General features: G+C 63.1%; 50 protein-coding genes (1 of these 50 running past the window's edge). 31 read left to right on the plus strand and 19 right to left on the minus strand.

All coding sequences use genetic code 11. The features are described 5' to 3' along the window. Window positions 1–94: 94 nt before the first annotated feature. The gene (locus AC1D1L_RS17625; protein WP_477342774.1) at window positions 95–727 is read right to left on the minus strand and encodes an HAD family hydrolase; all 633 of its coding nucleotides are present in this window, start codon (window positions 725–727) and stop codon (window positions 95–97) included. A gap of 214 nt (window positions 728–941) precedes the next feature. Between AC1D1L_RS17625 and AC1D1L_RS17630 the strand changes: the two genes are divergently transcribed. Further along, window positions 942–1,901: a sugar-binding transcriptional regulator gene (locus AC1D1L_RS17630; RefSeq protein ID WP_477342775.1), complete on the plus strand. Its 960-nt coding sequence runs from the start codon at window positions 942–944 to the stop codon at window positions 1,899–1,901. Between the two features lie 22 nt (window positions 1,902–1,923). Here the strand turns inward: AC1D1L_RS17630 and AC1D1L_RS17635 are convergent, their stop codons facing one another. Beyond that, window positions 1,924–2,109 (minus strand): hypothetical protein, encoded by a 186-nt coding sequence (locus AC1D1L_RS17635; protein ID WP_352561978.1) that lies wholly within the window; start codon window positions 2,107–2,109, stop codon window positions 1,924–1,926. A 110-nt stretch (window positions 2,110–2,219) separates the two neighbouring features. On the opposite strand from AC1D1L_RS17635, the gene AC1D1L_RS17640 reads away from it, so the two are divergent. From AC1D1L_RS17640 to AC1D1L_RS17685, 10 genes are all read left to right on the plus strand, one after another. Continuing rightward, on the plus strand, window positions 2,220–3,128 hold the full coding sequence (locus AC1D1L_RS17640; protein WP_112559998.1) for a LysR substrate-binding domain-containing protein: 909 nt from the start codon (window positions 2,220–2,222) through the stop codon (window positions 3,126–3,128). Between the two features lie 160 nt (window positions 3,129–3,288). Then, window positions 3,289–3,588, plus strand: coding sequence for a hypothetical protein (locus AC1D1L_RS17645; RefSeq protein ID WP_477342776.1), 300 nt, complete (start codon window positions 3,289–3,291; stop codon window positions 3,586–3,588). Window positions 3,589–3,817: 229 nt separating this feature from the next. Next, complete coding sequence (locus tag AC1D1L_RS17650; RefSeq protein ID WP_352582659.1) at window positions 3,818–5,128, plus strand: ABC transporter substrate-binding protein; 1,311 nt, start codon at window positions 3,818–3,820, stop codon at window positions 5,126–5,128. A gap of 119 nt (window positions 5,129–5,247) precedes the next feature. Continuing rightward, complete coding sequence (locus AC1D1L_RS17655; protein ID WP_352582657.1) at window positions 5,248–6,120, plus strand: carbohydrate ABC transporter permease; 873 nt, start codon at window positions 5,248–5,250, stop codon at window positions 6,118–6,120. Between the two features lie 11 nt (window positions 6,121–6,131). Next, on the plus strand, window positions 6,132–6,956 hold the full coding sequence (locus tag AC1D1L_RS17660) for a carbohydrate ABC transporter permease (RefSeq protein ID WP_352582655.1): 825 nt from the start codon (window positions 6,132–6,134) through the stop codon (window positions 6,954–6,956). A gap of 107 nt (window positions 6,957–7,063) precedes the next feature. After that, window positions 7,064–8,068, plus strand: a complete 1,005-nt coding sequence (locus AC1D1L_RS17665) for an ABC transporter ATP-binding protein (RefSeq protein ID WP_112560003.1) — start codon at window positions 7,064–7,066, stop codon at window positions 8,066–8,068. Next, window positions 8,065–8,835 (plus strand): L-iditol 2-dehydrogenase, encoded by a 771-nt coding sequence (locus AC1D1L_RS17670; RefSeq protein ID WP_477342777.1) that lies wholly within the window; start codon window positions 8,065–8,067, stop codon window positions 8,833–8,835. The genes AC1D1L_RS17665 and AC1D1L_RS17670 overlap by 4 nt, the downstream gene beginning before the upstream one ends. Window positions 8,836–8,923: 88 nt before the next feature. Further along, window positions 8,924–10,402, plus strand: a complete 1,479-nt coding sequence (locus tag AC1D1L_RS17675) for a mannitol dehydrogenase family protein (protein ID WP_477342778.1) — start codon at window positions 8,924–8,926, stop codon at window positions 10,400–10,402. 11 nt (window positions 10,403–10,413) lie between these two features. Next, on the plus strand, window positions 10,414–11,097 hold the full coding sequence (locus AC1D1L_RS17680; protein ID WP_477342779.1) for an HAD family hydrolase: 684 nt from the start codon (window positions 10,414–10,416) through the stop codon (window positions 11,095–11,097). Beyond that, complete coding sequence (locus AC1D1L_RS17685; protein WP_477342780.1) at window positions 11,094–12,680, plus strand: FGGY-family carbohydrate kinase; 1,587 nt, start codon at window positions 11,094–11,096, stop codon at window positions 12,678–12,680. Before AC1D1L_RS17680 ends, AC1D1L_RS17685 begins: the two co-directional genes overlap by 4 nt. On the opposite strand, the gene AC1D1L_RS17690 is transcribed toward AC1D1L_RS17685, so the two are convergent. The 6 genes from AC1D1L_RS17690 to AC1D1L_RS17715 form a co-directional block, all read right to left on the minus strand. Beyond that, the gene (locus AC1D1L_RS17690; protein WP_477342781.1) at window positions 12,673–13,773 is read right to left on the minus strand and encodes an ABC transporter ATP-binding protein; all 1,101 of its coding nucleotides are present in this window, start codon (window positions 13,771–13,773) and stop codon (window positions 12,673–12,675) included. The two genes, AC1D1L_RS17685 and AC1D1L_RS17690, sit on opposite strands and share 8 nt — an antisense overlap. Before the next feature lie 2 nt (window positions 13,774–13,775). Then, window positions 13,776–14,822, minus strand: coding sequence for an NAD(P)-dependent alcohol dehydrogenase (locus AC1D1L_RS17695; RefSeq protein WP_477342782.1), 1,047 nt, complete (start codon window positions 14,820–14,822; stop codon window positions 13,776–13,778). A gap of 15 nt (window positions 14,823–14,837) precedes the next feature. Next, window positions 14,838–15,665 carry a carbohydrate ABC transporter permease gene (locus AC1D1L_RS17700; RefSeq protein WP_477342783.1) on the minus strand — a complete coding sequence of 276 codons (828 nt, stop codon included), beginning with the start codon at window positions 15,663–15,665 and terminating at the stop codon, window positions 14,838–14,840. After that, the gene (locus tag AC1D1L_RS17705) at window positions 15,662–16,528 is read right to left on the minus strand and encodes a carbohydrate ABC transporter permease (RefSeq protein WP_477342784.1); all 867 of its coding nucleotides are present in this window, start codon (window positions 16,526–16,528) and stop codon (window positions 15,662–15,664) included. The genes AC1D1L_RS17700 and AC1D1L_RS17705 overlap by 4 nt, the downstream gene beginning before the upstream one ends. Window positions 16,529–16,638: 110 nt before the next feature. Continuing rightward, the gene (locus AC1D1L_RS17710; RefSeq protein ID WP_477342785.1) at window positions 16,639–17,910 is read right to left on the minus strand and encodes an ABC transporter substrate-binding protein; all 1,272 of its coding nucleotides are present in this window, start codon (window positions 17,908–17,910) and stop codon (window positions 16,639–16,641) included. A gap of 229 nt (window positions 17,911–18,139) precedes the next feature. Then, the gene (locus AC1D1L_RS17715; protein ID WP_477342786.1) at window positions 18,140–19,057 is read right to left on the minus strand and encodes an AraC family transcriptional regulator; all 918 of its coding nucleotides are present in this window, start codon (window positions 19,055–19,057) and stop codon (window positions 18,140–18,142) included. Between the two features lie 295 nt (window positions 19,058–19,352). Between AC1D1L_RS17715 and AC1D1L_RS17720 the strand changes: the two genes are divergently transcribed. Then, entirely contained in the window at window positions 19,353–20,756 is a 1,404-nt protein-coding gene (locus AC1D1L_RS17720) for an MATE family efflux transporter (protein WP_477342787.1), read from the plus strand. A 340-nt stretch (window positions 20,757–21,096) separates the two neighbouring features. Here the strand turns inward: AC1D1L_RS17720 and AC1D1L_RS17725 are convergent, their stop codons facing one another. After that, window positions 21,097–25,698, minus strand: a complete 4,602-nt coding sequence (locus AC1D1L_RS17725; RefSeq protein WP_477342788.1) for an nSTAND1 domain-containing NTPase — start codon at window positions 25,696–25,698, stop codon at window positions 21,097–21,099. 304 nt (window positions 25,699–26,002) lie between these two features. Between AC1D1L_RS17725 and AC1D1L_RS17730 the strand changes: the two genes are divergently transcribed. From AC1D1L_RS17730 to AC1D1L_RS17750, 5 genes are all read left to right on the plus strand, one after another. Further along, window positions 26,003–27,802, plus strand: coding sequence for a winged helix-turn-helix domain-containing protein (locus tag AC1D1L_RS17730; RefSeq protein WP_477342789.1), 1,800 nt, complete (start codon window positions 26,003–26,005; stop codon window positions 27,800–27,802). A 193-nt stretch (window positions 27,803–27,995) separates the two neighbouring features. Beyond that, the gene (locus tag AC1D1L_RS17735) at window positions 27,996–28,292 is read left to right on the plus strand and encodes a nickel-binding protein (RefSeq protein ID WP_477342790.1); all 297 of its coding nucleotides are present in this window, start codon (window positions 27,996–27,998) and stop codon (window positions 28,290–28,292) included. A gap of 125 nt (window positions 28,293–28,417) precedes the next feature. Then, window positions 28,418–28,576: a DUF1127 domain-containing protein gene (locus AC1D1L_RS17740; RefSeq protein WP_112560041.1), complete on the plus strand. Its 159-nt coding sequence runs from the start codon at window positions 28,418–28,420 to the stop codon at window positions 28,574–28,576. 29 nt (window positions 28,577–28,605) lie between these two features. Next, window positions 28,606–28,827, plus strand: coding sequence for a hypothetical protein (locus AC1D1L_RS17745; RefSeq protein WP_477342791.1), 222 nt, complete (start codon window positions 28,606–28,608; stop codon window positions 28,825–28,827). Window positions 28,828–29,024: 197 nt separating this feature from the next. Next, window positions 29,025–30,683: an adenylate/guanylate cyclase domain-containing protein gene (locus AC1D1L_RS17750; protein WP_477342792.1), complete on the plus strand. Its 1,659-nt coding sequence runs from the start codon at window positions 29,025–29,027 to the stop codon at window positions 30,681–30,683. Window positions 30,684–30,729: 46 nt separating this feature from the next. On the opposite strand, the gene AC1D1L_RS17755 is transcribed toward AC1D1L_RS17750, so the two are convergent. The 8 genes from AC1D1L_RS17755 to speB all read right to left on the minus strand — a co-directional run bounded on the left by AC1D1L_RS17755 (window position 30,730) and on the right by speB (window position 37,900). Next, window positions 30,730–31,533, minus strand: coding sequence for an ABC transporter permease (locus AC1D1L_RS17755; RefSeq protein WP_477232061.1), 804 nt, complete (start codon window positions 31,531–31,533; stop codon window positions 30,730–30,732). Beyond that, entirely contained in the window at window positions 31,530–32,384 is an 855-nt protein-coding gene (locus AC1D1L_RS17760) for an ABC transporter permease (RefSeq protein WP_477342793.1), read from the minus strand. The genes AC1D1L_RS17755 and AC1D1L_RS17760 overlap by 4 nt, the downstream gene beginning before the upstream one ends. Then, window positions 32,381–33,418, minus strand: coding sequence for an ABC transporter ATP-binding protein (locus AC1D1L_RS17765; RefSeq protein WP_477342794.1), 1,038 nt, complete (start codon window positions 33,416–33,418; stop codon window positions 32,381–32,383). Before AC1D1L_RS17765 ends, AC1D1L_RS17760 begins: the two co-directional genes overlap by 4 nt. Before the next feature lie 81 nt (window positions 33,419–33,499). After that, window positions 33,500–34,588, minus strand: a complete 1,089-nt coding sequence (locus AC1D1L_RS17770) for an ABC transporter substrate-binding protein (protein WP_477342795.1) — start codon at window positions 34,586–34,588, stop codon at window positions 33,500–33,502. Between the two features lie 68 nt (window positions 34,589–34,656). Then, window positions 34,657–35,304, minus strand: coding sequence for an amino acid ABC transporter permease (locus AC1D1L_RS17775; protein ID WP_023671276.1), 648 nt, complete (start codon window positions 35,302–35,304; stop codon window positions 34,657–34,659). After that, window positions 35,301–35,957, minus strand: coding sequence for an amino acid ABC transporter permease (locus AC1D1L_RS17780; RefSeq protein ID WP_477342796.1), 657 nt, complete (start codon window positions 35,955–35,957; stop codon window positions 35,301–35,303). The genes AC1D1L_RS17775 and AC1D1L_RS17780 overlap by 4 nt, the downstream gene beginning before the upstream one ends. Before the next feature lie 6 nt (window positions 35,958–35,963). Beyond that, complete coding sequence (locus AC1D1L_RS17785; protein ID WP_477342797.1) at window positions 35,964–36,746, minus strand: transporter substrate-binding domain-containing protein; 783 nt, start codon at window positions 36,744–36,746, stop codon at window positions 35,964–35,966. Between the two features lie 92 nt (window positions 36,747–36,838). After that, window positions 36,839–37,900, minus strand: a complete 1,062-nt coding sequence (gene speB, locus AC1D1L_RS17790; protein WP_477342798.1) for an agmatinase — start codon at window positions 37,898–37,900, stop codon at window positions 36,839–36,841. A gap of 212 nt (window positions 37,901–38,112) precedes the next feature. On the opposite strand from speB, the gene gcvA reads away from it, so the two are divergent. From gcvA to AC1D1L_RS17830, 8 genes are all read left to right on the plus strand, one after another. Beyond that, the gene (gene gcvA, locus AC1D1L_RS17795; protein ID WP_477342799.1) at window positions 38,113–39,081 is read left to right on the plus strand and encodes a transcriptional regulator GcvA; all 969 of its coding nucleotides are present in this window, start codon (window positions 38,113–38,115) and stop codon (window positions 39,079–39,081) included. A 169-nt stretch (window positions 39,082–39,250) separates the two neighbouring features. Then, on the plus strand, window positions 39,251–40,555 hold the full coding sequence (gene pncB / locus AC1D1L_RS17800; RefSeq protein WP_477342800.1) for a nicotinate phosphoribosyltransferase: 1,305 nt from the start codon (window positions 39,251–39,253) through the stop codon (window positions 40,553–40,555). Between the two features lie 186 nt (window positions 40,556–40,741). Beyond that, on the plus strand, window positions 40,742–42,184 hold the full coding sequence (locus AC1D1L_RS17805) for a hypothetical protein (protein WP_477342801.1): 1,443 nt from the start codon (window positions 40,742–40,744) through the stop codon (window positions 42,182–42,184). Between the two features lie 256 nt (window positions 42,185–42,440). Beyond that, a complete protein-coding gene (locus AC1D1L_RS17810) occupies window positions 42,441–43,745 on the plus strand; it encodes an ABC transporter substrate-binding protein (protein WP_477342802.1) in 1,305 nt (434 codons plus the stop codon). Window positions 43,746–43,958: 213 nt separating this feature from the next. Beyond that, window positions 43,959–44,840: a branched-chain amino acid ABC transporter permease gene (locus AC1D1L_RS17815; protein ID WP_477342803.1), complete on the plus strand. Its 882-nt coding sequence runs from the start codon at window positions 43,959–43,961 to the stop codon at window positions 44,838–44,840. Then, the gene (locus tag AC1D1L_RS17820) at window positions 44,837–45,799 is read left to right on the plus strand and encodes a branched-chain amino acid ABC transporter permease (protein WP_477342804.1); all 963 of its coding nucleotides are present in this window, start codon (window positions 44,837–44,839) and stop codon (window positions 45,797–45,799) included. Before AC1D1L_RS17815 ends, AC1D1L_RS17820 begins: the two co-directional genes overlap by 4 nt. Then, entirely contained in the window at window positions 45,796–46,521 is a 726-nt protein-coding gene (locus tag AC1D1L_RS17825) for an ABC transporter ATP-binding protein (protein WP_477342805.1), read from the plus strand. Before AC1D1L_RS17820 ends, AC1D1L_RS17825 begins: the two co-directional genes overlap by 4 nt. Then, on the plus strand, window positions 46,518–47,240 hold the full coding sequence (locus AC1D1L_RS17830; protein ID WP_477342806.1) for an ABC transporter ATP-binding protein: 723 nt from the start codon (window positions 46,518–46,520) through the stop codon (window positions 47,238–47,240). Before AC1D1L_RS17825 ends, AC1D1L_RS17830 begins: the two co-directional genes overlap by 4 nt. Window positions 47,241–47,481: 241 nt before the next feature. On the opposite strand, the gene AC1D1L_RS17835 is transcribed toward AC1D1L_RS17830, so the two are convergent. Both AC1D1L_RS17835 and pncA read right to left on the minus strand, forming a co-directional pair. Next, window positions 47,482–48,876 (minus strand): sodium:proton antiporter, encoded by a 1,395-nt coding sequence (locus AC1D1L_RS17835; protein WP_477342838.1) that lies wholly within the window; start codon window positions 48,874–48,876, stop codon window positions 47,482–47,484. Between the two features lie 214 nt (window positions 48,877–49,090). After that, window positions 49,091–49,705: a bifunctional nicotinamidase/pyrazinamidase gene (gene pncA / locus AC1D1L_RS17840; protein WP_477342807.1), complete on the minus strand. Its 615-nt coding sequence runs from the start codon at window positions 49,703–49,705 to the stop codon at window positions 49,091–49,093. Between the two features lie 271 nt (window positions 49,706–49,976). Between pncA and AC1D1L_RS17845 the strand changes: the two genes are divergently transcribed. The 6 genes in view from AC1D1L_RS17845 to AC1D1L_RS17870 are tightly spaced (each overlapping or abutting the next) and all read left to right on the plus strand, a layout consistent with a single transcriptional unit that may run on beyond the window. After that, the gene (locus tag AC1D1L_RS17845) at window positions 49,977–50,840 is read left to right on the plus strand and encodes an FAD binding domain-containing protein (RefSeq protein ID WP_477342808.1); all 864 of its coding nucleotides are present in this window, start codon (window positions 49,977–49,979) and stop codon (window positions 50,838–50,840) included. Next, window positions 50,837–53,803, plus strand: coding sequence for a molybdopterin-dependent oxidoreductase (locus AC1D1L_RS17850; protein ID WP_477342809.1), 2,967 nt, complete (start codon window positions 50,837–50,839; stop codon window positions 53,801–53,803). The genes AC1D1L_RS17845 and AC1D1L_RS17850 overlap by 4 nt, the downstream gene beginning before the upstream one ends. Then, window positions 53,800–55,341, plus strand: coding sequence for a 6-hydroxynicotinate reductase (locus AC1D1L_RS17855; protein WP_477342810.1), 1,542 nt, complete (start codon window positions 53,800–53,802; stop codon window positions 55,339–55,341). Before AC1D1L_RS17850 ends, AC1D1L_RS17855 begins: the two co-directional genes overlap by 4 nt. Beyond that, entirely contained in the window at window positions 55,341–56,219 is an 879-nt protein-coding gene (locus AC1D1L_RS17860) for a UPF0280 family protein (protein ID WP_477342811.1), read from the plus strand. Before AC1D1L_RS17855 ends, AC1D1L_RS17860 begins: the two co-directional genes overlap by 1 nt. Then, the gene (locus AC1D1L_RS17865) at window positions 56,212–56,796 is read left to right on the plus strand and encodes an amino acid synthesis family protein (protein ID WP_112563662.1); all 585 of its coding nucleotides are present in this window, start codon (window positions 56,212–56,214) and stop codon (window positions 56,794–56,796) included. Before AC1D1L_RS17860 ends, AC1D1L_RS17865 begins: the two co-directional genes overlap by 8 nt. After that, window positions 56,793–57,121: the 5' portion of a MarR family transcriptional regulator gene (locus tag AC1D1L_RS17870; protein WP_112563664.1), read on the plus strand. Its footprint extends 127 nt past the window's final position; the window shows 329 of its 456 coding nt (coding positions 1–329); the start codon lies at window positions 56,793–56,795; its stop codon lies beyond the right edge, outside the window. The genes AC1D1L_RS17865 and AC1D1L_RS17870 overlap by 4 nt, the downstream gene beginning before the upstream one ends.

The raw sequence follows: 57,121 nt of genomic DNA on the forward strand, positions 1-57,121 counted from the left end.
GGCGAAACCATCAACACAGCAACTTTCTCCCCGTATAGTGACGGGGAGAAGGGGACTGGTTTCAGGCTCGCCGCCCTTCCCCCAATGCTGACGCTTAGAGCCCCAACTGAGCCCGCAACTCTTCCGCGCTGTTGATCACCACAGCCCCGGGCGGTCCTTCCATCGGCGCTTCCGGCCAGAAGATCGTGCGCATCCCCGCCGCCAGGCCGGATGTGGCGCCGGTCACGCTGTCGTCGACCGCCACCGCATCCGCAGGATCGACGCCGGCGAGCCACGCGGCGCGCAGGAAGGGCTCGGGGTGGGGTTTGCCTTCGCGCACGTCGTTGCGGCTGATCGTGCGCATGCCGGGATAGATCAGGCCGACGGCGCTCAGATTGGCGTCGACGATCACCCGGTCGGAATTGGACACAACCGCCTGCTGCACGCCGAGCGCGCGCAATGCGTTGAACACTTCGATCGCGCCGGGGCGCGGCTTCAGCGTCTCGGCCATCGGCAGATAGTGGTCATATTTGCGTACGATCCAGTCGTCGAAGGGCAGGTCGAGGCCGAACTCGCTGCGCAGCATCTCGTAGACCGGTCCGGCGGCGATGCCCAGCACGCGCTCATGCAGGTTGGACGGCGGCGCGACACCGACGCTGCGCAGCGCCGCCACCAGGGCGGCCTCATGCAGCGGCTCGCTGTCGACCAGCGTGCCGTCCATATCCCAGAAAACCGCTTTCGGCGTCATGCGCGAGGCTCCTTTTGCCGATCCCCTTAAAGCGTTTGTACCGGGAGATAAACCGCCGAAGCCATGTGCAGGCGATTTTGGCCGTGGCGATTGCCTCGTCGCAATCGGGTCAACGCGGCAAGCAATTGCCCTCTCGATAGACAATTGCGCGCCGACGCATTCCCTGCAAGACTATGGCGCTTCGCTCAGAAGGGGCGGGCTTGGGAGGCGGACTTTGAATTCGCGGCAGGATGGCGGCAGCAATAGGCTGGACGATGCGGCGCGCGCCGGCTGGCTATATTATGTTGCCGGCAACACGCAGGACCAGATCGCCACCACGCTCGGCATTTCCCGGCAGACAGCGCAGCGGCTGGTGTCGCTGGCGGTGTCGGAAGGGCTGATCAAGGTGCGCGTCGACCACCCGATCGCAAATTGCCTCGACCTGGCCGCGCGGTTGAGGTCGCGCTTCGCGCTCGACCTGGTCGAAGTGGTGCCGAGCGATCCGACCTCGTCCTCGACCACGATCGGTATCGCCGAGGCGGCCGCGGCTGAGATCGAACGGCGGCTTAGGTCGCCGACACCGATTGTTATGGCCATCGGCACCGGCCGCACTCTGAAGGCGGCGATCGAGCAGCTACCGCCGATGGAGTGCTCGCAGCACAAGGTGGTGTCGTTGACCGGCAACATCTCGCCCGACGGTTCTGCCGCCTTCTACAACGTCATCTTCACCATGGCCGACAGGGTCAAGGCGCGCTCGTTCCCGATGCCGCTGCCGGTCATCGCCTCGTCGCCCGAAGAGCGTGAAATGCTGCTTGCCCAGCCGATGATCCAGCCGACGCTGGCGCTGGCGGCCGAGGCCGACGTCACCTTTGTCGGCATTGGCGATCTCGGCCCGAAGGCGCCGCTCTACGAGGACGGCTTCATCTCGGAAAGTGAATTGAAGGCGCTGCAAAAGGCCGGCGGCGTCGCCGAGATCGTCGGCTGGGTGTTCGACCGGGAAGGCCGCATGATCGAGGGCATCACCAACGACCGGGTGTCGTCGGCCGCTTTGCCGTCACGCGAAAAGTCGCTGGTCATTGCGCTGGCCATGGGCGAGCGCAAGCTGCCGGGCATTCTGGCGGCGGTGAACCGGCGGCTGGTCAACGGCCTCATCACCGACGAGCGGACCGCCACGGCCCTGCTCGACAGCGCCTGAGCTGGCGATAAAATCGGCACGGCTATTTGTGCCGCCCGCCAACGTCGTTGCCATCGAGGAAACCCATGTCGCGCTGCAGATGCGGCGACAGGTCCCTGACGTCGACATAGCCGCGCTTGCGGCTCACCAGCAGCGAAAATTCGTGCGCCAGCACGGAAAACCAGCTCTGCGCCGGGGTTGAATGGAGCTTTTGCTGTACCGTGGTCATGATCTTCAGCCTCCGCTATGCTTGAACTGGATTGATCGTCCACGCCAGATATCGGTCTGATCGGCTCCGGCTTCCAATCAAACGTCGATCATGACCCATAAGGAGGGCTTATGCCCGAACTCAAGGCACCACAGCTTGCCCAACTGCCGCCGCTGCAGGCCATCAGGGTGTTCGAAGCCGTCGCGCGGCATCTCTCCTTCACCAAGGCCGCGCAGGAGCTGGGCATGACCCAGGCCGCCGCCAGCTACCAGATCAAGCTGCTGGAAGAGCGCATCGGCTCGCCGCTGTTCCTGCGCCAGCCGCGCCAGATCGTGCTGACCGAACCCGGGCAGCGCCTGGCGCCCGCCGTCAGCGAGGCGTTCAGTCTGATCAGCAGCGCGTATTCGGCCGCACGCGGCGGCGCCGATGGCGTGCTTTGCGTGTCGACGCTGCTGACCTTCGCCTCGAACTGGCTGGCGCAGCATCTCGGCTCCTTCCAACTGTCGCACCCGTCGCTGGCCGTGCGCGTCGATACCTCGAACAGGGTCATCGATTTCACCCGCGAGGACATGGACATCGCCATCCGCTCCGGCAGCGGAAAATGGCCGGGGGTGGAAACGCACCTTCTGTTCAAGGCCGATTTCACCCCGGTGCTCAGCCCGGCGCTCGCCGCCAGCATTGGTGGCGTCCACGAACCGGCCGACCTTTTCAAACTGCCCATTCTCGATCCCGGCGACATCTGGTGGCGGGAATGGTTCGCCCTTGCCGGAGTGCCGGCGGACGAACTTGCCAATCGCACCGGCACCAGCATGGGCGCGCAGGCTTATGAGGCGAATGCGGCGATCGCCGGCCATGGCGTGGCGATCCTGACCACGGCGCTGTTCAAGACCGAGCTCGCCGCCGGCCGCCTGATCCAGCCCTTCGACCTGGTTGGCGACGACGGGCACGCCTATTGGCTGGTCTACCCGACGGCCCGCCGCAACGTGCCGAAGATAAAGGCCTTCCGTGACTGGATCCTGGCCGAGATCGCCTGCGCATGAGGCCCGAACGATTCGCGGAATGGTTCCGGGAATGAACTCTGCAAGGTCGAGTCGCAGATCCACGAAAGCTTCGCTTTTCGGGGACAAGCAGGCTATCGGGCAGCCCGGTTAACCAAGCCTGAGAAAAACACTGTCGATATCGCCTGTCTGGCTTGGGCTCGTGGTTGTGGCGGCCAATCCAACGGGATCAATCCTGTGCAAGTTGAAAACAGGACCGATCAGCGGGCTGATGAAAGTCTATCGCGTTGAAGAAATCGAAAACAACACCGTGCGCGTGACGCACGCGATCGAAGCATTCACGCCATTTCAAGCTGCCGTAAAGGCAATCGGCCGGGAAGTTAGGCTGCGCAAGGACGAACCTAGCTGGATCCGGGTGACGGAAATGCTGACCAGAGCCAATCAAACTCGCGACGGCCGGGTTTTCGAATATTCCATCGGAAGCTATCCGGCCCACGGCTGAGGGCTGGCCCCTAGCTCCATGATTGATGGGGTTGCGATGGCAAGCCGCCCTGATGTTCGCGCCCCGACGGGCTACCCCGAATCCATTCAATATTCTCTCCCCGCCCGACACCGCGCGGCGCCTTGCTTGCTGCGCTGCAGCATCGAATCCGGCTTGACATAATTAATGCCAAGTGAGTAATTGCTCAGCACCAAGGCAAATGCTCATCTTGGTTCATGGGAGGAATTTGATGAAACTTCGCACGCTCACTCTGGGCCTGTTGTCGGCCAGCGCTTTCGCTTTCGCCGCGCATGCCGAATCCATCACCATCGCCACCGTCAACAACGCCGACATGATCCGCATGCAGACGCTGACGGACGACTTCGCCAAGGCGAACCCCGACATCAAGCTCAACTGGGTCACGCTCGAAGAGAATGTGCTGCGCGAGCGCGTCACCACTGACATCGCCACCAAGGGCGGCCAGTACGACGTCATGACCATCGGCACCTACGAGGTTCCGATCTGGGCCAAGCAGAGCTGGCTGCTGCCGCTCGACAAGCTCGGCGACGACTACGACGCCAAGGACATCCTGCCGGCCATTGCCGGCGGCCTTTCGGTCGACGGCAAGCTCTACGCCGCGCCCTTCTACGGCGAAAGCTCCTTCGTCATGTACCGCAAGGACCTGATGGACAAGGCCGGGCTGACCATGCCCGACGCGCCGACCTGGGACTTCATCAAGCAGGCCGCCGACAAGATGACCGACCGCGCCAATGGCGTGAACGGCGTGTGCCTGCGCGGCAAGGCCGGCTGGGGCGAGAACATGGCCTTCCTCACCGCCATGTCGAACTCCTTCGGCGCGCGCTGGTTCGACGAGAACTGGAAGCCGCAGTTCGACCAGCCGGAATGGAAGAACACGCTGCAGTTCTATGTCGACCTGATGAAGGCCGACGGCCCCGAGGGCGCCTCGTCCAACGGCTTCAACGAAAACCTGGCGCTGTTCCAGCAGGGCAAGTGCGGCATGTGGATCGATGCCACGGTCGCCGCATCCATGGTCTCTGACCCCAAGAGCTCGAAGGTCGCCGACAAAGTTGCCTATGCGCTCGCGCCTGACACCGGTCTCGGCAAGCGCGGCAACTGGCTGTGGGCATGGTCGCTGGCCATTCCGGCCGGTACGCAGAAGGCTGACGCGGCGCAGAAGTTCGTCTCCTGGGCAACCAGCAAGCACTACTCCGAGCTCGTCGCTTCCAAGCTAGGCTGGGCCAGCGCTCCTCCGGGAACGCGCACCTCGCTCTACGCCAATGCCGAGTACCAGAAGGCGGCGCCCTTTGCCAAGATGACGCTGGACTCCATCAACGCCGCCGACCCGACACACCCGACCGTCAAGCCGGTGCCCTATGTCGGCGTCCAGTTCGTCGCCATCCCCGAGTTCCAGGGGCTGGGCACCACCGTCGGCCAGCTGTTCTCGGCGGCACTTGCCGGCCAGTCGAGCGTCGACGATGCGCTCAAGCAAGCCCAGGACGCCGCCACGGCAACGATGACCGAAGGCGGTTATATCAAGTAAGGCTCCTCCCGGTGCCGACTGCCGGCCGCCTTCCTGGCCGGCAACGGCCGCCCGAATCCCAGTTCGGGCGGCCCCTTTCACACACTTGAAAATTTGGCTGACCTTGAAGGGTGACCGTCATGGCTACTCAGCAGACCCGTTCGCTTGCCCGCTTCATGATGGCGCCATCCGTGGTGCTGCTGTTCGTCTGGATGATCGTGCCGCTGGTCATCACCCTGTGGTTCTCCTTCCAACAGTACAATCCGCTCAATCCGATCCGCGACGGCTTCGTCGGCTTCTCCAACTACGCGCTGTTCTATTCCAACCCGGCCTTCCTGCAGTCGATCCTCAACACGCTTGTTCTGGTGGGCAGCGTGCTGCTGATCACCGTCATCGGCGGCATCCTGCTGGCGCTTTTGATCGATCAGCCGATGTGGGGACAGGGGATCGTGCGCATCCTCGTCATCTCACCGTTCTTCGTCATGCCGCCGGTGGCGGCGCTTGTCTGGAAGAATATGATCATGCACCCGCAATACGGCGTCTTTGCCGACATTGCGCGCTTCTTCGGGGCTCAACCGATCGACTGGTTCGGGCAGCATCCGATGACGGCAATCATCATCATCGTCGCCTGGCAATGGCTACCCTTCGCCACGCTGATCCTTTTGACTGCTCTGCAGTCGCTGGACGGTGAGCAGAAGGAAGCCGCCGAGATGGACGGCGCCGGCTTCGTCAGCCGCTTCATCTATCTGACGCTGCCGCACATGTCGCGCGCCATCACCGTCGTCATCCTGATCCAGACCATCTTCCTGCTGTCGGTCTATGCCGAGATCCTGGTCACCACCAATGGCGGCCCCGGCTACGCCTCCACCAACCTGCCCTTCCTCGTCTACCAGAAGGCGCTGCTGGAGTTCAAAATCGGCCAGGCATCCGCCGGCGGTGTCATCGCCGTCATTCTCGCCAACATCGTCGCCTTCTTCGCCATGCGCGCGGTCGGCAAGAACCTGGACAAGTAAGGGAGGATACGATGGCACGTGCAGTCACCACCCAACACAAGGTCATTGCGACCGGCGCCGCCTGGATCGTCGCGCTGCTGATCTTCTTCCCGATCCTCTATACGATCATCACCTCGTTCAAGTCGGAGCAGGAGGCCATCCAGGGCTTCGCCCTGATCCCGTCGGGGACGTTCGAGAGCTATACCGAGGTTCAGGCGCAGAGCGGCTATTTCAAGTTCTTCTTCAACTCGGTGCTGCTCTCGGTCGGCTCGACCATCCTGGCCCTGATCGTCGCGGTTCCGGCCGCCTGGTCGATGGCCTTCTCGCCGGGCAAACGGACCAAGGACATCCTGATGTGGATGCTCTCGACCAAGATGATGCCGGCGGTCGCGGTGCTGTTCCCGATCTACCTGATCTTCCGCGACACCGGCCTGCTCGACAGCCGCATCGGCTTGATGGTCATGCTGATGCTGATCAACCTGCCGATCGTGATCTGGATGCTCTACACCTACTTCCGCGAAATCCCTGGCGAAATCCTCGAAGCGGCGCGCATGGACGGCGCTACCCTGTGGGGCGAGATCGCCTATGTGCTGACCCCGATGGCGATACCAGGCATAGCGTCGACCATGCTCCTCAACATCATCCTGGCATGGAACGAAGCGTTCTGGACCATCCGTCTGACCACCACCGAGGCCGCGCCGCTGACGGCCTTCATCAGCTCGTTCTCAAGCCCGCAAGGCCTGTTTTGGGCCAAGCTTTCGGCGGCCTCGACGCTGGCGATCGCCCCGATCCTGATCATGGGCTGGTTCAGCCAGAAGCAGCTGGTGCGCGGCCTGACGTTCGGAGCCGTGAAGTAAACCGAAACTGCCTGAAGCAACCGGCTAAAGCAATTCCAGGAAAAGTATTTAGCGGTTTTCCGTCCGGAATTGCGTAAACCAAATAGTTACCCCTCGGGGAGGAAACCATGGGAAACATCACGCTCAAGAACGTCTCCAAGCATTTCGGATCGACGGTCATCATTCCGGGTCTCGACCTGGTCATCGAGAATGGCGAGTTCGTCGTCTTCGTCGGCCCGTCGGGCTGCGGCAAGTCCACGCTGCTGCGCCTCATCGCCGGCCTTGAGGACACCAGCGGCGGCACCATCAACATCGATGGCCGTGACGTCACCGGCGAGGCGCCGGCCAAGCGCAAGCTGGCCATGGTGTTCCAGTCCTATGCGCTCTACCCGCATATGACGGTCGCCAAGAACATCGGCTTCCCGCTGAAGATGGCGGGCGAGGATGTGGCGACGATCGACAAGAAGGTGAAGGACGCGGCCCGCGTGCTCAACCTCACCAACTATCTCGAACGGCGTCCCGGCCAGCTCTCCGGCGGCCAGCGCCAGCGCGTCGCCATCGGCCGCGCCATCGTGCGCCAGCCCTCGGCCTTCCTGTTCGACGAACCGCTGTCCAACCTCGATGCCGCACTGCGCGGCACCATGCGGCTGGAAATCAGCGAACTCCATCATCAGCTCAAGACGACGATGATCTACGTCACCCACGACCAGATCGAAGCGATGACCATGGCCGACAAGATCGTCGTGCTCAACGCCGGCAACATCGAACAGGTCGGCTCGCCGATGGAGCTCTACAAGTCGCCGAAGAACCTGTTCGTGGCCGGCTTCATCGGTTCGCCGAAGATGAACCTGATCGAAGGCGCGCCGGCCGCCAAATACAACGCCAAGACCATCGGCATCCGTCCCGAGCATATGAACATCTCGACCACGGCGGGCGACTGGAAAGCCACTGTTGGCGTTGCCGAACATTTGGGGTCCGACACCTTCCTGCACGTCCAGGCCGATGGCGTCGGCACGCTGACCGTGCGCGCCGACGGCGAAATGCCTGTCCGTCACGGTGACACCATCTACCTCACGCCCGACAAAGTTCGGATGCATCGCTTCGGCCCCGACGGAAAGGCGCTGACGCAGTGAGGCTGAAAGGCAAATCGGCGCTGATCACCGGATCCGCGCGGGGCATAGGCAGAGCCTTCGCCGAAGCCTATGTGCGCGAGGGCGCGACCGTCGCTATTGCCGATATCAATCTGGCGGCTGCCGAAAAGACAGCCTCCGAGATTGGCGCCAAGGCCTATGCGGTCAGGCTCGACGTCTCCGACCTCGCTTCGATCGAGGCGGCGGTCAAGGCGGTCGAGACAAAAACCGGCGGCCTCGACATACTGATCAACAATGCCGCTTTGTTCGACCTGGCGCCGATCATCGAGATCACCAAGGCGAGCTACGACAAATTGTTTTCGGTCAATGTCGCCGGCACGCTGTTCATGCTGCAGGCCGCGGCCCGGTCGATGATCGCAAGGGGTAAGGGCGGCAGGATCATCAACATCGCCAGCCAGGCCGGACGGCGCGGCGAGCCGCTGGTCGCCGTCTACTGCGCCACCAAGGCCGCGGTCATTTCGCTCACCCAGTCGGCAGGGCTCGACCTGGTCAAGCACCGCATCAACGTCAATGGCATCGCGCCGGGCGTCGTCGACAGCGACATGTGGGATGAGGTCGACGCGCTGTTCGCCAAGTATGAGAACCGGCCGAAGGGCGAGAAGAAGCGGCTGGTCGGCGAGAGCGTGCCTTACGGCCGCATGGGCAAGCCGGAGGACCTGACCGGCATGGCCGTGTTCCTGGCCAGCGATGACGCCGAATACATCGTCGCCCAGACCTACAATGTCGATGGTGGCCAGTGGATGAGTTGAGGGGCGAAGGCACTCTTCTCCCCGTCCCTCCACGGGGAGAAGAGGCCGGGATTACGCAGGCCGCAGCCCGGCCAAAGGGTAAAAGCAGATGACCATGAAACTCTCTTCCTCCATCCTCGCCAAGCTCCCCGCCAAGGTTGCCGGTCCCAGATATGACCGCGCCAGGCTCAAAGCCGGCATCGTCCATTTCGGCGTCGGCAATTTTCATCGCTCGCACCAGGCTGTCTATCTCGACGACCTCTTCAATGCGGGCATTGGCCATGATTGGGCGTTGATCGGCGCCGGCGTCTTCGAGGGCGAGAAAATCGGTCGTGGCAAGCTGCAGGAGCAGGACTGGCTGACCACCGTGGTCGAGCAGGATTCCGACCATATGAGCGCCCGCGTCACCGGCGTCATGATCGACTTCCTGACGCCCGGCGATGCGGATGCCATCATCGACCAGCTTGCCGATCCCGCCATCAAGATCGTCTCGTTGACCATCACCGAAGGCGGCTATTTCATCGATCCGGCCTCCGGCAAGTTCAACCCGACCCATCCCGACATCGTCGCCGACGCGCAGGCCGGCACGACGCCGAAGACGGTGTTCGGCCTCATCCTGGCCGGGCTGATGCGCCGCCGCGCCGACGGCATCGTGCCGTTCACCGTCATGTCCTGCGACAACATCCCCCACAACGGCCATGTCACGTCGGACGGCGTCATCGGCCTTGCCCGCCTGATAGACGAAGATCTGGCCACCTGGGTCAGCGACAACGTCGCCTTCCCCAATGGCATGGTCGATCGCATCACGCCGGCCACCTCCGATCGCGAGCGCGGCATCCTGGCCACGGAGTTCGGCCTCGAGGACAACTGGCCGGTGTTCTGCGAGCCGTTCAAGCAATGGGTGCTGGAGGATCATTTCACTGACGGCCGTCCGCCGCTGGAGAAAGTCGGCGTCCAATTCGTCAAGGACGTCGCGCCTTACGAGCTGATGAAGATCCGCATCCTCAATGGCGGCCATGCCACCATCGCCTATCCAGCAGGACTGATGGACATCCATTTCGTCCATGAGGCAATGCAGGAGCCGCTGGTGCGCGGCTTCCTCGCCAAGCTCGAACATGACGAGATCATTCCGACCGTGCCGCCAGTGCCGGATACCGTGCTGGAGGACTATTACGAGCTCATCGAGCACCGCTTCTCCAACCCGAAGATCGGTGACACCATCCGAAGGCTTTGCCTCGACGGTTCCAACCGGCAGCCGAAATTCATCATCCCAACCATCGCCGACCGGCTGAAAGCCGGCAAAAGCGTTGCGGGTCTCGCGCTGGAATCGGCACTGTGGTGCCGCTACTGCTTCGGCACCACCGACAGCGGCGCCGTCATCGAGGCCAACGATCCGAGCTGGGACCGGCTGCAGGCCACGGCCAAGGCGGCGAAGGACAAGCCCGGCGCCTGGCTTGCGATGGAGGACATCTATGGCGATGTCGGCCGCTCGGCGCCGTTCGCCGAGGCCTTTGCCCATGCGCTCAACGTTCTGTGGGCGAATGGGGCGCGCGCGACGCTGACGCGCTACATCGCCGGCAAGCTCTGACGCGAGCCGCAATGACGCCCGAACTGGTCATCTTCGACTGTGACGGCGTGCTGGTCGACAGCGAGGCGCTGTCTGTCTCGGCCCTGCTTGGCATGATCACGGCTGCCGGCGGTTCGGTCAGCGAGGACGCCGCCTACGAGCACTTCCTCGGCAAAAGCATGAAAAGCGTGCGCGAAATTCTCGGCCGCGATTTCGCGATCGACATCACCGACGGTCAGCTGACCGACATGCGCGTCGAACTGATGCGCAAATTCCGCGAGGAGCTGAAACCGATACCCGGCATCAGGGAGGTCCTGCCGAAACTGGGCGCACCCTGCTGCGTCGCCTCTTCCGGTACGCTCGACCGCATCCGCTATGCGCTCGACGTCACCGGCCTGCTCGGCCTGCTCGAGCCGCATCTGTTCAGCGCCGCCATGGTCGCGCGCGGCAAGCCGGCGCCGGATCTTTTTCTGCATGCGGCCGCCGCAATGGGCGCGCATCCTGGCAACTGCATCGTCGTCGAGGACAGTCCGGCCGGCATCGCGGCTGCGCGCGCCGCCGGCATGCGCGTCTTTGCCTTCACCGGCGGGTCGCACGCCGGCAACCCGGCCTTGAAAGCGCGGCTTGCGTCGAGTGAACCGGACTTTATATTCGCTGACATGCTGCAATTGCCCGATCTGATTGCAGGCCTGGGAGCGAGAGTAAAAGCATCTTGACGAAAAGCTTCGTTTGCGCGGTCGATGTCGGCACCGGGAGCGCCCGCGCGGGCATTCTCGACACGTCAGGCACCTTGCTCGGCCGCGCCGAGCATCCGATCGTCATGAACCAGCCGAAGGCCGATCACGCCGAGCACAATTCGCAGGATATCTGGTCGGCGGTGTGCATTGCCGTGCGCGCCGCGCGTGAAAAGGCAGGCGTGGCGGCGCAAGACATCGTCGGCATCTCGTTTGACGCCACTTGCTCGCTGGTGGTGCTGAACAGGGATGGCGGCCAGCTCAGTGTGTCGGTGACGGGCGAGCGGCGCTGGGACACCATCGTCTGGCTCGACCACCGCGCCATTGCCGAAGCCGACGAGTGCACGGCAAGCGGCCACGCCGTGCTCGACTATATCGGCGGCGTCATGTCACCGGAGATGGCGACGCCGAAGCTGATGTGGCTGAAGCGCAATCTGCCCGGCACATGGCATGAAGCCGGCTATCTATTTGATCTCACCGATTTCCTGACCTGGAAGTCGACCGGGTCGCTGGCACGCTCGCAATGCACGCTGACTGCCAAATGGACCTATCTGGCGCATGAGCAAAGCGGCTGGCGGCGCGATTTCTTCGAGACCGTCGGGCTCGGCGATCTGTTCGAGCACGGCAACCTGCCGGAGAAGGCGAGTGCCGTTGGCGCCGACATCGGCACGCTCTCAGCGGAAGCGGCGGCGGAACTTGGCCTGACCGAGAACTGCCGGGTCGGCGCCGGCGTCATCGACGCCTATGCCGGCGCGCTCGGCGTGCTCGGCGGTTTCGCCGGCGATCAACAGAATATCGGCCGGCATCTGGCGCTGATCGCCGGCACCTCGTCCTGCGTCATGGCAATGTCGCCCGACCCGCAACCCTTTGCCGGCGTCTGGGGTCCCTACTATGGCGCCGCACTTCCAAAACTCTGGCTATCGGAAGGCGGCCAGTCAGCCACCGGCGCGCTGCTCGACCACATCATCCGCTGGCATGGCGCCGGCGGCGAGCCGGACGCTGCCATGCATGCCAAAATTGCCAGGCGCGTCGCCGAACTACGCATGGCAGAGGGCGACAAGCTCGCCGCCAGGCTGCACGTACTGCCGGATTTCCATGGCAACCGCTCGCCGCTTGCCGACCCGCATGCGGTCGGCGTGGTCAGCGGGCTGACGCTGGATTCCTCCTTCGACAGCCTGTGCAAGCTCTATTGGCGCACCGCCGTCGGCATCGCGCTCGGCGTGCGCCATGTGCTGGAGGCGCTGAACGAGAACGGCTACTTGATCGACACGCTGCATGTCACCGGCGGCCACACCAAGAACCCGCTTTTGATGGAGCTTTATGCCGACGCCACTGGCTGCGCTGTCATCGAGCCGCTGGCCGACGAAGCTGTGCTGCTCGGCACCGGCATGGTCGCCGCCACCGCGGCCGGACTGTTCCCGGACCTGAACGCCGCCTGCGTCGCCATGCAGCAAGGCGGCAGGACGCGCGCCTCGAACCCCGCTGCCTCAGGCCGCTTCGACCGCGACTACAAGATCTTTCTCGAAATGCACCGCCAGCGGCAGGCGCTCGACGCGATCAGCTAGGCTTCTGCGCTCTGCGCAAGGATACACCTGACGTCGCCTCGAACAGGTGGACGCTGTCCTCCTCGAATGTATAACGCACCGGCGCGCGCAACGCCGGGCATTCGCGGGCCGGCACCAGCGCGCTGACCTCCTTGCCGCCGCAGGCGAACGTCACCAGCGCGTCATTGCCATGGAACTCGATGAGATCGGCAGTGCCTTGCAGGAGGTTGGTACTGTCCCCGGCGTCGGCGGTCTTCAGGTCCGGAGGCCGAACCCCAAGCACCGCGCGATGGACGCCTCGTAGGTCGAAACCGGAGCCTTCGATGGAAAAGGTCGTGCCGGCGCCGGTCAGCGCCCAGCGGTCGTCCTTTTGACCGACCGCCACGTCAATGAAATTCATGTTCGGCGTGCCGATGAAGCCGGCGACGAACAGATTGCCCGGCTGCCTGTAAATCTCCGCCGGTGAGCCGATCTGCGCGATGACGCCGTCCTTGAGCAACACGATGCGGTCCGCCAGCGTCATCGCTTCGAGCTGGTCGTGGGTGACGTAGACGGTGGTGGTCTTCAGTGACTGATGCAGCCGGGCGATCTCGACCCGCATATGGTTGCGCAGTTTGGCGTCGAGATTGGACAGCGGTTCGTCGAACAGGAACACCTTTGGCGTCTTGATCATGGCGCGCGCAATCGCCACGCGCTGCTGCTGGCCGCCGGAAAGCTCCGTCGGCTTGCGGGCTAGGTAGGGTTCGAGGCCCAGCGTCTTGGCCACCGCCTCGACCCGCTTCTGGATCTCGGCCGCGGGCACCTTCTGCCGCTTGAGGCCGAAGGCGATGTTGTCGAAGATCGTCATGTGCGGGTAGAGCGCATAATTCTGGAACACCATGGCGATGCCACGGTCGCCAGGCTCGAGATCGTTGACCACTGTGCCGCCAATCGACACCTCGCCGCCGCTGATGTCCTCCAGCCCGGCCAGCATCCTGAGCAAGGTCGACTTGCCGCAGCCGGAGGGCCCGAGGAACACGACGAATTCATGCTCCTCGATCGAGAGATTGAGATCGCGGATGACGGTGGTGGCGCCATAGGCCTTGTCGACATGGGAACAAACAATAGCGGACATGATCAGCCCTTCTCGCCGGTGAGCAGGATTTGCAGCTTGACGTCTTGCGGGTTGCCTTGCGCCGCCCGTTCGAAGGCCTCGATACTGTCGGCAAAGGCATAGGTGCCGGTGATCAGCGGCTTGAGGTCGACCTTGCCCGAAGCGATCAGCTGCAGCGCGCGGTCGAAGATGTTGGCGTAGCGGAACACCGTCTCGATGCGCACTTCCTTGGAGATTGCCGCCGGAACGTTCAGGCTGACCGGCTCGACCGGCAACCCGACCAGCACCACAGCGCCGCCCGGACGCACGACGTCGAACAGGTTGGCGAAAGCCTTCGGGTTGCCGCTCGCCTCGAAGACGATGTCCGCGCCCCACTTGTCGGTAGCGGCGGCGACCGTATCGACCAGCGATTGCTCGCCGATGTTGACCGGCACGATGCCGGCATATTGCGCGGCAATCTCGAGCTTGGGCGCGGAGAAATCGGAGATCAGCACCTTCGAGCAGCCGCCGGCAAGGGCGGCAAGCGCGATCATGATGCCGATCGGGCCGCAGCCGACGACCACAGCGACATCGCCCGGAACAATCCGGGCGCGGCTGGCCGCCTGCATGCCGATGGCAAAGGGCTCGACCATCGCGCCTTCGGCAAAGGAGACATTGTCCGGCAGCCTGTAGGTGAAGGCGGCCGGGTGCACGGCATAAGGCGCAAGCACGCCATGCACCGGCGGCGTCGCCCAGAAGCTGACATCAGGATCGACATTGTAGATGCCAAGCCTGGTCGCGCGCGACGACAGGTTCGGCACGCCCGGCTCCATGCAGACGCGGTCGCCGATCTTGAACATCTCGACATTGGCACCGACCTCGACGATCGTTCCCGCAGCTTCGTGGCCGAGCACCATCGGCGCCCGCACGACATAGCTGCCAATGGCGCCGTGCGTGTAATAGTGCACGTCGCTGCCGCAGACGCCGACCGTGTGGATGGCGATTTTGACGTCGTCCGGTCCGACGTCGAGCGGCAGCGCGATCTCGCGCAGCGACAGTTCGCCTTTTTTCTCAAGCACCAGTGCCCGCATCGGTCAGTCCTCGCATCAAGTCTTTTTTTGCCGGAAAACGGAATTCAGGAAGCCGCTGAGCACGCCGAGGAACAGTAGCGGCGGCAGCGACAAAAGCACGACCGAGGCATTGAGGATCCCCCACGGCACGTTCATGCCTTGCTGCGAGAGCTCGGAAGCGACGATTGGCAAGGTCTTGGCGTTGGAGCTCGACAGCATCAGCGCGATCAGGAACTCGTTCCACACCAGCACGAAACTGAAGGCGACGGCGCCGATCAGCGAGCGTGCCGCAACCGGCAGCGCGATCCGCCAGAACACCGAATAGGCCCCGTAGCCATCGACAACGGCCGCTTCCTCGATTTCCCTCGGCACGCTCTGGAAAGCAGGGATGGCGAGCCACATGATCACCGAGATGGTGAGCAGCGAGTAGGTGACGATCAGCGCCGGCAAAGTGTCGTAGAGTCCGATCTGCAGCCAGATCACCATCAATGGAATGGCGACCGCGACCGGCGGCAGGAAGCGCAGCGACAAAACGAAGAACTGGATGTCGCCGGCGAAGCGGTTGGGATAGCGCGCCACCGCATAGGCGGCCGGCAGGCCGAGCACGACGCCGATCAGCACGGCGCAGCCGCCGGCGATGACCGAATTGTAGAGCCCGGTCATGACACTGTCGCGGCCGATGATGTAGCGGATGTTGTCGAATGTCGGCGAAAACACCAGGCGCGGCACGCGAGTGATGATGTCGACATTGTTTTTTAGCGAATTGAGCGCCGTCCAGGCGAGTGGAAACACCGCCATGAAGCCGGCAAACGCCAGGATGGTCTTGCCGATGATCAGGCCTAATCTTGTGCGATGGGGCCTCATGCCTGCACCCGCTTCCACAGCATGGTGAAGGTGATGACGGTTGCGATCATCATCAGCACCGCCATGGCCGAGGCGTAGGACACCTTGCCGGATTCGATGAAGCCCTGCGAGAAGGCGTACATGTCGAGCGTCTCGGTCGCCACGCCCGGCCCGCCGCGCGTCATCACATAGATCAGGTCGAAGGAACGCAACGACTCGATCATCTTGACGAACATCAGGCTGATCAGCGGCGCCTTCAGCATCGGCAAGGTCACATAGGCATGGATCTGCCAGCGCCTGGCATGGTCGAGCCGCGCCGCCTCGATCGGCTGCGGTGGCAAGGTCTCCAAAAGCTTCAGCACGATGACGGCGAAGAAAAGCCCCCACTGCCAGACATCGACCGAGGCGACGGCAAACAAGGCCGTCGAGGGCTTCGACAGCGGATCGAAGATCAGTCCACCGGTGACGAGCCGGTAGGGGTAGGTGGCGATGCCGTAGAGCGGATGATAGGCGAACTTCCACACGAAGGCTGCCGATACGCGCGGCAACAGCACCGGGATGATGAACAGCAGACAGTAGATGTTGCGCAGCCGCGGCGACGCCACTTCGAACATCAGCACGCCGAGCCCGATCGCCACCACCATTGTCGCCACGACGGTGACGATTTCCCATTTCACCGACACCCAGACGGCGTTGAGGAAACGCCGGTCGAGGAACAGATCGATGAAGTTCGACAACCAGACCCAGGAATAGTCCGATGAGCTCAGTTCACGGTTCTGCAGCGCGATGACGATGGCATAGAGCGTCGGCACCATCGACAGCACCAGGAGAATGGCGAGCGTCGGAACGAGAAACGTCGTGGGCAGGGAAGAACGTCGGCGCATTGCCTATCCTCGGGCTTTGCCTTGCAAAGTGGGAATTTGCGGGAGACCCGCGGCGCACAGGTCCCGGCATGCCATCGAATGCCGTGGACCGCGCGCCGCGGGCGGGAGGATTACTTCTTTTTCATCAGCTCGTTGGCGTAGGCTTCGAGCTCGTCGAGGCCGCCCTTGACGTCGGTGCGCGTGCCGGTGACCAGCTCTTCCAGGATGATGCCCCAGCGGTCGCCAAGATCCGGCCAGCGCGGATCCTGCCAGAAGTTCACCGCCGTCACCTTGCCGGTCTCGGCAAGTGCCTGGCCGAGATCGGCGCCATAGATGTCGGCGAACTCCTTGCTGGACAGGATGCTGGTCCGGTTGAGCTCGCCGAACTGGTGCGCGTCGAGCCGGCGCTTCTCATTCTCCTTCGACGTCGCCCAGGCGATGAACAGGCCGGCGCATTTCTTCGAGGCGTCATCGGCATTGGCCTTGGCCGCAATGGCAAGACCATGACCGTAACCGCCGCCGGTGAGCGGCGAAGGCGGCGGCAGGAAGCCGATCTTGCCGACCACCTGCGAGGTCTTCGGGTCGACCGCCATGCCCGACAGCGGCGTCGACTCGACGAGGATGGCGACCTGGCCCGACAGGAAGGCGCCGGTCGATTCATCCCAGCTGCCGGTCTGCGTGCCGGGTGCTGAATCCTTGAACAGCTTCAGGTACGTCTCGGTGGCCTTGACTGCCGCCTCGGAATTGAAAGCCGGCTTGTCGCCGTCGAACCACTTGCCGCCATAGGCCTTGAAGAACGGCATCCAGCGCCAGACATTGGCGCCCGAACCGCGCGCGCCCCGCAGCGCGATGCCATACATGCCCTTGTCGGGATCGGTCAGCTTCGGCACGTCGGCGATCAGCTCGTCCAGTGTCTTCGGCGGCTGGATGCCGGCGGCTTCCAGCACATCCTTGCGGTAGACCATCAGGTCGCCGCCGCCGGTCAGCGGCGCGAACCAGACCTTGCCGTCATAGGTGGCGACCTTCTGCCGACCCGGGTCGAAATCGGCATAGTCATAATCAGCCGGATAATAATCGGTCAGCGGAACGATCCATTTCGACGACGCGAACAGCGCGACATTGGCTTCGTCGACATAGTAGACGTTGTAGTTGCCGACGGTGGACGCATCGGCGCGCGATTTTGCCCGACGATCGTTCTCGTTGAGATAGTCGATCTGAAAGCTGGCGCCGGCCAGCTTCTGGAACTCGTCCTTGGACTCTTCCAGCAGCGTGAGGCCGTCGCGCGGCTGCGCCAGCACCTTGACCGGCGCCGAGCAGACCGGCGCCGCCAGCGCCATGGTCGAGAGGGTGGTGGTGAGCAGGAAAGCTGCGCTCAAGCTCGCAGCGAGCCGAATTGGTTTCATTGATTTTCTCCTCCAGGAACAGTCGCAGGAAGCGGAAGTCCTCGGATTGCGCGATCCTCGCCATCGCCCGAGCGACAAGCCACCCATCGCCAAAATGAGGAGTTGCTAAAGGCCGCGCTAGAAGCCCCGTTGCAGCAGACCTGTACTTTTATGCATTGTGCGCTGCAAAACCGGCTCCTTGGGGACGGTGTCCGTCAGGTGAGTACCGATGGGCCGAGAAAGGCCGATTTCAGGCGCGCATCGTCAGCCGTTGCCGCGACAGCTTGCGATAGGAGGACGGCGTCATCTTGTGCTTGCGCAGAAAGGCGCGGTTGAAGTTGGAGATGTTCATATAGCCGACCTGGAAGCAGATGTCGGTGATCGGAATATCGGTGTCGGCGAGCAACTTGCAGGCCTGCCAGAGCCGGAGCTTGGCGATGTGGTCGCTGAAGGAGTTGCCGGTGTTCTTCTGGAAGAAGCGCGAAAACGTGCTTTCGCTCATGCCGGCCAGTTCCGCCACCTCCGGCAGCTTCAGGTCCTCGGCGAAATGCTGAAACAGATAGGTCAGCGTGCGCTGGATGATATCAAGCGAGGTTGCATCGAGGGCGGGTGAGAAATCCGGCGACGACAAAAGTTCGTATTCGTCGGTCCTGGCCAGCAGGTCGACCAGCTCAAGGAACAGGCAGAGCCGGGCCAGCCCATGCACCGTGCCCATCCGCTCCATCAGCGCGGCACCTTCGAGCGCGGTTTTGCCGTGAAAAACGATGCCGCGCAGCGACCGCTCCAGGAACGGCTCCAACTCGCGCAGTTCCGGCAGCAGCCCGGCCGATCCGCGCAGCCTTTCGGGATCGAACTGCAGAACGATGTCGCGGCCTTCGATCAGCTCGCCGGGTTGCACCGACGTCACCCAGTCATGCGGCAGCCCGCCGCCGACAATGGCCAGATAGCCCGGCCCGAACTCGCCGATGTGATCGCCGACCAGCACGACCCCGGAGGATTTCCGCAAGAGATGGATTTCGTATTCCGGATGGAAATTCCAGACATTGCGCTCCCAAGGATAGTCGTCCACTCGCCACAGAAAACTGTCGCTCGCCTCCGTGACGATATGCTCGAAGGCAGGCACGGTGCGTGGGATCGCGGCCGTGTTCTTTCTGCGCCTGAATGCCATCCTCTGCTCTCCGGGCGAAATCCGGATCCGGTCCGGTCTCGGCCAATCCGTAGCAGGCCAGCGCCCGCAAGTGAACGACGCCGGCCGCCCTCGCCTTCTCTCTTTCGACACAGTGAGGTGGCGGTGATGATCTGCAATACCCCTGGCTCAATCTCTGCCTGTCTCTCCTCCCTTGCCTTAATGTGGCATTTCGTCCAATAGAACGGCACAAACGCTGCGAAACCGAAGGTTTTGCCGTTTGGAAGTGCGGCTTCCGGCCTATTGCCGACGCGCCGCAATCGGAAAGAGCAGGACAATGTCTGCGATCGAAGCCGGCGCTCGTGCGCCGGAAAATCTTTGGCGTCAGGAAATCAGGGCGACGCTGGCGCTCGCCTGGCCGATGGTGCTGACCAATCTCGGCCAGACCGCCATGACGGCCACCGACGTCATGATGATGGGGCGTCTGGGCGCAGACACGCTGGCCAGCGGCGCACTCGGTGCCAACCTCTATTTCATGCCGCTGATCTTCGGCCTCGGCTTGATGCTGGCGACCTCGCCGATGATGGCGACCGAGCTTGGCCGCCGCCGCCATTCCGTGCGCGACCTGCGCCGCACCGTGCGCCAGGGCCTGTGGCTGGCGATTCTGATCGCGATCCCGATCTGGATCTTCCTCTGGCATGGGGAAGCCATTCTGCTGGCCATGGGACAGGAGCCGGCGCTCGCCCATCAAGCCGGTATCTATCTGCGTTGGCTCGAATGGGCGGTGCTGCCTTTCTACGGCTATATCGTGCTGCGCTCCTTCATCTCGGCGTTGGAGCGGCCGGGCTGGGCGCTGGTCATCATCTTCGTCGCCGTCGCCTGCAATGCCTTCTTCAACTGGGTGTTCATGTTCGGCAATCTCGGGATCAGCTCGATGGGCATTGCGGGCTCAGGACTTGCCACGACGTTGTCGAGCACGCTGATGTTCGTTGGTCTGGCGGCGGTGGTGATGCTGGAAAAGAAGTTCCGCCGCTATCGCCTGTTCGGCCGCTTCTGGCGCGCCGACTGGCCACGCTTCAAGGGCCTGCTGCGGCTCGGCCTGCCGATCGCCGGCATCCTCGCCTTCGAGGTGACGATCTTCAACGCGGCAGCTCTGCTGATGGGCCTGATCGATGCGGATTCGCTGGCCGCGCACGCCGTCGCCATCCAGATTGCCTCGATCTCCTTCATGGTGCCGCTCGGTCTCAACCAGGCGGTCACGGTGCGCGTCGGCCTGGCCCACGGCGCCGGCAATCCGGCAGGCGTTTCACGCGCTGGCTGGACCGCCTTCGTCATCGGCGTCTTGTTCATGGCGCTGATGGGGCTGGTGATGGTGCTGTGGCCGCATCTGCTGATCAGCGCCTTCATCGACATAACCGATCCGGTCAACGCCAGGGTGATCGCCCTTGCCGTGTCGTTCCTGGCCTTTGCGGCGCTGTTCCAGATTTTCGACGGCGCGCAAGCCGTTGCCGCCGGCATGCTGCGCGGCCTGCACGACACCAAGGTGCCGATGATCTATGCCGCCATCGGCTATTGGGGCATCGGCCTGCCGCTCGGCGTGCTGCTCGCCTTCCATTTCGGCTTGCACGGCGTCGGCATCTGGATCGGCCTGGCGTCGGGGCTGGCGGTGGTGGCGGTGCTGCTCCTGGCCCGCTGGCTCAGGCGCGACCGCATCGCGCCGCCGCTCGTCTTCAGCCATTGATGGCGCACCAATCGGTCCGCCTGTTGCCCGAAGCAGTCAATGCAGAGCAGATGTCTGATGTCGCCTTTTGGGCCGGAAGCGGATTGGCGGCTTCGGGCCATGGATATTCAATAGCGGACTTCGCGACGGTGCGAGCGTAGTCTTTTAGCTGACCCTCCGATGCCGTTCAGCCTCCGTCTCAGAACGTCTCAATCGGGGCGAAACGCGACCTTCGGATAAGCGTTCACGAATTCAGCAAAGGCTGGGTTTGACCGCCATAAACTGACATCGCTCTAGGGTCAGAATAATTGACTCCGACCATCGCATCGCGACGTTACTCGCGGAGCGCTTTGGAGCGATATCAGCTTGGACAGTTCCCGCCGTCGCCTTTTTCAGGAAGGAAGAAACGTCGCCGCTCGCAAGCGGTCAATTCGCGTGGAACAGTCTGCTTGGCGTGGTCGATGAGGTCTTGGGGGGTGTGGAAGACGCGAATTATTCGGACGCTCTCTTCTCCGGACACGATTGCGATCCTCGTTCCATCGGAACCGAAAGCCGCGCGCATCAGCGCCGGTCGGTTGGCCTTTTCCTCCCGTCTGGCAAGCACTGCGATCTCGCGCCCCGACTGCGCCCCCCAGAGCCTGACCGTGCGATCCTGCGACGACGCCGTCACGACATATAAACCGTTAGGACTGAATTGCGCGCTGTCTACTGCGCCGCTGTGACCCCTGAGAACGACCTTTTCTGTTCCTGCCGAAACGCTCCAGATCCGAACGGTTCCATCGCGTGAGGCAGTTAGGAGAGACTGACCGTCCTGGCTGAACGCGACTGCTGTTAGCTCGTCGCTGTGACCCTTCAGCGTCGCGACATTGTTTCCGTCCTTGATCGACCAGATCCGCGCGGTGTGGTCGAGCGAACCCGTGACAGCCAGTTGGCCGTCTGGACTGAATGCCGCCGCGGTGATTCGGTTCTGATGCCCGATTAGAACCTTGAACTCAGTTCCGTCCGTCCTCAGAAGGTGCGCAGCGTTGTCATCCGTTGCGGTAAGGACGAGGGCCCCGTCCGGGCTGAAAATGGCCTGTGGCAATTTCGCGCTCGTCTTCACGGCGGCCAATTCGGTGCCGCTCGCCGCATCCCACAATTGTGCGGTACCGTGGATCGAATCCGCCTCCAAGAGGTCTCCGTCGGGACTAAACTGAACGTGAAGTAGCCCGTCATTGGATTTAAACTGCGTGACCTCGCGTTTGCTCGCGACGTCCCAAACAAGAACTCGGCCAACCAGAGACGCTGTTGCCAAGCGACTTCCATCAGCGCTGAACGTTGCGCTTTGGACAATTTCATGTGTGTCAAGCTCGGCTATCTGACGTCCGCTTACAACATCCCACAGATCCGCTGCGCTATCCCCACCTCCAGTCAAAAGGTGCACATTGTCGGGACTGAAGACCGCAAAGGTCGGCGGATATTTGTGGTGGAGCGCAGTCGTCAGAACCCCGTCGATATCCCAGAGCCGAGCGGTGCCATCGTGCGATGCAGTGAGAAGAACGCTGTTGTCAACTGGGCTGAATTCCACGTGCTCGACCAAGGCATCGTGGCCAATGATGGTGGTGAGCAGCGACGCGCGCTCGACGTCCCAGATACGAATCGCGTTATCGATAGAAGCAGTAGCCAGGAACCGATCGTCTTGGCTGAAGACGCTGTTCATCTCCTGATCGCGCTCATCCGGGGCCATGTAACTTAGTTGGAGCCCCGAGGATTCCTGGCCAAGCACCCCTAGCAATCTGCCCGAGATTCCGTCCCAGAGTCGGGCGGTACCATCGAGTGATGCCGTCGCAATTCGACGGCCGTCGTGACTGAACACTACGCCTTGTAATTGTGTGTCGCTCTTATGACCGGCCAATGTTGCAATTTCCATGCCTTTCGACACGTCCCAAAGGCGCGGGGGGTAAGGGCTTGAAATTGGGCCTCGAGAGCTTATCAGGATCCGGCTTCCGTCCGGGCTGAATGTGACACCGTATATCCAAGTGTTGACGTGCAGCGTCCGGTTCAGCCTGCCATCATTCGCATTCCAGATAAGAACGGTGTTGTCTGCAGTTGCGAAGCTCTGGCCATCGGGACTAAAGCTCGCCAGGGGGGCTCCACGGCTCTCTACACTCAGAACTTTCCTTCCGGTTTGAGCGTCCCAGAGTGATGCATTGCTGTTCGCACCCGCTGTCAGCACCCGGGTGCCGTTCGGGCTGAAAATTGCAGTAGGAAGATTCCCGACCGGCTGAAGTACAAAAAGCTGCTCCCCTGAGATGGCGTTCCAGATGCGCGCGGTGCCGTCTCTAGCAGCTGTAATGACGCGGCTTCCGTCCGGGCTGAACTCCGCTCTCTCCACGGAGCCTTGGTGGCCCTTCAGAACTGCAGTCTCGGTACCATTCTGGACATCCCAAATGCGTGCGGTCTTGTCGTAGGATGAGGTGACAATGCGGTCGCCGGCCCGATTGAAAGCTGCATGTGTTACACCGGCGTCGTGGTGGAAGATCGTCGTCTGACGGTGCGTTAGCAAAGCCTTGTAAAGTGCGGCCTCCGCTTCAAAGAGATACGGGCGTCCGTCTGCAGATGTACCCGTCGGCAACGCTTCCAGCGCAAGCAAGATTGCGGCCTCAGTATCACCACTCACTGTGGTTTGTTGCGAAAGAAACGCAAGTGAAAGAGACTGGTTGCGGAGCGCTTGGTCGCGCGCTTCAAGGGCCTTGCTCTCTGCCGACCTGGCCTTATCCGCGCTCATTTGCGCCAGCGCCGCCTGCCGCATTGCTTCCTGCTGCCCTCTGAACCCAACGAATGCTCCTGCTCCAGCCAAGAGAGCCAACACCGTCGCGACAATGGCCGCATAGCGCGTCCGTCGCGCCAGCTGTACCGCAGCGGTCGCCGCGAGATCCCGACGCTCGGCCTCTCCCGCGAGCCGGTCGGCCTCGCGCTCCAAGCGTTCGCGTTTTGCCGCTTCAGCAGCCTCGATCAGTGCCCGCTCTGCTTGCCGGTCCTTCTCCTCTCTCTCCTTCTGGGCACGCGACGACGCCTCGATGTATTCAACGACTTGATCGTCGACCTCCTCACGTCTCGACAGCAGCAATTCCTCACCCTCGGCGAGACGCTTGCCGGACGGCAACAGAAGCTCGCGGTTCTCGTTGTCCGAGTGCCATCGGTGGGCGTCAGCCTTAAGCCGAGCCCGCGTCTCAAGGAAGCTCCTATTCGCGTTGACAATGTCGCTGGCGCGCGGCCAACGGCTGAGCAGCGCCTCATGTGCCACGCGGACGAAGACATGGCCCGCAGGGTCCTCATCACTGACCAGGAGCCGAGTGGCGATCAGCGCGTCGACGAGAGCCAATCGTGCCGGCGTCCCCGCGACTTTGCTGAGTAGGACTGGACTTGCCGTAACCATTTCATCACCCGGACGCACCGTGGTGAGAGCGCGTAGCACCGCGGGCAATGCCTCCTGGATGTCGGGCGGGAGCGCGTCGACGACTTCATCGGCGCGGCGCGCGATCGCCCCTTCGAGGCCGCCAAGCGCACGATATGAAGCAAAGGTGAGGATCCGGCGCTCCCGGCCCACCTCATACAGCGCATCGAGAACGAATTCGAGAAGCGGCAACGATCCGGGATCGGCGGCCGCCGCGTCCTGCAGCACATCATCGAGCCGCCCGAGATCGGCGCGCTCCTCGAAGCGGAGCCCGGCAGCACGAGCTGGCTCGCGAATGATCTGGGCGATCTCGGGGCCTGTCGGCGGCAAGAGCTCATAGCTGCCAAGCCCATCCTTCAGCGCCGAGAAGCCTCGGACTTCGCCGCAGCGGTGAAAGAAATCCGACCGGATCGTCGCAATCACCCAGACCAGTCCGCTGCCGGCGAACGCCGCCAAGAGCCGCAAAAGCGCTTCGCGCGACGCTGGTTCCTTCTCCGTCGTGAACAGCTCCTCTGTCTGATCAATGGCGATCAGTAATCGTATTTGTGAGAGGGACGAGCCAGCCGCGGCGGCTGCTTTGCCGAGTGCATGGCGGATCAGAGTCAGCACGCGATCGGGAGAACTTCGACAGAGTTGAGTGAGTTCAGCCGCTGTCAGTTCGAGAGCCAACTCGTGCAAAGCACCTTCGCAAAGCAGTCCCGCGGCCAACGAGGCGACAGCATCAGGCCCTTCGGACGGGCGGATCAGGCAACGGCGCCACAAACTGATGCCGACCACTGCGCCGGATCGGGTGATTGAAGGCATCAGCCCGGCGCGCAGAAGTGAAGACTTGCCGGAGCCGCTCATCCCGTAGATGAGCAAAAATGCTTTGCCGTTGGCTGCCAGCTGCTCCAGCCTTTCGGTGCAAGCGGCAATCGCCCGCGATCTGCCGAAGAAGAGGTCGGCGTTTTCAAATTCGAAGACGTCAAGACCGCGAAAGGGCGACCTGACCTCTTCCTCCGAAGCGAGGGGTACCCGATAGACGTGCACAGGTCGGGCGATATTCTTCACTTTGTGATCGCCAAGATCGATGAAATCGAGCGACAGCCGATCGCGAGCCTGTGTATAGATCGCTTCGGATACACATATCCCGCCCGGGTGAGATAACGCTTCCAGACGCGCGGCGACATTCACGCCCTCGCCCATGAGGTTGTTACCCTCTACGACGACATCGCCAAGGTTGATTCCAATGCGAAATCGCAGGCGGTCTGGCTCGGGGAGGCCGGCGTTCTGTCTATCGATCTCCAACTGGATTTCGGTAGCACACCGCAACGCCTCGACAGGGCTTGCGAACTCCGCGATGACACTGTCTCCGGCGCTGCCGAACACCCGTCCCTCATGGTGCACAATCAGCCGGTCAATGATCTGTCGACAGTCCCTCAGGGCCGCAAGGGTACCTTCCTCATCCCTGCCTATCAGCCGGCTGTAGCCGACCACATCGGCGGCAAGGATGGCAGCCATTCTCCGCTGAACGTGATCCACGGTCATAGCCAGCTCCTGCGATACCGGAACATCCTAGAGGAAATAGCGGCTGATGAGGAGAGAGGCCGCTTGACTGTTTCAAGTGACGGTGTCGGCGGAACTCGGCCCCGCTTGCTGCGGCGCGACCGCATCGCGCCGCCGCTCGTCTTTAGCCATTGAAAACAAAAAGGCAGACCGTCCAGTTTTGGATGGAGAGCTATCGCTAAAGCTGCCGTTGGCTACTGACCAAACTTAAGCCTTGCCACCTTTCGGCCCAAGCCTCTCCCACAATCAAAGCTGATAAGGTAGATTGTTGCATCGGGATGAGGCGATGCAATACTCATTTGGACAATTCGAACTTGATGAAGCTGCCCGCAAGCTGTCGCTAAGCGGCGTTGGGCAGAAGATCCAGCCGCTTGTCTTTGATTTGCTGGTGTACCTGGTGCGCAACGCCGGCAGGGTGGTGCCCAAGGACGAATTGATGGACGCTCTTTGGCCGGATGTTATCGTGACGGAAGCATCGCTTCAGCGCGTGGTCAGCCTCACCCGCAAGGCGCTTGCAGCGGGTGGCCTGCAGGACGCGATACACAGCTACGTTCGCCACGGCTATCGCTTCGCCATCGATGAACCGGGGCTGGGGTATGTCCGTCCTGCCTCGCTCCAGGGGGACGACATGCTTGCCGGGGCCCGCAGGCTGGCTGCCCTGCGTGATTGGAGCGCGGCTGCAAAACTGTTCGCGCATTTGGCGGACAAGGAAGGTCTCTCTCCTGCTGATGTCGATCTCTGGGCTCTGGTCGTCGAGTGTGGTGGGCGACCGACCGAGGCGATCCCAGTGCTGGCCCGCGCGGTGGCGGCTCATATCGAGGCCGGTGATTTCGCGCGCGCCGCCAGATCCGCTGTCACGCTCGCAAAGATCCAGGCCGAGCGCGGATCAGGTGCCGTCGCAGAAGGATGGCTGGAACGTGGTGCGTCGCTTCTGGCTCAGTCGCCAAACGATGCTACGCAAGCATATCTGCTGTGGATGCGGTCGCGCCTGGCATCCTCGGGCGGCCATCCCGAGGAAGCGCTGCAGCTGGCGTCAGCCGCTTACGCGATAGCTGAAAACTGCGACGATCCCGGCCTGCTAGCTCTGACTTTGGCATACAAGGGGTTTTTCAACCTCGCCCTCGGCAAGATCGAGGAGGGCAGCGAGCAGCAAAACCACGCGGCGGCGATCGCTTTGTCGAGCCAGGTCGACCCCATCACCGGTAGTCTGGTTTACTGCAATATACTCTGGAGCTGCAGGACGTACGCCGATTGGCCCCGTGCCCGCCAGTGGAGCGAAGGCTTTGAAAGCTGGTGCACCGCAAGTTTTGCGCAGACCTCGGGCGCGTGTGACCTTCATCGCGCCGAAGTGGTCGCGGCGCAGCAGATATTGCCTGAAGCCCTGACTTGCATAAACAACGCGCTTCCCAAACTCTCCGCGGAGGAATCCTGGTCGCTCGGCGAAGGCTTCCGTGTCCGCGGCGATATCTTTGCGATGATCGGCGACCTCACATCGGCGCGCGCCGACTACGACCAGGCTTATTCACTGGGCTGGGACGCGGAGCCGGGCAATGCCGTGCTTTTGTTCGAAACAGGCGATCTGGACGGGGCGCTTGCCGCGCTCGATCGGGCTCTACAAGGGATGTCGTGGTTCCATCTGCAGCGGCGCGGAAACCTGCTGGTGAACGCAGCCTGCATTGCGGCGCGCGGCGGGCGCTCAGCCCAGGCGTCAATCTATCTCAACGAAATCGATGCGCAGCCAGAACGCTGGCGGCAACCCGCAACGCAGGCATTGATTGCCGAAACCAAGGCGGCGCTTTGCGAGCCGGGCGACCCGAACGGCAATCGGCTTCTGCTGTTGGCCCGGCAGCTCTGGACCAGTGCAGGCGTCGATTATCACGCGGCAAGGGTTCGGCTGCGGCTCGCCAGCGCCTTGTTGAGTTCGGGCGACGCCAGCGGTGCGAAAGTGGAGATCACCGCGGCAGAGAGATCGGCCCGCCACCTGGGATCACGGCGCCTGGAAGAGGAAGCCGCAACGCTTCGCCATAGCTTTTCGCGCGAGAGCCAGCCGCTTGTCGATGGCTCTACGCAAGAACTCACCCTCTGACCCAATCTGCCTCCTGGATGGGACGAACTGCTGACCGGGCTTATCGGCGTTGGCAGTGAAAGATCAGCCAGAGATCAGGTCCCGGTAAGGACGATCAGTCCCCCTCGACGGTAATTTTTCCCCAGCCAGGCAGACACGCCTGGCAATCAGCAGCGCCGGCCAAAGGCTGGCGCGATATCGAAAGGGAAAGATCATGAACCTGTTTGTTATCCGCCGCCCGAGCGCTTGGGCATCCCTGCAGGAACTCGAAGCCGCCGGCGCGAAATCGGCAAAGGTCGCCAAGGAACAGATGGCGGGCACGGTCAGCTGGATCCGCAGCTACGCCGTGCACGAGCCCGACGGGCGCATCGGCACCTTCTGCATCTACGAGGCCAAAGACGGCGAGGCCATCCGGGATCACGCCAAGCGCGTCGGCATGCCCGGTGAGGAATTCTATCCCGTCGCCGACACGGTCATCATTCGCAACGATCCGATGACGGCGGCGGCCTGACGACCTCCGGTCGCTGCCTCGCGTGATCAAAGCGGGGCAGCGTCATTCAACCAGCAAACATTAGCAGCACGGCGCCTGGGGCGGCATGCCCGCATGCCCGACGCTGCGCACGAATGGAGAAAGCGATGTTTCACTACCTGAAGCGCGTTTCGATCGGGCTGAGAGCACGCAGGGCCGAGAGGGCCTTGCAGGAACTGCCCGACCACATCCTGAAGGACATAGGCATTCGCCGCGGCGCGATCGCCTTTGCCGTTCGGGAACACTTCAAGGACCGTCTCGTCTGAGTGCCCCGCATCCAATTGGAACCAGGGACATGGACCTTCTGACAAACATGGCGAACATCCTGTATGTGATCGCCTACTTCACACTGGACATTTTGCGGCTGAGGATTCTCACCACAGCGGCTGCAATCTGTCTTGCCGTGTATTTCTATAGCCAGCCGGCGCCGCTCATGAACGTCGTCGGCTGGAACGTTTTCTTTGTGCTTCTGAATCTGATCCAGATCGGCCGCATCTTGAAGTCTCGCTATGGTTGAAGCAAAGTTCGCCGACCTGTTACGAGATTATCATCCGAGCTGTTCGACGCGCAGCGTGTCCTTCGGGTAGCATCGACGCTAGCCGAAATAGCCGAGAATTCCGTTGGCATGCGCATGCGCACAAGATGCACTCAGACGCCCGGTAACATCCGCGTTTCCAGCGCGCGCTTCAGCGACACAATCTGGGAACTGACGTCATGCAACCTCTTGTGGTAACCTCAGCCAAACCAAGGGTCATTGCCGTGACAAGCGCGCAACCGGCTTCAGAGGGAAATAACAGCGTGCGGGAGCGTCGCATCTGGCCGGCTGCGATCGCAGTAATCCTTCTCCTGGCGGCGCTTCCGGCTGCGGTCGTCCTCGACCTGCGTGACTTCACGCATCAACTATCCGAACGTCAAGCCAACGACATCAGCAAGATCATAACCGACATTCGCACGTTCTACGCCACCGACGTGGTCGGGCGGATCCTCCAGGCGGACCCGCATACGAAGATCACGGCAACAGATAACTACCGCGACGTTGCCGGCGCGATACCAATTCCAGCGACGTTTTCGCTGGAAATCGGGCGGCTCACGAGTTCGCGTGACAACACTGTCCGGTACGAATTTGTTTCCGACTATCCGTTCGCCGGGCGGCCTCCGCACAATCTTGATGACTTCCAATTGAAGGCGTTGGCATCATTTCGCGCCGACCCGAATATTCAATCGCTTGAGGCGACGGAAGGGGGCTGGAGCCCGACCGTTAGGCTGGCTTCGCCGATCCGTATGACCGCCGCCTGCGTGGCATGCCACAACTCGCATCCGGACAGTCCAAAGAAGGATTGGAAGGTCGGTGATGTCAGAGGGATTCAATCTGTGTCTGTCTCGCAGCCTCTGTCTCAAGGGTCGATCGGCTTCCACTATCTCTTCGCATATTTTGCGGCCGCCCTGGCCACTGGAGTTGCATTCATCGTGATGCAATGGCGGCAGTCGCGCGAACTTGCCCTGGTCAACGGCGAACTGAAGGAGGCCAACAACTTCCTGGCAACGGTGTCGCTCAAAATCGCAAAATATCTCTCACCTGAGATCTACAAAAGTGTGTTCAGCGGCGAGCGCGACGTGAAGGTGACTGCGGAGCGAAAGAAACTGACTATCTTCTTCTCCGACATCGTGGATTTCACTGCCACGACCGAGCGTATGCAACCCGAGGAACTGACCGCTCATCTCAACGAATATCTGACCGAGATGTCGCATATTGCCATTTCTCATGGCGCCACCGTCGACAAGTTCATCGGCGATGCCATTCTCGCGTTTTTCGGCGACCCGCAGACGCTTGGCCCGCGCGAAGACGCACGTGCATGTCTGCGTATGGCCTTGGCCATGCAAAAGCGGTTGGAGTACCTGCAAGTCAAATGGCGGCAGCAGGGTATCGAGCACCCCTTCCGTGTCCGGATGGGAATAAACACCGGCTACTGCAATGTCGGCAACTTCGGCAGTGAAGATCGTATGGATTACACCATCATCGGCGCCGAAGCCAACCTCGCTGCCCGGCTGCAGAGCATTGCACCTGCCGGCGGGATAGTGCTCAGCTACGAAACATACGCCAACGTACGCGACATGGTCGATGCGTCGCCAGGTGAGCAGATCAGCATGAAGGGGATCAGCAGACCGATCGTGCCTTATATGGTGCGGGGTGTCCTGGAACAGGCGCGTGACGACACTGTCATAACGGAAACGGACGAGGGCATGTCGTTGACGCTCGATACTGCCGGGCTCGATCCCGCCAGGGGTGCGCGTCTGCGCGACAAACTCCAGTCGGCGCTAGCTCAACTCGAGGCTAAATTGGCCATGCCTTCGCCAAAGGAAACGAGCGGTTAGCGCATCGGGGCCGTAAAAGCCCCGATGTTCACGCTCTTACATGCATTCAGTTGCCGTCCGACGACATAGCACCGAGCAATCTGCGAATATCGCCGAACCGGGCGATCGAGCCGAACACCAGTGCCGCCACCGCGACGAAGAACACCGACACCGCGGCCATGGTCGGCGTGTAGCCGTAGCGTAGCGCGTTGAAGATCTTGATCGGCAGTGTCTCGGTGGTGAAGCCGATCGTCATATAGGCAACGATATATTCGTTGAGCGACAGCACGAAGGCAAAGGCATAGCCCGAGACGAGGTAAGGCAGGATCAGCGGCAGCACCACCGTCTTCAGCACGGTGCGGTCGTCGGCGCCCATGGTGGCGGCAGCCTCGACCAGCGAGCGGTCGATCGAGGCAAAGCCCAGCGACAACGTCACCAGCGGCAGCGTCACGAAGAAGATGGCGTGGCTGATGATGGCGGTGAAGAACTGGCCGAACAGCCCGACCGTCGCCCAGAAGCTGAGGAAGCCGAGCGCGGTGATGACCGGCGGCAGGATGAAAGGGGCAAGCCCCAGCACCTGGAAAATGTTCGCCCATGGCGCGATGCGCCGCCACAGGAACCAGGCCAGTGGCAGCGCGACCGCAACGGCAATCGCTGCCGAACAAACGGCGAGCGTCACCGAATGGATCAGCGCCAGCCGCCATTCCGGATCGGTGAAGATCTGGGCGTACCAGGCCAGCGAGAAACCAACCGGTGGGAAAGTGAGTTCCTGGCGTGAGTTGATCGACACGCCCGCGACCACGATCAGCGGCGCGGCCAGGAACAGCGCGACGATGGTGAAATAGACACGGCGCAGCAAGGTCGCGGTCATAGGGCGTTCTCCCGGCGTCCGACGAGAAGGGTCAGTCCGACCAGCGCCAGCGAGATCAGCACCAGGAACACTGCCATGGCGGCTGCGAACGGCATGTTGGACTGGTAGATCGCCTGGTCGGTGATCAGCACCGACAGTGTCCAGTGTTGCGGCCGCCCGAGGATCTGCGGCAAAAGATACGAGCCGAGTGCGAAGACGAACACCATGATCAGCGTCGCCACGATGGTGTTGCGCAGCGCCGGCGCGACGACGTTGAAGAAAGCCCGGATAGGCGAGGCGCCGAGCGTGCGCGCAGCCTCCAGCAAAGTCGGGTCGAGGCGCACCAGAGCGGGGTACAGCACCAGGATGGTGTAAGGCAGCGCCTGGTAGACCATGCCGGTCAGCACCGCGCCGAAGGTCGGCAGCAGTGCCACCGGCTTGTCCATCAGCCCGATCGCCACGAACAAATTGGTGATCCCTGCGGTGCGCGAAAACAGCGTCGACCAGGCAAAGCCGATAATGACCTCCGACAGCGACAGCACCGACAAAAGGCCGACCAGCCACAGCGTCTGTACGCGGCGCGGCCGGCGGGTCAGGAGATAGGTGAAGGGGAAAGCGATGCAGATGCAGCAGACCGCGACCAGCACCGCCAGCATCAGCGAGAAGCCGAGCACGCCGCCGAAGAACACCGACAGGAAGCGGGCGTAATTGTCGAGCACGAAATCCGGAGTGTAGAAGCCGGACGGGTTGCGCTTGAAGAAGCTCACCGCAATCATCGTCGAGAACGGCACGACGAAGAAGACGATCAGCATCAGCGCCGGAAAGAACAGCGGCGTGTAGTCGGCTACCGACTTCGGAGCTTCGCGTCTCATGCGCCAAGCACCACGCAACTCGCCGGCGGCAGCGTGACGCCGACCTTGGCGCCGACCGGCACGTCATGGCGCTCGCGCGGCGTCGTGACCGCAATGATGCTGGTGCCGCCGACGTCGACGAAGGTCTCGATCGTGCCGCCGAGGTCGCGCACGAAACTCACCTCGCCGGTGATGGCCGAGCCGCCGGGGCTGCCCAGATGCACATCCTCGGGACGGACCGAGACGGACGCTTTTGTCTGACCCGCCGGCATGGTCAAGCCCGGAATGGCGGTGCCCAAAATGGTGGTGCGCCCAGTGCTGTCGACTTCGGCCGGCAACAGATTGGTGATGCCGATGAAGTCGGCGACGAAGGCGTCGGCCGGCTTGCGGTAGATCTCGATCGGCGGCGCCGCCTGCAGGATCTTGCCATGGCCCATGACGACGACGAGGTCGGCCATGGTCATGGCTTCGCGCTGGTCGTGGGTGACGACGATGGTAGTGATGCCGAGCCGCTGCTGCAGCTGGCGCAATTCCACCTGCATCGCCTCGCGCAATTTGGCGTCGAGCGCCGACAGCGGCTCGTCAAGCAGGAACAGTTTTGGCGACAAAGCGAGTGCCCGGGCAATCGCCACGCGCTGACGCTGGCCGCCCGACAGTTTGGCCACCGGACGGTCGGCAAAGCCGGTCAGGTGGATCAAGCTCAGCAATTCGTCGACGCGCTTCTTCTGCTCCTCCTTCGAGGCGCCGCGAATGCGCAGCGCGTAGGCGATGTTGTCGCCGACGGAGAGATGCGGAAACAGCGCCAGCGACTGGAACACCATGCCGAGATTGCGCTTGTGCGTCGGCAGCGGCGTGATGTCCTCGCCGTCAAGCACGATGGCGCCGCTGGTCGGTTCCTCCAGCCCGGCAATCATGCGCAGCAGCGTGGTCTTGCCGCAGCCCGACGGGCCGAGCAGGCACACGAACGTGCCGTGCGGCACGTTGAGCCGGACATTGTCGACGGCGGCGAAATTGCCGAATTTTTTGGTGATGCTGTTGATGTCTAGTCCGGACATGCTCATCCCTCTCAGGCTGTGCGCTTCAAGGCCGCCGGAAGAATTCCGGCGGCCGATCAGTTTTCAAGCGGATCGAACGGCTCAGCCGACGATCAACTCGGTCCACTTCTGATTGATCCAGTCGGCCTTCGACGTGTAGAGGTCGTAGCGCGGGATGATCGGATCGATATCCGACGATACCGCGGCGAACTCTTCCGGCTTGAGGTCAAGCACCTCTTTCTTCAAGGTTGGCGTGGTGCCGACCTTGCGCGACATGACGCCCTGCATCGAAGGCTGGCTCATATAGTCGATGAAGACATGTGCCTCGTCGACCTTGGTCGAGGCGCGCGACAGCACCCAGTTGCCGGAATCCTGGATGCCGCCCTCCTTCGGGAAGGTCGAGCGGACATGGAAGCCGTCGGCGACCGCGAGCCCGGTGACGTCGTGATAATACTGGCCCATCGGGATTTCGCCCGACTTCAGCGCCTGCTCGAACTGCGCCTCGTCGCGATACCAGAGGCGAACGTTCGGCTTGACCTCGGCGAGCTTTTCGAACGCCTTGTTCAGCCCCTCTTCGGTGTCGAGCGCATTGGTGCCGCCCATGAAGGTCTTGGCCGTCACTTCGAGCAGGAACGAGTTGGAGGCAAGCGCCAGTAGGCCGAGCTTATCCTCGTTGGCTTTGTCCCAAAGGGCTGCCCACGATGTCGGCGCGTCCTTGTAGACATCGGTGTTAGAGACCAGCGTGATCCACCAGGCGACGGCGCCGATGCCGGCGACGCGGCCATCCGGATATTTGTTGATGAAGCGCGGCAACAGGTCGCCATAGTGCTTGAACTTCGACGTATCGAGCGGCGTCCACAATTCGGTGGACTGGCCCTTCAGCGTCGAGGTCTGCGACATCATCGAGAGATCGGCCGGCGCCTGGCCGGCCTTGGCCGCCTGCTCGAGCTGCACCAGCCAGGCTTCGCCGGTCGGCTCGGCGACCGATTCCACGGCAATGCCGGTGGCCTTGGTGAAGTCGGGGAAGACGTGTTCGTCGAAGGATTTCTTGAAATAGCCTCCATAGACGCCGACCTTCAGCGACTTGTCCTGCGCCCGCAGGATCGACGGCATGGCGAGTACGCCTGATATGGCGAGGCCGACGCCAAGCACGCCGCGCCGCGTCATGGATTTTCCGATCAGTCTGTTCATCCGGTTTCTCCTCAGTTGATGCCGTTCTTTTCCGGCAGGTTCCCTTCACGCACTGTCGCCGCCTGGCGTCAGTGGGCCGCCGCTCGTTGTTCGAGCGTACGGGCGTATTGCGTCAGTGGAAAGCACATGACGAAGAAGATCAGCGCCACCAACCCGTAGACCTTGAACGGCTCGAAGGTGGCATTGTTGATGGCGTTGGAGGTCCTGACCAGCTCCTCGAAGCCGATGATCGAGGTCAGCGCCGTCGATTTGATCAATTGCACCAGGAAGCCGACGATCGGCGCCCTTGTGATCGAGAAGGCCTGCGGCAGGATGATCAGCCTGAGCTCCTGCAGGCGGTGCAGGCCGAGGCTGGCGCCGGCGTCCCATTGCCCGCGTGGCAGCGCATCGACGCCACTGCGCCAGATCTCGGCCAAATAGGCGCTGGCAAAGAAAGTCAGGCCGAGCACGGCGGCCGTCCACGGCTCGATGCGCAGGCCCAGCATCGGCAAGCCGAAAAACATCAGGAACAGTTGCATCAACAGCGGCGTGCCCTGGAACAGGGCGATGTAGCCGGAAGCGATGCGCCGGCTCCATTTATTCTCAGCGATGCGGAAGAACAGCACGATCAGGCCGACAACAGCGCCGCCGACGAAGGCGGCCAGCGACAGAAGCACCGTCCAGCGGGCGGCGAGCAGGAGATTGCGAACGATGTCCCAGAAGGTGAATTCGATCATGAAACGCCGGCTCCCAGAACGCGGCGCCCGCCTGTAACCAGCAGCCGGCGCAAGGCCATCGACATCAAGAGATAGACCAGCGTCACGACGAAATAGGTCTCAAAGGAACGGAAGGTGCGCGCCTGCAGCATGTCGGCCTCATAGGTCAGTTCGCGCACGGCGATCTGCGACACCACGGCGGATTCCAGCATCATGATGACGATCTGGCTGGTCAGTGCCGGATAGATCACCTTCAGCGCCTGCGGCAGCACGATCTTGATGAACACCTGGCGTGGCCTCAAGCCCAGCGAAAGGGCGGCTTCCGTCTGTCCGCCGGGCACGGCATCGAGGCCGGCGCCGACGATTTCGATCGTGTAGGCCGCCATGTTGAGCGTCATCGCCAGCATGGCGGCCAGGATCGGATCGAGCCTTATGCCGAGGCTGGGCAGGCCGAAGAAGATGAAGAATAGCTGCACCAGGAACGGCGTGTTGCGCATCACCTCGACATAGACCGCGATCGCCCGCTTCACGAATGCCGCGCCGTTGCGCCGGCCGGCGGCGCCCAGGATGCTGAGCATCGTGCCCACGAGCGTGGTCACGACGATCAACAGGATCGTCGTGACCGCACCGCGCGCGATGTCGCCAAGAGCACCTGGGAGCCATGCAAAATCCACGGCAACTCAATCCTTGAGGTTGTCAGGATTGAGCGGCGTCTTCAGCCAGGCCTTCGAGCTTTCGTCGAGCTTGCCGTCGGCCAGCATCTTGGCAACCGCGTCATTGACTGCCGTCTTCAGCCGGTCCTCATGCTTGTTGAGGCCGATATGCGAGGGCGAGGTCAAAAGCTGGAACTTCTGCTCCGGCTTCAGCGCATCCTGCTTGGCCAGCACCTGGGCGCCGACATCGTTGCCCACCACCATCAGCTGGGTCTGGCCGGAGATGAAGGCCTGGATGACGGAGTTGTAATTGTCGAAGCGCTTGATGTCGGCCGATGCCGGTGCAGCTTCGGTCAGCGAGGTATCTTCCAGCGTGCCGCGATTGACGGCGATCGACTTGTCGGCGAGGTCTTCCTTGCCTTTGACCGAGAGTGCAGCCGGGCCGATGACGGCGATGTAATAGGGCGCATAGGCGGCGGCGAAGTCGATCACCTCCTCGCGCTCCTTGGAGTAGCCGACGCTCATCAGGATATCGACGCGCTTGTCGGTGAGATAGGGGATGCGGTTCTGGCCGGTGACGCTGACCAGATTGAGCTTCACCTTCAAGGAGTCGGCGATGGCCTGGGCCACGTCGACGTCATAGCCCTTGATGCTCATATCGGCGCTCGCCGAGGAGAAGGGCGGGAAGTCGGAGAAGATGCCGACATTGATGGCGCCGGCCTTGGTGATGTCGTCGACGGCGTCGGCATTGGCCTGGGAGGCGAGGCCGAGGCCGGCGAGCATCAGCGCGGCTGCGACGGTTGATTTCATGTTAAGATTCATTGTGGTTCCCTTCTGGAAGCTTGTTTGTTTGAAACGGCCGCCGGCTCCAGCGCGGCGGCCGCCTTTGCATGTGAAGTCCGTCAGGCCCCCTTGCTCGTAATGGCCGGGCTGAACACCATCAGGCTCAGGATCTCGAACAGGACCTGCGCGCCGACATGGGCGGTGTTGGTGGTGGCGTCATATTGCGGCGCCACCTCGACGACGTCGCCGCCGACAATGTTGAGGCCTTTCAGGCCGCGCAGCAGTTCGAGCACCTCGCGCGTCGTCAGGCCGCCGATTTCAGGTGTGCCGGTGCCCGGCGCGAAGGCCGGATCGACGCTGTCGACGTCAAAGGAGATGTAGGTCGGGCCGTCGCCGACAATCTTGCGCGCCTTCTCGATGATGGCGGGGATGCCGAGTCCGGTCACCTCTTCGGCGTGCACGACCGTCATGCCGGATTCGTAGGTGAACTCCCACAGATATTCGGCCGAGCCGCGGATGCCGATCTGGATGGTGCGGGTCGGGTCGAGTACGCCGTCCAGCACCGCGTTGCGGAAGGGTCCGCCATGGTGGAACTTGGTCATGTCGAACAGCCCGCTGGTGTCGCAATGGGCGTCGATATGGATCATGCCGACCGGCACCTTTTTGCCGACCGCCTTCAGGATCGGATGGCTGATCGAATGGTCGCCGCCAACGGAAAGAGGCAGCACGCCGGCATCGACGATCTGATTGGTGCGGCGCTCGATATCCTCATGGCTGATCTCCAGCCGGTAGCGGCTGCGGAATGGGGTGTCGCCGATGTCGGCGACGCGCAGCTCATGCGTCGGCGCGCATTCCAGCACATGGTTGTAGGGGCCGATGCGCTCGATGGCGCGCAGCGCCCTAGGCCCAAAGCGCGATCCGGGACGGTTGGTGACGCCGAGATCCATCGGCACGCCGATGATAGCCACCTGCAAATCGCCGAAATCCGGGTTGTCGGCCGATATTTCGCGGTAGGGTGCGGCGAGGAAGGTCGGGATGCCGGAATACGGCGCCAGCCTGGTGCCGCTCTTGGAGAAGATCTTGTCGGCGACCTTGCGGAATTTCGGGTCGAACATCTCGCCGCCATGGCTCTCGCCATATTTGCGGCGCAACGCGTCGAGCTTGCCACGATCATAACCCATGTCGGTCTCCTCCTGCCGGGCTGGTGCATGCGGTCGTGGCGGCATCTTGCGAACTGACCGTCATCCGGCCGGGTCGCTGTCCCGCTGGCTGCCTGCAGATTTCACGTCATTGATGCTGTCTGGGACAAAGTGTCCGGCAGCCGCATTGAAAAATCAATTGATATTGTTAGGGTGCTGGTTGTGAGAAAATCTCACAGAGTATCCGGTTGCCCATGGCCAAGCGACTGCCGCCCCTAAATCCCCTGCGCGCCTTCGAAGCGACGGCGCGCCACGCCTCGCTGACCAAGGCGGCGAGTGAGCTGAACGTCACCCATGGCGCCATAAGTCATCAGATCAAGGCGCTTGAGCAGTCGCTGGGCGTAAAACTGTTCGAACGCACCGGGCAGCGGGTAAAGCTCACACCGCATGGCGCCGAACTGCTGCCGGCGGTGTCGACCGCGTTCGACGGCATCGCCGCCGCCACCCAGCGCATGACCAGGCCGGCCAGCGCCGGCACGCTGTCGGTGTCCTGCGTTCCGGCGCTGCTGCTTCTGTGGATGACGCCGCGGCTCGGCAGCTTCATGGCGCAATATCCCGATATCAGGCTGACGCTGATCCCTTCCAACGACCCCAAGGACATCCGCGCGCCGCAGGTCGATGTCTGTGTGCTCTATGGCGACGGCAGCTGGACCGATTGCTGGATGCGCAAATGGTCGGGCCTCGAACTGTTCCCGGTGGTCAGTCCGACGCTGATCAACAACCGGCCGATACGCACCTGCCGGGATCTGGCCGACCATGTCATCCTGCATGGCGACGATGGCCGCGAGTGGCACACCTGGCTGGCGGCCGCCGACGGGCTGGATCTCGAGCGCGGCCGCCGCCACCATCTCGGTGACGCCCGCACCGCCATCGAGGCCGCGGTGCATGGCCATGGCGTGGCGCTCGGCGATTCCGTCACAGCCAGCATGCTGCTCGCCAGGGGCCTGTTGGTGGCGCCGTTCAGCCTGTCGGTGCCGGCGGTCGACGATTTCTACGTCGTGTGCCGCAACGAGATGCGCTCGGCGCCGATCGTGCAATTGTTCGTCGACTGGCTGTTTGCCGAGAAGGAGCAGGCCGACAGCCGCGCCGACGCGCCGGTGGCCGGCCGCGTCAACGTCCGCCGCAAACGCCCGGCGCTGCGGGTGGTCGGCGCCAAGAGTTGAGGCTGGACCGGAGCGGCTCCTTTTTGTCGGGCCAGTTGGGAAAGCGGGCAGCGCTTTCAAAAATTCAATGCTAATAAGCTCTTGCCAGGCAATTCCAGGAAAAGTCTGCGGCGGTTTTCCGTCCGGAATTGCGTAAGACAGACGTGAGCAGCGAAGGCGACGGCAGAACATGGCAAGAACCGATATTGCGCGGCGCGTCTACAACCACACTTGGAAGCTGGACCCGATCGTCCGCAGCCTGCTCGACACCGATTTCTACAAGCTTCTGATGCTGCAGATGATCTGGGGCATGTACCCCAAGGTCGACACCACCTTCTCGCTGATCAACCGCACCACATCGGTGCGCCTCGCCGACGAGATCGACGAAGGCGAACTGCGCGACCAGCTCGACCATGCCCGCACGCTGCGCTTCTCCAAGAAGGAGATGATCTGGCTCGGCGGTAACAATTTCTATGGCCGCAAGCAGATCTTCGAGCCTGAATTCCTCGCCTGGCTGGAAGGTTTCCGACTGCCGGACTACGAGCTCTCCAAGCGCGACGGCCAGTACGAGCTCTCCTTCAGCGGCCCGTGGATGTACACCACGCTGTGGGAAATCCCGGCGCTGGCCATCATCAATGAACTCCGCTCCCGTGCGGCCATGCGCGCCTTCGGCCCGTTCGCGCTCGACGTGCTCTATGCCCGCGCCAAGGCCAAGATGTGGGCCAAGACCGAGCGCCTGAAGGCGCTGCCTGGCATCCGCATTTCCGACTTCGGCACCCGCCGCCGGCACTCCTTCCTGTGGCAGCGCTGGTGCGTCGAGGCGCTCAAGGAAGGCATTGGCGAAGCCTTCACCGGTACCTCCAACGTGCTGCTGGCCATGGACAACGACCTCGAAGCGCTCGGCACCAACGCGCATGAACTGCCGATGGTGTTTGCCGCACTTGCCGATACGGAAAAGGAACTGAAGCAGTCGCCCTACAAGGTGCTGCAGGACTGGCAGCGCTATTACGGCGGCAACCTGCTGATCGTATTGCCCGATGCCTTCGGTACAGCATCCTTCCTGCGCGACGCGCCCGACTGGGTCGCCGACTGGACCGGCTTTCGCCCCGACAGCGCACCGCCGATCGAAGGCGGCGAAAAAATCATCGACTGGTGGCGTGAGAAGGGCAAGGACCCCAGGCAGAAGCTGCTGATCTTCTCCGACGGGCTCGAGGTCGAGACCATTGAGGAGACCTACAAGCACTTCCAGGGCAAGGTGCGCATGTCCTTCGGCTGGGGCACCAACCTCACCAACGACTTCGAAGGCTGCGCGCCGACCGAGACCAACAGCCTCGATGCCATATCGCTGGTCTGCAAGGTAACGGAGGCCAATGGCCGCCCGGCGGTGAAGCTGTCGGACAATCCGGCCAAGGCGACCGGGGACAAGAAAGAGATCGAGCGCTATCTCCGGATTTTTGGGGCCAAGGACCGCGTGGAGCAGCTGGTCAAGGTTTGAGGGCGCGGTGCTCTGGCATCGCGATGTGAGTAGGCAAGGTTGGATAGGCTGAGTTCCCCCTCTGTCCTGCCGGACATCTCCCCCACGAGGGGGGAGATTACGCTCGCATCTCCGCCTTCGCCAATCTCCAACGCTGCAAGGAAAGAGCCGTTGGCGAAACCGCCAATCTCCCCCCAAGTGGGGGAGATGTCCGGCAGGACAGAGGCGGGCGCCGTAGAGCGCTGTCGTCACCCTTTAGCTTTTCTCGCCGCCGCCCTAGCGATTCTCCCCACCCCCGCCTTCGCCCACGCCTCCGACCGGGGCCACGTCCTGCTCCTCCCCACCGGCTACTACATCGCCGGCGGTGCACTTGCCGTCGCCGTCAGCTTCCTCGTCCTGGCTTTGCTGCCACCGGATGCCCTCGACCGCTTCTGGCGCCGCCGCTTACAACTTTTCACATTCAGCGACGCCCCTCGCACAATCGTCAGCCTCATCTCCTTTGCCGGCTTTGCAATCCTCATCACAGCAGGCCTGTTCGGCAGCCGCGACCCACTCTCCAACCCGCTTCCCTTAACCATCTGGACCCTAGTCTGGGTCGGCCTCGCCATCGCGCAAGGCCTGTTCGGCGATCTCTGGTCGTGGTTGAACCCATGGTATAGCCCATGGCGGATCGTCACCCGTCTGCTCGGCCGACGCGGCGACCAGGCTTACCATCCGCGCCTTCCCGCCTGGCTCGGCTGCTGGCCGGGCGTCATCCTGTTCTTCGCCTTTGCCTGGTTCGAGCTGATCGACCCGGCGCCCGACGACCCGGCGCGGCTGGCCTATGCCGCCGGCTTCTATTGGCTTTTCACCTTCGTCGCGATGCTCGCCTTCGGCTATCCCGGCTGGAGTCAACGCGGCGAATTCCTGACCGTCTTCTTCGCCATAGTGGCACGCTTTGCTCCGATCGAACGCGACGAGGCGGGCCGGCTCAATCTTTGCTGGCCAGGCGCAAAACTACTCGACGCCGCGCCGCTGCCGGCCAGCGGCATCGCTTTCCTGCTGCTCAGCCTCTCGTCTGTCTCCTTCGACGGCCTGTCGAAAACCTTCTTCTGGCTCGGTCTGTTCGGCATCAATCCCCTGGAGTTACCCGGCCGCACCGCGCTGATCGGCATCGGCACCTTCGGACTTGTGCTCACCTTCGTGCTGTTGGCGGCGGCATTCATGCTGGCCGTCATCCTCGGCCAGCGTCTCTCGGGCAGCCGGCATGCGCTTGGCAAGGCGGCAGGCCTGCTCGTCTGGTCGATCGTGCCGATCGCGCTTGCCTATCATGTCGCGCATTATCTGACGGCGCTGCTGGTCGACGGCCAGTATGCGGTGGCCTCTCTGTCCGACCCGTTCGCGCTGGGCTGGAACCTGTTCGGCGCCGCCGACATGCAGATCGAAGCCGGCATCGTCGCCGGCGCCGACTCCGCCTGGTGGCTGTGGAATGTGCAGGCGGGCATCATTGTCGCCGGCCACATGCTGGCGGTGCTTGTCGCCCATGGTCTGGCCTGGCGGCTGCACCCGGCTCCATCACGCGCCGCCCTCAGCCAATTGCCGCTCACCGTGCTGATGATCGCCTACACGATCTTCGGCCTCTGGTTGCTTGCTACGCCGACAGCGGGATGAGAGAAGACGGTGGACCTGCCAGCGCATGACCCCGAAAATCGGCTTCGATTTTCGGAAAGGATCATGCGCAAAACAAGAAATGCTCCAGCGTCCTTTGCGCGTCCTGATGCACGCGCGGCGCTGGATGCGGAAAGCCCGCTTGCAAGGTCGAAGCTTTGGTGATTTAGTTTGTATACATGCGATTTTCGCCCCCTTCCGCAAGGGAGTGGCCTTGCCTCGTTACAGACAGTCAAAACTCAAAAACAGGGGAACTGCCGTGGCTGACAAGAATGGGTTTTTCGATCTCTCCAAATCCACGCTCTCTCGCCGCACGGCGCTGAAAGGTCTCGCCGCCGGCGCCGGCCTGACGCTCGCGCCAGGCTTTGTCCGCTACAGCCAGGCGCAGAGCTCGGCGCCGGTCAAGATCGGCTTCCAGTTGCACCGCACCGGCATCGGCGCCGCCTATGGCCGCTGGTACGAAAAGACCAGCGCGGCCGCGGTCAAGGCCATCAACGATGCCGGCGGCATCAATGGCCGCCCGGTCGAACTGGTCATCGAGGATGACGGCACTGACCCCGGCCGCGGCGCCGAAGTGGTCGGCAAGTTCGCCACCCAGCACAAAACCGACATCGTCTTCGGCACTTTGTTCTCGCATGTCGTCATCGGCTCGGCGCCCGCCGCCGGCGAAAACAAGATTCCCTATTTCGTCGTCAGCGAAGGCCACCACGTCGCCTCGACCAAGCTCAACCGCTACGTCTTCCAGCCCGGCATCACCGATGTGAAAAGCCAGATCCAGTCGATGGCGCCGTGGATCGCGGCCAATGCCGGCAAGAAGGTGACGCAGATCTTCCCCGATTTCGCCTTCGGCTACGATCACCGCGACTACCTGCCGCCGGCGCTGAAGGCGCAAGGCGCCGAGGTCATCGCCCAGATCGCCATCCCGCCGACGGAATCCTCCTTCACCAAGTACTTCCCGCAGATCCCGGCCGAAACCGAGGTGATCTACCACGTCATGGTCGGCCCGGCTGTGCTTACCTTCGTCAAGGAACTCGGCGAGTTCTACGGCTCGAACCGGCCGCAGCTGTTCGGCTTCATGGATTCGCTCGAGGCCACCGACATCAACAGCCCCGGCCTCGAGTTCCTGGACGGCAGCCATTTCTGGGAAGGCTCGCCGCGCTATGCCCAGGCCAATGACTCGGCCGCGCAAAAAGCCTACCGCGCCGCCGTCGGCATCGACGACAATGGCGCCGCCGTCGGCGACCCCAAGGACGTCTCCACGGCCTCGCACATGTTCGGTTGCTGGGAAACGCTCTATGTCGTCAAGAAGGCGATGGAAGACGCCGGCTACAAGGGGCCGGAAGACCGCGCCAAACTGGTCGAGGCGACCGAGGCGCTAACCGAATTCGCCGAAGGGCCGGAGCATCCGCAGGGGCCAAAGACCTTCAACGGCAAGATCCACCAGTGCTTCGGCATCCAGAACATCTCCAAGGTCGAAGGCGGCAAGTTGAATGTCGTCCACAAGACCAAGATCGAGGACGGGCTCTACGAGGCCGAAGGGGATTATACGACGCAGGCGCTCTAAGCTGCTCCAGCGAGCGTGAGCACCCAGCCACCCCCCTCTGTCCTGCCGGACATCTCCCCCTCAAGGGGGGAGATCAGCAGTTCGTGCGAAGGCGGCTTCCTTTCCACCTTCGCGATTGGCGAAAGCCATTGCGATAGTCGATCTCCCCCCTTGCGGGGGAGATGTCCGGCAGGACAGAGGGGGGTGCCTCGCGCGCCCGCCGGTGCCTAGCCCATGCACTTTGGACCTCATCTCCTCCTCGCCGCCCTCGAAGGCCTCGTCACTTCCGCCGTGCTGGCGCTGACGGCGCTGGGCCTATCGCTGGTGTTCGGCGTCATGCGCGTCGTCAATGTCGCCCATGGCGAGTTCTTCATGCTAGGCGCTGTGCTCGCCTGGGCGATCTCGACGGCGATACCCGGCCATCCCACGGTCGGCTTCCTGGCCGCGCTGGTGATTGCGCCGCTGATCGTCGGCGCCATCGCGCTGGTTGCCGAGCGGCTGGTGCTGCGCCGGCTCAATTACAATCCGGAAGCCACCATCGTTGCCACCATCGGCATGCTCTACATCATCCAGCAGCTGGCGCTGAGCTTCTATGGCCCGGAAGCGCGGCCGGTGGAGCCGCCCTTCAGCTATCGTATCCTTTTGCCCTGGTTCGGCTATTCCGGCTACAAGCTGTCGATCATCGCCGCCTCCGCACTTCTGCTCGTCGCCACCTGGCTGGTGCTGACGCGCACGAAAATCGGCCTCATCATGCGTGCCACGCAATATGACAGCGAAACGGCGCAGGCCTTCGGCATTCCGGTCGACCGCGTCTATGCAGGCGTCTTCGCCCTCGGCGCCATGCTGGCGGCCATCGCCGCCGTGCTGATCGTGCCAATCAGCCAGGCGCATTATCTGATGGGGCAGGATCCGCTGCTGCTCTCCTTCATCGTCGTCATCATCGGCGGCCTCGGCTCGCTGCGCGGCACTGTCGTCGCCGCTGTTCTGATCGGCCTCTCCGACGGTATCATCTCGGTGTTCTTCTCGCCGACTCTGGCCAAGATCATCGCCACCATGCTGGTCGCCATGGTGCTGGTGTTCCGGCCGCAAGGCTTGTTCGGGCAGGCGTCGCGATGAGCGAAGCTTCGCCGGCAAAAGCCTATGCATTGCATCTCGGCGTCATCGCGCTGCTCTTAGCGCTGAGCTTCGTCCTGCCCGACTATCATCACGGCCTGCTCGCCCGCATCATGGTGCTGGCGGTGTTCGCCATGGGCTACAACATGCTGTTCGGCTATGTCGGCCTGCTCAGCCTCGGCCATGCCATGTTCTTCGCGGCCGGCCTCTATGGCGCAGGCCTATCGGTCATCCATCTCGGCTGGAACGTGCCGCTGGCCTTCCTCGCCGGCATCGCTTGTGGCGCGCTGCTGGCGCTGGTGATCGGCCTGCTGGCGCTGCGCACCACCGGCGTCGCCTTCATGATCGTGACCATGATGTTCGCGCAGGTGTTTTACCTCGTCATCCTCTATTTTGCCGCCTGGACCGGCGGCGACCAGGGCCTGGTCGTGCCGCAGCCGGCGCGGGTTCTGAGCTTCGGCGCGACATCGCTCGACCTCACCAACCCGACTGTCCGCTACATGAGCGCGCTCGCGCTCTTTTCGGTCGTGCTGCTCAACACGCTCGCCGTCGTCCGCTCCCGCTACGGCCGCGTTCTGGTCGCCGTGCGCGAAAACGAGGAGCGCACGAAAATGCTCGGCTACGACACCTTTTCGAACAAGCTCATCGCCGTCGTCGTCTCCGGCACCATCTGCGCCGCTTCGGGTGCGGCCTATGCGCTGTTGTTCGGCTATGTCGGCTCGAGCTTCGCCTCGGTGCAGTATTCCATCCTGCCGCTACTCTGGGTGCTGCTCGGCGGTGCCGCCACGACGCTGGGTGCCCTGATCGGCACGGTGTTCATGTACTATGTCATCGACATCGCCAGCGGCTACACCTCGGCCTATCTCTTGATCGTCGGCATCGCGCTTATCCTCTTGGTGCTGTTTTTCCCCAAAGGCATTTTGGGCACCATCCGCCAGCGCTGGCTTGGGTGGCTGCCATGATGCCGCTGCTGACGACAAAGAACCTGGCGCGCAATTTCGGCGGTCTGCGCGCCGTCGACGGTGTCGATTTCCAGCTGATGCCGGGCGAAATCCGCGCTGTCATCGGCCCCAACGGCGCAGGCAAAACCACCTTCGTCAGCCTGATCAGCGGCCGCATCCAGCCGTCCTCCGGCATGATCGTCTTCGACGGCACCGACATCACCAGCCGGCCGGCCTATCTCAGGGTGCGCCAGGGCATCGCCTACACCTTCCAGATCACCAGCGTCTTTGCCAATTTGTCCGCCTACGACAATGTCGCGCTGCCCGTTCAGCGCACGCTGACCGATGGCCGCTCGAAAGGCGCGGTGCGCACCGGCGTCATGGCGGCGCTGGAGCGCACCGGCCTTGCCGACCGCGCCCATATGCCGGCCGGCCAGCTCTCCTACGGCCATCAGCGGCTGCTGGAAGTGGCGATGGGTCTGGCGCTGAAGCCGCGGCTGTTGATCCTCGACGAGCCCACGCAAGGCCTGGCCGATAGCGAGATCGACAATTTCATCGAGCTGGTGCGCGAGATCGCCAAAAGCGCCACCGTGCTTTTGATCGAGCACAATATGCCGGTGGTCATGCAACTGGCCGACCGCATCACCGTCTTCAACGCCGGCAAGATCCTGGCCGAAGGCACGCCCGAACAGGTTCGCGCCAACACCCAGGTGCAGGAAGCCTATCTGGGGACGGCGCCATGACCGAAACCCCCACGACTGAAGCGCTGACCATCTCCGGGCTCGACTGCTTCTATGGCGAGGTCCAGGTGCTTTACGGGCTCGACCTCGTGCTCAACAAGGGCGAGGTGCTGTGCCTGTTCGGCCGCAACGGCGCCGGCAAGACGACAACGCTGAAGGCGATCATGGGCTTGGTGCCGGCGGAGGCCGGTTCGATCCGGCTGGGCGACCAGGAACTGACCGGCCTGCCGGCGCATGAGGTACCGAAGGCCGGCGTCGCCTATGTGCCGCAAGGCAGGCGGCTGTTCGCCGAGATGACGGTGGCAGAAAACATCGACATCGGCCTGATGGCGCGCGGCAAGGGCAAGGCCGTGCGGGAAAATGTCCTCGACCTTTTTCCATTGCTGCGCCAGCGGCTCAGGCAACGCTCCGGCACTTTGTCCGGCGGCGAACAGCAGATGCTGGCCATGGCCCGGGCGCTCTGCCTCGAACCGCAGGTGCTGTTGCTCGACGAGCCAACCGAAGGCCTGATGCCGTCGATGATCGCCAAGATCCGCGAGACCGTGGTGAAGCTGCGCGAGCTGGGCGTCTCCACCATCCTGGTCGAACAGCGGGTCGATGCCGTGCTGTCGGTCGCCGACCGCGTCTGCTTCATCGAAAACGGCCGCAACCGCGAGACCGTCGATGTCGGGCAACTGCGCGCCGACCCGTCGGCGGTCAGGCGTTATGTCGGGGTGGGATAACGGCACTGAATTCGTGGTCTATGCCAAGATTTCCGACCGTCGCGCTGCCCCTCATTGTCCTGCCGGACATTTCTCCCCGTAAACGGGGAGAAAGAAGCTGGCCGCAGCCTGGCCTCTCATCCTGCAACGTTGGTGATTGGCGAAATCCGCGATGAAAGCGCCCTTCTCCCCGTTCACGGGGAGAAGATGGCGGCAGCCAGATGAGGGGCAGCGCTGACCGTGGACATTGGATAGCGCCGCCTCACCCAAAGAACAAAAATCCGGCAATCAAAAACACCGGCACCAAGACCAGCCCCGACCACGCCATGTAGCCGAAGAAGCCAGGCATCTTCACGCCGCGATGCCGGGCGATGGCGTAGACCATGAAGTTCGGTGCGTTGCCGATATAGGTGTTGGCGCCCATGAACACCGCGCCAGCCGAGATCGCCACAAGCGTCGTGGCCGCCTCGGTCATCAGATGCTTTGCATCGCCACCGGCCAGTTCGAAGAAAACCAGATAGGTCGGCGCGTTGTCGAGGAAGGACGACAGCGCGCCGGTCAGCCAGAAATAGGCAAGGTTGTTGGGCTGGCCGGTGGGCGAGGTCACCAGCGCGACCAAAGGCGCCAGCGCGCCATCATGGCCGGCCCTCAATATGGCGATCACCGGTACGATGCAGACGAAGATGCCGGCAAACAGTTTTGCCACCTCTGCGATCGGCCCCCAGGTGAAGCCGTTGGCCTCGCGATGGCTCTTGTGGGAGACGACAAGCGACAGAAAGGCGAGCACCAGGATGATGGCGTCGCGCACCAGGTTTTGCAGTTCGAGGCTGACGCCCAGGATGGAGAAACTCACACCCGGCTTCCATGCCGCCGACAGCAGGATCGCGCCAATGACGCCGGCCAGCAGCGGCAAATTGGCGAGGCCGCGAATGCGCACCTTCGTATCCGGCGTCGGATCCGTAATCTTCGGCGCGCCGCCTTCGCGGCGGTGCAGCACGATGTCGATGGCCAGGAAGACAAGCAGCACAAGACCGCCGGTGAACAGCGTCTCGCGCCAGAGGTTCGCCGTCGTCCAGAAGAAGTCGACGCCGCGCAGGAAGCCGACGAACAGTGGCGGGTCACCCAAGGGCGTCAGCGAGCCGCCAATGTTGGACACCAGGAAAATGAAGAAGATGACGACATGGGCGTTGAACGGCCGGTTGTCATTGGCGCGCAACATCGGCCGGATGAGGATCATCGAGGCGCCGGTGGTGCCGATCACCGAGGCCAGCATCGCGCCGACAAGCAGCAGCCCGGCATTGACCAGTGGCGTGCCGTGGATGTTGCCGGCAACAAGGATGCCGCCCGAAATGGTGTAGAGCGCGAACAGAAGGATGATGAACGACATATATTCGGTGAGCAGCGTGTGCAGCACGGCCTCGCTCGCCAAAGGCATGCCGAAGGCGATCGCCAGCGGCACCACCACAAGTGCTGCCCAGGCGGCGGCGATCTTGCCGTAGTGATGCTCCCAGACATGGTGGAACAGCAGTGGTCCGGTGGCGATCGACAGCAGCAGTCCGGCAAACGGCAGCCCCCACCATAGCGACATTGCGGCACCGGGCAATTCGTGGGTTTCAGCAGCGAGAGCCTGTGCAGGCAACAGCATCGCGACGACCATCACGGCGATTGCATATGAAAAAGGCCCCCTCATCCGGCCGCTTCGCGGCCACCTTCTCCCCGGTGGGGAGAAGAGGCGTACGTCGGCGCCGGCAGCTTCCTCTCCCCTCGGGGAGAGGTCGGATTGTCCCGAATTGCCCTTCGCAATTCGGTTGGCAATCCGGGTGAGGGGGTCTCTGGCACGTGGTTCAATAGACTGATGCCTCACGTCCCCCTCAGTCCGAGGTCGGGTCTTCGAGCGTCACCCCGGCGTCGCGCATGCGCTTCAGCATCGCCTCGACCGAGCCGTTGAGATCGATGCCGCGGCAGGCGTCGAGCCGCACCGTCGTCTTGAAACCATGCTTGATCGCATCGAGCGCCGAGAAGGCGACGCAGAAATCGGTCGCCAAGCCGACCAGCGTCACGGTGTCGATACCGCGCTCCTTGAGGTAACCGGCGAGCCCGGTTGGCGTCTTGTGGTCGTTCTCGAAGAAGGCGGAGTAGCTGTCGATCGCCGGGCGAAACCCCTTGCGGATCACCAGCTCGGCCTTGGTCCAGGCCAGCCCCGAATGGAAGTCCGAGCCAAGGCTGCCCTGGATGCAATGGTCGGGCCATAGCGTCTGCGGCCCATAGGGCATCTCGATCGCGCTGAAAGGCTGCGCTCCCGGATGGCTGGAGGCAAAGCTTGAATGTCCGGCCGGATGCCAGTCCTGCGTGAGCACGACATGCCCGGCGTGCCGGATCAGATCGTTGACCAGCGGAACGATCTCGTCGCCGCCGGCAACCGCCAGCGCGCCGCCGGGGCAGAAGTCGTTCTGCAGGTCGATGACAACAAGCGCTTCGTCGGCCATGGCGCCTCTCCTCTTTCTTCGTCTCGAGCGGGGATCGAGTGAAAAACGCCGCGGATGCGACCGGATGCAGAAACTTGACCAGATGGCGGCCTGCGTCAACCTCTGGAGCCGTAACAAATGCGTGGCGACCAGCTTCCCTCAAACTCCGGCTTTGACAATTCCCGCCAGCTTGATATCATTTGCATACGAATGAATTTGGCCAGATCGAATACTCGCGAGGTTTCGGGAAGACCCCACTTTTTGGGAAGGCCCATTTCTTGGGAAGGCAGGCGTGATCCGTTACGCGAAACCCACCACCCTGGACGAGGCGCTCGCTCTGCTTGGCGAGGGCGCCTGGCGCGTGCTTGCCGGCGGCACCGATTTCTATCCGGCGCAAGGCGCTAAGCCCTTCCGCGACAATGTTCTCGACATCAATGGCCTGGCTTGCCTGCGCGGCATCGCCGAGACCGAGAGCCATTGGGTTTTGGGCGCCCGTACCACCTGGACCGATCTGGTCCGCCATCCCTTGCCGGCGGCGTTCGATGCGCTGAAGCAGGCCGCGCGTGAGGTCGGCTCGCTGCAGATACAGAATGTCGCCTCCATCGCCGGCAATCTCTGCAACGCCTCGCCGGCTGCTGACGGCGTGCCGGGATTGCTGGTGCTGGACGCCGAGGTCGAACTGCGCTCAGTCGCAGCGACGCGTCATCTGCCGCTGCAGGGGTTCATTCTCGGCAACCGCCGCACGGCCTTGCTGCCCGGCGAACTGGTCACCGCCATCCGCATTCCGAAGCGCGCTTCCGCCGGCAGCTCAGCCTTTGTCAAGCTTGGTGCGCGGCGTTATCTCGTCATCTCCATCGCCATGGTGGCGGCGCGCCTTGTCGTCGACAACGGTATAGTCACGGAAGCGGCCGTTTCCGTCGGCTCCTGTTCGGCTGTCGCCGCGCGGCTCGCCGGTGTCGAAGCTGTGCTGCGCGGCAAACCTGCCGGCCCGGCACTCGCCGATGCGGTCCTGTCCGCGCTGATGGCCGAGCTGTCGCCGATCGCCGACGTGCGCGGCAGCGCCGAATACCGGCTCGATGCGGCACGCGAGCTTGTCGCCCGCGCCGTGCTGGGAGCCTGCGGTCTGACGAACGACAACAGCATGGTGGCGGCATGAGCCAGGTTCGGTCTGAGGCGATAGAAGCTCTGCCCGACCTCGTGCCGGGCTTCGGCCTCGAGCGTGCGGATATCGCTTTCGCCGTCAATGGCGCCGCCGTCTCGGTCAATGTGCCGCCGCTGCGCCGGCTCTCGCAGGTTCTGCGCGACGAATTGCAGCTGACTGGCACCAAGGTCGGTTGCGATGCCGGCGATTGCGGCGCCTGCACGGTGCTGGTCGACGGTGACGCCGTCTGTGCCTGCCTGATGCCGGCGGCCTCCGCGGCCGGGACATCGGTGACGACCGTCGAAGGCCTCGCCAATGGCCGCCTGTCGGCGCTGCAGGCGTCTTTCCTGGCGCATGGCGCGGCGCAATGCGGCATCTGCACGCCGGCGCTGCTGGTCGCGGCGACCGCGTTGCTCGACAGCAGGCCGAACCCGACAGAGACCGAGGTGCAGGATGCGCTGGGCGGCATCCTCTGCCGCTGCACCGGCTACAGGAAGATCATCGCGGCGGTGATGGATGCAGGGCGGTTCCAGACGTCGACCGACGGCGCTACCCCTCATCCGCCTGCCGGCACCTTCTCCCCGTATAGTGACGGGGAGAAGGGACAAGTTCCGGCGCTGGCGACCCCCTCTCCCCGTTCTTCACGGGGAGAGGGTAAGGGTGAGGGGCAGCGCCAACCTCATTCGTTCGACCTCGGCCTTGACCGTAAGATGCCGAGTTCAGGGAATGCCGTAGGTGCCTCTCCAGTTCGGCTCGACGGCGTGCCAAAAGTCACCGGCGGCGAAAAGTTCGGCGGTGATTCTTTCCCCACCGATGCGCTGGCTGTGCTGGTGGTCCGTTCGCCGCACTATCACGCCGGCTTCGCGTTCGGCGATCTCGACGGCTGGGTGAAGAAGCATCCCGGCATCGTCGGTGTCTTCACCGCCGCCGATATTCCAGGCAAAAACTGTTTTGGCGTCATCGGTCCATTTGCCGATCAGCCGGCGCTGGCCGAAGGCTTTGCTCGCCTGCGCGGCGAGGCTGTGGCGCTGGTCGCCGGCGAGCGCGAGGCGATGCTCGATCTTGACCTCAGTGATTTCCCGGTCCGCTGGACCGAATTGCCGCATTTTCTGCTGCCGGGTGACGCGCAGGCCGATGGTGCGGCGCTGATCCACGCGAACCGCCCGGACAATCTTTTGACCAAGGGCTTTGTCGAGCGCGGCGACCCCGAGGCCGCTCTTGCCGGCGCTGCCTTCACCGCGTCCGGCGCCATCGAAACGTCCTATGTCGAGCACGCCTATATCGAACCGGAAGCAGGCTATGCCTACGTGGATGGCGACACGCTGGTCGTCGTCGCCTGTACCCAGGCGCCTTACATGGACCGTGACGACACGGCCAAAGTGCTTGGCCTTGCCGTCGACAAGGTCCGCATCGTGCCGACCGCGACCGGCGGCGGCTTTGGCTCGAAACTCGACGTTTCGCTGCAGCCTCTTATCGGCCTCGTTGCGCTGAAGACCGGCCGCCCGGCGGCGCTCACCTACACCCGCAACGAATCCATGATGTCGACCACCAAGCGCCACCCCTCCGAGATGAAGGCGACCATCGGGGTGGATGCCGACGGCCACGTTACCGGCATGGTCTTCACTGGCGATTACAACACTGGCGCCTATGCCAGTTGGGGGCCGACCGTTGCCAACCGTGTGCCGGTGCATGCGTCCGGCCCTTATGCGACGCCGAACTATCGCGCCGAGGGTCGCGCCATTCACACCCATGGCCCGATCTCCGGCGCCTTCCGTGGCTTTGGCGTGCCGCAAGCGACGATCATGCAGGAGACGCTCTATGACGAGCTCGCCGGCAAGCTCGGTATGGACCGGCTCGATTTTCGCCTGAAAAACTGCCTTCGGAACGGATCCGAAACGGTTACCGGACAGAGACTCGAGTCGGGCGTCGGTATTTTCGAGTGCCTCGACGCCTTGCGGCCGCACTGGGCGCGCGCTTCGGCCGATGCAGACACATTCAATTCCTCCCATACGGGCAAAAAGCGCGGCGTCGGCATCGCCGCCTGCTGGTATGGCTGCGGCAACACTTCGCTGCCCAACCCATCGACCATCAGGGTCGGTATCTCACCCCTAGGCGAGGTCATCCTGCATCAGGGCGCAGTCGATATCGGCCAGGGCTCCAACACCGTCATCACCCAGATCTGCGCCGACGCGCTCGGCCTGCCGCTGGAACGATTCCGGCTGAAGAGCGCCGACACCGCGATCAGCCCGGACGCCGGCAAAACATCGGCCTCGCGCCAGACTTTTGTGACCGGCAAGGCGGCCGAAAAGTCCGGGCGCGCCTTGCGCGAAAAAATCCTGCGCTTTGCCAATGTCTCGGGCAACGCGGCCCTGCAATTGGACGGTCCGGCGATCGTCATCCGCGAGGGTGAAGCCACCCGCCGCATCGATCTCGCCACCCTGGATGTCGATGCTGACGGTTTTGTCTTCCGCGCCGAGGAAACCTACGACCCGCCGACGCTGCCGCTCGATGCCAAGGGCCAGGGCAAGCCCTACGCGCTCTATGGCTATGGCGCGCAGATCGCCGAACTCGAGGTCGATCTCAAGTTGGGTACGGTGAAGCTGATCAAGATCACCGCCGCGCACGATGTCGGCAAGGCGATCAACCCGCTGCTGGTCGAAGGCCAGATCGAAGGCGGCATCGCGCAAGGCATCGGCATGGCGCTGATGGAGGAATACATCCCCGGCCGTACCGAGAATTTGCACGACTATCTCATCCCGACCATCGGCGACGTGCCTGAGATCGAGCACACATTGATCGAGGTTCCAGATCCCGAAGGGCCGTTCGGCGCCAAGGGCCTGGGCGAGCATGTGCTGATCCCGACCGCGCCCGCGATCCTCAACGCCATCCGCAACGCCACTGGCGTTCTCATCACCAAGGTTCCGGCGACGCCGACTCGCGTCCGCGCCGCGATCCGCGACAAGGAGGCACGCGCATGAGCGAGCTTGCCGAACGCTTCGAAACCCATGATCCCGGCGAAAAGCTGGTGGCGGAAAAGATCCGCTGCGATGCCTGTCCGGTCATGTGCTACATCGCCGATGGGCGCACCGGCGCCTGCGACCGCTACGGCAATTCGGGCGGCCGCATCGTGCGCATGGACCCGCTGACCATTCTCGATCACGCGGCCGAGAGCGGCGGCGCTGTCGTGCCGTTCACGGCCGAAGGTGAAGAATGGGACGGCGAACTGGTCAACACCGGCCGTCGCTTCGTCACCGCAATAGGCGCCGGCACCACCTATCCCGACTACAAGCCGGCGCCGTTCATCGTCAGCCAGGAAGTCGAAGGCGTCGATCTCGTCACCGTCGTCACCGAGGGCATTTTTTCGTATTGCGGCGTCAAGGTGAAGATCGACACCGACCGCCATCTCGGCCCCGAAACGGCAATCGTGCGTTCGCAAGGCGAAGCGATCGGCCATGTCACCACAGGCGAATATGGCTCGCAGATGCTGTCGCTCGGCGGCGTGCATCATCTGACCGGCGGCTCCAAGTCGGAGGGACGCGCCACCTGTGACGCGATGCTCAATCTGTGCAACCGCAAGCCGGTCGAACTGACCATCGACGGCGGCGCCACCATCATCGTCGAAGCCGGCAAACCACCTGTCATCGACGGCAAGCAGGAACACCGCATGCGGGTCGGTTGCGGCTCTGCCACCATCGGCATGTTCGCCACGCAATGGCGGGGTCTCGTCGACGAGGTGGTGGTGGTCGACGACCACATCACCGGCGTCGTCTCGGAACATCAGGCCGGCAAGGTGCTGGGTTGGCAGGATACCGGCATCAAGATCATCGGCCGCCGTTCGACGCCCGGCCGCTATTTCAAGGTCTCCGAGCCCGGCCTTGGCTGGGGCGGCACCTCGATTTCCGACCCGCTGTCGATCCTTGGCGAGTGGAACGCCAAGAAGGGCGCGCGTCCCGGCCTGTCGCTGCTGATGGTCTCGACCACCGGCGAGCAGTTTGCCTACTACGAACTCGACGACGAATTGAAGCCGGTCGAAAAGCCCTTCCCGGAACGGCTGCAAAAATCGGTCGGGCTGATCGAGGACAATTGTGAGCCGGCGCTCTGCACCGTGCTGTTCATCGGCGGCGCCGGCGGATCGCTGCGCGCCGGCGTCACCGAAAACCCGGTCAATCTCACCCGCTCGGTGCAAGGCCTGAAGACCTATGTGACGGTCGGCGGCGCGCCGGTCTATGTCTGGCCGGGCGGCGGCATCACGCTGATGGTCGATGTTACCCGGGTGCCGGAAGGCGCCTTCGGCTATGTGCCGACGCCGGCGCTGGTGGCGCCGATCGAATTCACGCTGCGTCGCGACGACTATGTCAGGCTGGGCGGCTATGAGGCCGAAATCCGCAGCGTCGACGACATCGTCGCCAAGGGCGGCGAATACCTCAATCCGCGCCGCGGCACAGGCGCCGCGGCCCAAAATCCTTGGCCGCCGCTGGCGCAGTTACGCCGCGCCGGTTCGAACGGGGCCGGGTGATGCAAGGCCCGCAAGTAACCTGGCTGCAGGACGGCAAGCGGCTGCATCTCAACCACGGACCGATCGACCTGATCGTCGAGGCCTTCGGCGAGGTGGATGAGTGTCGTGCCGCCTACGACCAGGCGGTCGCGCGCTTTCAGACGATCCTGATCGAGTTGGTCGAGGAGCTGCCCGAACTGCGGCTGCCGGCATTTTTCCTGGCGCCGCGCACCTTCGCCGGCCCGACGGCGCGCCGCATGGAAGCAGCCGTCATACCCTTGGCGGAATGCTTCATAACACCGATGGCCGCTGTTGCCGGGTCGGTAGCCGACGAAATGCTGGCGGCGCTGCTGGCCGGTCGCAAGCTCGATCGAGCCTATGTCAACAATGGCGGCGACAGCGCTCTCCATATCGGCAGGGGCCGGTCGATGAACCTTGCGATTGCCGGCAACGGCATGGCCGACCGCATTACCATTGGCTCAGCAGACGGTGTGCGCGGCGTCGCCACCAGCGGCTGGCGCGGCCGCTCGTTTTCGCTGGGCATTGCCGATGCCGTCACTGTGCTGGCGCGCACCGGCGCCGAGGCCGATGCGGCGGCGACGCTCATTGCCAACGCCGTCGACCTGCCCGGCAATCCAGCCATCAAGCGCATTCCGGCACAGGATCTTGCGCCGGACAGCGATCTCGGCGCGCGGCTGGTGACACAAGCGGTCGGCACGCTTGCATTTGGCGAGGTGGCGCGGGCGCTGGACAATGGCCTTGCCGTCGCCGAAGATTTTCGCCGGCGCGGCCTGATTGCCGCATCGGCGCTGTTTCTTGGCGGTGAGACCCGCATCAGTGGTTCCATGGCGCTTGCCGCGCCCAACAAAAGTCCAGGGAAGGAAATTGCCCATGCCTGAGTTTCCGATCCGCAAGATTGCGGTTCTGACCGAAGAGATCTTTCACGATGGCGGGCCGGTCGCAGCCGCGCCGCGCCGCCGCGCCGCCGCCGTGGCGCTGGTCAAGAATCCGTTCGCCGGCCGTTACGTGGAAGAACTGCAGAGCGCCATGGACGATCTGAAGCCGCTCGGGCTGCTGCTCACGGACAAGCTCATCGCCGCATTGGGCGGCGACATCAAACAGATCGACGCCTACGGCAAGGGCACCATTGTCGGCTCAGCGGGTGAACTCGAGCATGGCGCGCTGTGGCATGTGCCGGGCGGCTACGCCATGCGCGAGCGGCTCGGCGACGCCAAGGCGATCGTGCCGTCGGCAACCAAGGTCGGCGCCTTCGGCTCGCGGCTGGACGTACCGCTTGGTCACACCAACGCCGCCTATGTGCGCAGCCATTTCGACGCCATGGAAGTCGGCCTCAGCGACGGGCCGCGTCCCGACGAAATCCTGTTCTGCCTCGCCATGAGCTGCGGTCCGCGCGTGCATGATCGCATGGGCGGCCTGGCGGTTGGCGACATCAAGGCCTGGGACGGCTTGCGATGAGCGGCGGTGAGCTCAAGCTGGTCGAGGCCGAAGAGCCTGACGATCATGATTATCGCCTGCAGGAGCAGGTCGGCTTCATCCTGCGCAAGGCGCATCAGCGCCATGTCTCGATCTTTGCCTCGCAGATCGGCGACCTGACGCCGCCGCAATTCGCGGCGCTCGCCAAGCTGCACGATGTCGGCGAGACCTCGCAGAACCAGCTCGGCACGCTGATCGCCATGGATGCGGCGACGGTCAAGGGCGTGATCGACCGGCTGAAAGCGCGCGGCCTGGTCGATCTCACCAAGCATGAGGTCGATAAAAGGCGGCTGCTGGTCAATCTGAC

It is taken from the genome of Mesorhizobium sp. P2_D6 (assembly GCF_056404315.1).

What these genes read in the sequence shown, in the direction of transcription:
- AC1D1L_RS17625 (WP_477342774.1), bottom strand. Translation starts at nt 727, where the DNA reads ATGACGCCGAAAGCGGTTTTCTGGGATATGGACGGCACGCTGGTCGAC.
- AC1D1L_RS17635 (WP_352561978.1), bottom strand. Translation starts at nt 2,109, where the DNA reads ATGACCACGGTACAGCAAAAGCTCCATTCAACCCCGGCGCAGAGCTGG.
- AC1D1L_RS17640 (WP_112559998.1), top strand. Translation starts at nt 2,220, where the DNA reads ATGCCCGAACTCAAGGCACCACAGCTTGCCCAACTGCCGCCGCTGCAG.
- AC1D1L_RS17650 (WP_352582659.1), top strand. Translation starts at nt 3,818, where the DNA reads ATGAAACTTCGCACGCTCACTCTGGGCCTGTTGTCGGCCAGCGCTTTC.
- AC1D1L_RS17655 (WP_352582657.1), top strand. Translation starts at nt 5,248, where the DNA reads ATGGCTACTCAGCAGACCCGTTCGCTTGCCCGCTTCATGATGGCGCCA.
- AC1D1L_RS17660 (WP_352582655.1), top strand. Translation starts at nt 6,132, where the DNA reads ATGGCACGTGCAGTCACCACCCAACACAAGGTCATTGCGACCGGCGCC.
- AC1D1L_RS17665 (WP_112560003.1), top strand. Translation starts at nt 7,064, where the DNA reads ATGGGAAACATCACGCTCAAGAACGTCTCCAAGCATTTCGGATCGACG.
- AC1D1L_RS17675 (WP_477342778.1), top strand. Translation starts at nt 8,924, where the DNA reads ATGACCATGAAACTCTCTTCCTCCATCCTCGCCAAGCTCCCCGCCAAG.
- AC1D1L_RS17680 (WP_477342779.1), top strand. Translation starts at nt 10,414, where the DNA reads ATGACGCCCGAACTGGTCATCTTCGACTGTGACGGCGTGCTGGTCGAC.
- AC1D1L_RS17690 (WP_477342781.1), bottom strand. Translation starts at nt 13,773, where the DNA reads ATGTCCGCTATTGTTTGTTCCCATGTCGACAAGGCCTATGGCGCCACC.
- AC1D1L_RS17695 (WP_477342782.1), bottom strand. Translation starts at nt 14,822, where the DNA reads ATGCGGGCACTGGTGCTTGAGAAAAAAGGCGAACTGTCGCTGCGCGAG.
- AC1D1L_RS17700 (WP_477342783.1), bottom strand. Translation starts at nt 15,665, where the DNA reads ATGAGGCCCCATCGCACAAGATTAGGCCTGATCATCGGCAAGACCATC.
- AC1D1L_RS17705 (WP_477342784.1), bottom strand. Translation starts at nt 16,528, where the DNA reads ATGCGCCGACGTTCTTCCCTGCCCACGACGTTTCTCGTTCCGACGCTC.
- AC1D1L_RS17710 (WP_477342785.1), bottom strand. Translation starts at nt 17,910, where the DNA reads ATGAAACCAATTCGGCTCGCTGCGAGCTTGAGCGCAGCTTTCCTGCTC.
- AC1D1L_RS17715 (WP_477342786.1), bottom strand. Translation starts at nt 19,057, where the DNA reads ATGGCATTCAGGCGCAGAAAGAACACGGCCGCGATCCCACGCACCGTG.
- AC1D1L_RS17720 (WP_477342787.1), top strand. Translation starts at nt 19,353, where the DNA reads ATGTCTGCGATCGAAGCCGGCGCTCGTGCGCCGGAAAATCTTTGGCGT.
- AC1D1L_RS17725 (WP_477342788.1), bottom strand. Translation starts at nt 25,698, where the DNA reads ATGACCGTGGATCACGTTCAGCGGAGAATGGCTGCCATCCTTGCCGCC.
- AC1D1L_RS17730 (WP_477342789.1), top strand. Translation starts at nt 26,003, where the DNA reads ATGCAATACTCATTTGGACAATTCGAACTTGATGAAGCTGCCCGCAAG.
- AC1D1L_RS17735 (WP_477342790.1), top strand. Translation starts at nt 27,996, where the DNA reads ATGAACCTGTTTGTTATCCGCCGCCCGAGCGCTTGGGCATCCCTGCAG.
- AC1D1L_RS17740 (WP_112560041.1), top strand. Translation starts at nt 28,418, where the DNA reads ATGTTTCACTACCTGAAGCGCGTTTCGATCGGGCTGAGAGCACGCAGG.
- AC1D1L_RS17745 (WP_477342791.1), top strand. Translation starts at nt 28,606, where the DNA reads ATGGACCTTCTGACAAACATGGCGAACATCCTGTATGTGATCGCCTAC.
- AC1D1L_RS17750 (WP_477342792.1), top strand. Translation starts at nt 29,025, where the DNA reads ATGCAACCTCTTGTGGTAACCTCAGCCAAACCAAGGGTCATTGCCGTG.
- AC1D1L_RS17755 (WP_477232061.1), bottom strand. Translation starts at nt 31,533, where the DNA reads ATGACCGCGACCTTGCTGCGCCGTGTCTATTTCACCATCGTCGCGCTG.
- AC1D1L_RS17760 (WP_477342793.1), bottom strand. Translation starts at nt 32,384, where the DNA reads ATGAGACGCGAAGCTCCGAAGTCGGTAGCCGACTACACGCCGCTGTTC.
- AC1D1L_RS17765 (WP_477342794.1), bottom strand. Translation starts at nt 33,418, where the DNA reads ATGTCCGGACTAGACATCAACAGCATCACCAAAAAATTCGGCAATTTC.
- AC1D1L_RS17770 (WP_477342795.1), bottom strand. Translation starts at nt 34,588, where the DNA reads ATGAACAGACTGATCGGAAAATCCATGACGCGGCGCGGCGTGCTTGGC.
- AC1D1L_RS17775 (WP_023671276.1), bottom strand. Translation starts at nt 35,304, where the DNA reads ATGATCGAATTCACCTTCTGGGACATCGTTCGCAATCTCCTGCTCGCC.
- AC1D1L_RS17785 (WP_477342797.1), bottom strand. Translation starts at nt 36,746, where the DNA reads ATGAAATCAACCGTCGCAGCCGCGCTGATGCTCGCCGGCCTCGGCCTC.
- speB (WP_477342798.1), bottom strand. Translation starts at nt 37,900, where the DNA reads ATGGGTTATGATCGTGGCAAGCTCGACGCGTTGCGCCGCAAATATGGC.
- gcvA (WP_477342799.1), top strand. Translation starts at nt 38,113, where the DNA reads ATGGCCAAGCGACTGCCGCCCCTAAATCCCCTGCGCGCCTTCGAAGCG.
- pncB (WP_477342800.1), top strand. Translation starts at nt 39,251, where the DNA reads ATGGCAAGAACCGATATTGCGCGGCGCGTCTACAACCACACTTGGAAG.
- AC1D1L_RS17805 (WP_477342801.1), top strand. Translation starts at nt 40,742, where the DNA reads ATGTCCGGCAGGACAGAGGCGGGCGCCGTAGAGCGCTGTCGTCACCCT.
- AC1D1L_RS17815 (WP_477342803.1), top strand. Translation starts at nt 43,959, where the DNA reads ATGCACTTTGGACCTCATCTCCTCCTCGCCGCCCTCGAAGGCCTCGTC.
- AC1D1L_RS17820 (WP_477342804.1), top strand. Translation starts at nt 44,837, where the DNA reads ATGAGCGAAGCTTCGCCGGCAAAAGCCTATGCATTGCATCTCGGCGTC.
- AC1D1L_RS17825 (WP_477342805.1), top strand. Translation starts at nt 45,796, where the DNA reads ATGATGCCGCTGCTGACGACAAAGAACCTGGCGCGCAATTTCGGCGGT.
- AC1D1L_RS17830 (WP_477342806.1), top strand. Translation starts at nt 46,518, where the DNA reads ATGACCGAAACCCCCACGACTGAAGCGCTGACCATCTCCGGGCTCGAC.
- AC1D1L_RS17835 (WP_477342838.1), bottom strand. Translation starts at nt 48,876, where the DNA reads ATGGTCGTCGCGATGCTGTTGCCTGCACAGGCTCTCGCTGCTGAAACC.
- pncA (WP_477342807.1), bottom strand. Translation starts at nt 49,705, where the DNA reads ATGGCCGACGAAGCGCTTGTTGTCATCGACCTGCAGAACGACTTCTGC.
- AC1D1L_RS17850 (WP_477342809.1), top strand. Translation starts at nt 50,837, where the DNA reads ATGAGCCAGGTTCGGTCTGAGGCGATAGAAGCTCTGCCCGACCTCGTG.
- AC1D1L_RS17855 (WP_477342810.1), top strand. Translation starts at nt 53,800, where the DNA reads ATGAGCGAGCTTGCCGAACGCTTCGAAACCCATGATCCCGGCGAAAAG.
- AC1D1L_RS17860 (WP_477342811.1), top strand. Translation starts at nt 55,341, where the DNA reads ATGCAAGGCCCGCAAGTAACCTGGCTGCAGGACGGCAAGCGGCTGCAT.
- AC1D1L_RS17865 (WP_112563662.1), top strand. Translation starts at nt 56,212, where the DNA reads ATGCCTGAGTTTCCGATCCGCAAGATTGCGGTTCTGACCGAAGAGATC.